The organism is Halomonas sp. AOP43-A1-21 (assembly GCF_052376775.1).
In the GTDB taxonomy this organism is placed as follows: domain Bacteria; phylum Pseudomonadota; class Gammaproteobacteria; order Pseudomonadales; family Halomonadaceae; genus Vreelandella; species Vreelandella colorata.
The window spans coordinates 1-57,671 of the sequence record NZ_JBQSWC010000030.1; the positions used below are offsets into that span (position 1 = coordinate 1).

Below are 57,671 nucleotides of genomic sequence, written 5' to 3' on the forward strand. Positions count from 1 at the left end.
CGTTTGTCAACCGCTGTTTTCAGCGAGTGAAGTGAGCGACGTAAATCTCGCTAACCTCCTGACAAACCGAAGGTTTTCACCTTCATCTACCGCTGGTAACGCTTGGCGTCTCCGGCAGCGGATGCGTACTTTACGGATTCGCCAGGACTTTGGCAAGCACTATTTCGAAAAGTTCACTCAGCCCATAAAAAAAGCGGCAAGACTCGTTTTATGGAGATGCTCCACACAATGAGCCTGCCGCAAACCACCGAACAGAGTACTTAGTTAACAGTACTTCACTAACAGCATGTAACTGCTAGTCATGCATTAGCTATCTATCAGATTTCAAACCCCAGCCCGAAATCTTCGCTGGAGATGGCCATCAAACTTGTAGCACCCGCCTGGATCATTTGCGCATGCGCTTTAGTGCGCGGCAATAACCGCTGATAGTAAAAACGTGCGGTATTGAGCTTGGCGGCATAAAACGCCTTGTCATCGCCTTCAAGAGACATGGATGCCTGCTTCGCGGCACGGGCAAACAGGTAGGCAAGCGCTACATAGCCGGAATACATCAGATAGTCGACACTTGCTGCACCTACCTCTTCACGATCTTGCATCGCCTTCATACCAATTCCCATGGTCAGCTCACCCCATTCGGCATTGAGCTTGGCCAACGGCGTAATAAATTCCTTAAGAGCAGGATTATCGGCTTCGGCTTTACAGAACTTGTGAATCTCTTTGGTGAATACCTTAAGCGACTCGCCCTGACTCATAAGCACCTTGCGCCCCAGCAGGTCTAACGCCTGGATGCCGGTAGTGCCTTCATAGAGACGAGTAATACGCGCATCGCGCACTAGCTGCTCCATCCCCCACTCTTTAATAAAACCGTGGCCGCCAAAAATCTGTACCCCTTCATTAGTGCTTTCAAAACCGACTTCGGTCAGAAACGCTTTAACGATAGGCGTTAGCAGCCCGAGCAAGGTCTCAGCACGCTCTTTATCTTCACCTGGTTTGCCATGCTCCACCGTATCCAACAGTTGGGCGGCATACAGCACCAGCATACGTCCGCCTTCGGCAAAGGCTTTTTGCGTTAGCAGCATACGGCGCACATCGGGGTGGACGATAATCGGATCAGCGGGCTTCTCTGGCGCCTGCTTACCCGAAAGGCTACGCATTTGCAGGCGGTCGCGAGCGTAACTGAGCGAGTTCTGGAAACTGGCTTCAATCAAGCCAAGCCCCTGGATACCCACGCCCAGGCGCGCGGCGTTCATCATGGTAAACATACACGCCAGCCCTTTATTGGGCGGACCTACCAGATAGCCGGTCGCGCCATCAAAGTTCATCACGCACGTTGCGTTACCATGAATCCCCATCTTGTGCTCAAGGGAGCCACAGGTGACGCCATTGCGCTCTCCGGGGTTGCCGTCGGCGTCGGGTAAGAACTTGGGCACCACAAATAACGAAATACCTTTCGAGCCTTCTGGTGCATCAGGCAGTTTCGCCAACACCAGATGCACGATATTTTCTGCCAGGTCATGCTCACCGGCCGAAATAAATATCTTGGTACCGGTAAGCGTATAAGCGTCCCCATCAGCAGGCACCGCACGGGTCTTGATCAGACCTAGATCAGTACCACAGTGAGACTCAGTCAAACACATGGTGCCAGTCCACACCCCTTCAACCAGCTTGGTTAAATAGGTGCTTTGCTGCTCATCCGTACCATGGTGACGCAGTGCGTCGGCCGCCCCATGCGAAAGCCCTGGGTACATACCCCAGGCCAGGTTGGTCGCGCAGATCATTTCCGAAAGCATCATGGCCAATGACGGTGGGAGCCCCTGCCCCCCATGCTCAGGGTCGGCCGCCAGACTGGGCCAGCCACCTTCAACATACTGCTGGTACGCCTCTTTAAAACCGTTAGGTGCTTTGACCTCACCCCCTTCTAGCCGGCAGCCTTCTTCATCACCACTTTGATTAATGGGCAGTAGTACATCACGCGCAAAACGCGCGCCTTCTTCCAAGATGGCGCTTACTACATCGGACGAAGCATCGTCACCGCTGGGCAATGCGGCGTAATGCGCAGGGTAATCGAGCATCTCGTCCATTACGAAACGCATATCACGTAGAGGGGCCTGATAACTGGGCATCGCACTTCTCCAAAGCTGGGGGGCTGAAAGCAGCACTAGGTTTAGAAGCGGCTTTCAAACACATGTTTGAAAACTAGCGCTCCCCACGTTTCGAGTCAAGCGAGCGTTTGAATTTAACCGCCGATTTGGCTCATTCTTTGGTCGAAGTACTGATGAGTAGCCACTTAAAAAGCAAAAACTCGCCAGCGTAATCGCTGGCGAGTTCTCGTTTAAACAACCCCTGCATAATTACCAGATACGGATACCGCTACTGCATACGGATACCGCCATCCAGGCGAATTACTTCTCCGTTTAGCATCGGGTTTACAATAATCTGCTCGGCCAACTGAGCAAACTCAGCCGCCTTACCCAGACGCTTGGGAAACGGCACGGCGGCAGCGAGTGCCTGGGCGGCCTCATCGGGAATTTCACTCATCATCGGCGTTTCGAACACACCTGGTGCAATTGCCATCACACGGATTGCATGCCGGGAAAGCTCTCGAGCAGCGGGCAAGCTCATCCCTACTACGCCCGCTTTAGAACCGCTGTAAGCACACTGCCCCACTTGTCCATCAAAAGCGGCAATAGAGGCCGTATTAATAATCACCCCACGCTCACCGCTTTGCGTTGGTGTATTTTTCGCCATTGCCGCAGCCGCTAAACGCATAACGTTAAAGGTGCCTACCAGATTAATGTGAATGGTTTTCGCATAGGCTTCAAGATCAGCAGGATTGCCCTCGCGATCCACCAGCTTGGCGACACTGACCACACCAGCACAGTGAATAACCCCGGAAAGCCCGCTCTGCCCGCCGAACGCAACGGCGGTATCGAACGCCTGCTGCATTTGTTCAGAAGACGTAATATCAGCCATACAGGCTTTGGCTCGCTCGCCGAGCTTGGCGGCATGACTGGTGACGCTGTCATTTAAGTCGCAGAGCACCACCTTGGCGCCAGCGGCCGCCAACCGCTCAGCGGTTGCAGCGCCTAGCCCCGAGGCGGCACCGGTTATCAAAAACGTGCCTTCCTTTACCTGCATAATGACTCTTCCTTAATTGATTATTTGTTATGGCTGGCTTGCTCAGCCGCTTGAGCACGCAGCTTGAAGCGCTGAATTTTACCGCTAGGCGTTTTAGGCAGCTCTTCCACAAACTCGATCACGCGGGGGAAGGCATGGGTCGATAGCCGTTCACGTACCTGCTGACGAATTTCCTCAGCCAGAGCATCACTGGCCTCATAGCCATCGCGCAGCACAATGTAGGATTTAATGACCTCACCACGAATATCATCCGGCTGACCAACGGCCGCCGACTCCGCCACGGCGGGGTGAGTCATTACGCTGTTCTCCACATCAGTAGGTCCTACCCGATAGCCAGCGGTAGTAATAATGTCGTCGTCACGGCCCGCAAATTGAAACGAGCCATCCTGATTACGAATCACCACATCGCCGGTTAAGTAATAGCCCTTCACGAAGGGGTCTTTTTCCTGCCAGGTGTAGCCTTGGAAAAAATGCGCAGGAGACTTGGCAATATCAACAGCCAGAACGCCCGGCTCCCCCGCAGGCAACTCGTTATACTCCGCATCAAGAATCGCCAAGCGATAGCCAGGCAGAGGCACCCCCATCCCGCCAACATGCTTAGGATGCTCAAGAGTATGGTGATTGTTGCAGGTCATTCCCGTTTCGGTTTGGCCATAGTGGTCCATTACCAAGCAGCCCAGCGATCTTTCTACCCAAGTGACTACCTCCGTATTAAGAGGCTCACCGGCTGAACTCGCCGCGCGCAGTTCCAAGGTTTGATGGGCATCATCGAAAAGGCCTGAAGCCTTCATTAAACGATAGGCGGTGGGCGCGGCGGCAAAGTTGGTAATCCGGTGGCGTTTCATAAAATCGAGCGCGCCTTCGGCACTAAAGCCCGCTTCACAAAAATGTGTGGTAACGCCAAGCAGCAGCGGCCCGGCAATCGCATAGTAGAGACCATAGGCCCAGCCGGGATCTGCCATATTCCAGAAACGGTCGTCGCTACGCAGATCGATGGCAAGTTCCATGTACAGCGCAAAGGCGGTCATTGCCGAAAGGGGCACGGCCACGCCTTTGGGCTTCCCCACGGTTCCGGAGGTGAACATCTGCAAAAAAGGCTGGCCTGGATCAAGCCTGGGGGGTTCACTCGTCATGGGCGCATGCGCCAGGGCAGCCTGCCAGTCCTGGTCATCTGTATGTTCAGGCGTCGCACCGCCTACCGCGAGCATTGGCGGGCATTGGCTTAAACCATCGAATTTAAAGCGGTTAGCGTGATCGGTAATCACCAGCTTGGTGTCGGCTCGGCCGAGCCGATAGTCCACCGCATCAGGGCCAAATGCCGTAAACAGCGGCTGATAAACGGCACCAATGCGCCACGTTGCCAACACGGCCACTAGCAATGCCGCTGAGCGGGGCAACATGCAGGCGACGCGATCACCCTCTTTCAGGCCTTGGGCGAGCAGCCAACCAGCCAGGTGGGAGCTTTGTTGATCCAGCTCAGCATACGTCAACGTATGCGTTACCCCTTGAGTATCTTCATGTACCAGCGCCAGCACATCGCCACGCCCTTCCCGAATATGTCGGCCGCAGCACGCTTCAAAGGCATTGAGCTTGCCGTCCTGACGGTCATCTAACCTGGCAATCATTTGATCAGTTGAGAAACGTTTAAGGTACTCCGAATACTCGGGAAGTGATGCCGATATCTCTGTCATGATGGCTCTCTTATGTTGTTGGTAATGAGCAGTCTTGATACAGAAGGAAGGCAGCGTTCTACGTTATACTTTTTATTTTCAGTTTACGTTAACGGAAGCCTTGAGATACTCACACGCTAAAAGCAATCCGCTGGAAGCGCAAGCTATCCACAGCGTTTTAACGCTTATACGTTGGTCGAGGAAAATAAAAACAGGTAAGACTCGCCAAGAGCGGCGCATCAATAATGAGTAACGCTTTAGCGAGCCATGATCATGGCGACCAGCTCATCGGCAAGGTCATCCGGAGTACGCGCTCCGTTAGGGTCGTACCAGCGTACGGTCCAGTTCAAAGCCCCTAGCACAAACCGCGAGACGAGAAAGCGATCACCGTGAATAAGCCCCGCCTCCAGCGCATCGTCAATCACCTGTACCCAAAGCGCTTCATAAGCATCTCGAAGATGGCTTAAATGCGCGCTGGCCGCCGGGTCGAGCCGGCGCCATTCAAAAAGCGCGACGACATGCGCATTGCGATCCGCAAACAGCGTTTCCAGATGAGCACGGGCCATGACGCGCAAGCGGGTTTCCGGGTCAGCCGAGCAGCGCTCTATCGATTGACGGGCGATCATCAGGGCATTCTGCGTGCCCTCTTCAATGACGGCGGCCAGAATTTCCTGCTTGTCTTTAAAGTGGTGAAACAGGCTGCCCGATTTAATTCCCATTTCCTGCGCCAGCATGCGCACGGTAGTGCGATCAAAACCTTCTTGTACAAATAGCTGAGCAGCCAGCCGCGTTAGCTCCTTGCGGCGAGGTGATGCATTCATTACATTCATATAATTCACACTAGCGCTTGCTTGGTTACCCAGAGAAAACCACAGCCCCGCCAGTGGGTCAACGCATCGCTTGCCACTCAGCCTGATAATCATAATAAATTGAAAGGAGTTAGATCATGAGTAACCCTACCGACATCGTGTTTCTTGCCGCCACACGGACTCCAATGGGAGGCATGATGGGCAGCTTATCCAGCATGAGCGCCCCTGAGCTAGGCGCGGCGGCGATCCGCGCCGCCATTGAACGTGCCGGCATTACGCCAGACGTTATCGATGAAGGCATCATGGGCTGCGTCCTGCCCGCTGGCGTTAAACAGGGGCCTGCCCGTCAAGCCATGCGCCAGGCCGGTATTCCGGATGCCTGCGGCGCCACTACGATCAACAAACTATGCGGCTCAGGCATGAAGGCCGCCATGCTCGCCCATGACCTGATTAAAGCGGGAAGCGGTGAAATTCTTCTGGCTGGGGGTATGGAGTCCATGTCCAACGCGCCCCATGTGCTTACCAAGGCACGCGGCGGCTATCGGCTAGGCCATGGCGAGCTCAAGGACCATATGTTTTTAGACGGCCTGGAAGACGCTGAAACGGGCAAGCTGATGGGCGTATTTGCCCAGGATATTGCGACCCAGCGCGACTATAGCCGCGAGCGCCTAGACGACTTCGCGATTGCCTCGCTTGAGCGCGCCATGGAAGCCACGAATGCCGGCCATCTGGCGGCTGAAATGGTGCCTGTCACGGTATCCACGCGCCAGGGCGAAACGCGAGTTGAGCACGACGAGCAGCCTTTTCAGGCCAAGCTGGATAAAATTCGCCAGCTGCGCCCGGCCTTCGCCAAAGACGGCACGATTACTGCCGCCAATGCCAGTTCGATCTCCGATGGCGCCTCAGCGCTCATACTGGCAAGCCAGGCAGCGGCAGACCGGCATGGCGCAAAGCCGCTGGCCAGAATGCTGGGCCACGCCACTCACTCACGTCATCCGAGCGAATTTACCATTGCCCCGGTTGGCGCCATCGAAAAGCTGTTGAAAAAGCTCGACTGGGATGTAAGTGATGTCGACTTATTTGAAATCAACGAAGCTTTTGCCATCGTCACGCTGATGGCAATGGATGATTTAGGCTTACCGCACGAAAAGGTAAACGTGTTTGGTGGCGCTTGTGCTCAAGGCCATCCGATTGGCTCAACCGGCTCACGAATTATTGCCACCCTTATTCATGCCTTGCGCACAAAAGGCGGTAAACGCGGCATTGCGAGCTTATGTATTGGCGGAGGCGAAGCGACGGCAGTCGCGGTTGAACTGATAGACTGATACGCCAAGTGCTAGCCAACGCCTTTCTATCCGAAAGGCGTTGGCCCTAGTCAGGCTACCCTACTCTTCGAAGTTCAAAGGTAAGAGTAAGGAGCCGAATGACGTCTTACCCAAAGCGTCCGGTAATATAGTCGTGGGTACGCTGATCTTGAGGGTTGGTGAATATCTGATCCGTGGTATCCACTTCCACCAGGTCGCCCATATGGAAGAAGGCGGTGCGGTCTGCAACACGGGCGGCCTGCTGCATATTATGGGTAACCATCACGATGGTATAGCTCTCGCTTAGCTCATCGATCAGCTGCTCTACTTTCGCGGTCGCAATGGGGTCGAGTGCAGAGCAAGGCTCATCCATCAGAATAATATCCGGGCTTACCGCCACGGTACGCGCAATACACAAACGCTGCTGCTGACCACCAGAAAGCCCCGTGCCGGGCTTATCCAGGCGATCTTTTACCTCTTCCCAAAGTCCTGCGCGGCGCAGGCTGCTCTCGACAATATCATCAAGCTCTGCCTTGCGGCGCGCCAAACCATGCAAGCGCGGTCCGTAGGCAATATTTTCATAGATGGATTTGGGGAACGGGTTAGGCTTCTGGAATACGATGCCTACCTGGGCGCGAAGCAGTACCACGTCGCGATCAGGTGCATAGATATCGTTTTGATCCAGGGTAATTTTGCCTTCAACCCGGCAGATATCAATCGTGTCATTCATACGGTTCAAGCAACGTAAAAATGTCGATTTACCGCAGCCCGAAGGGCCGATAAAGGCCAGCACTTCGTTTTCATAGATATCCAGATCGATACCGTTAATCGCCTGAGCGTCACCGTAGAAGACTTTGACATTCTCGGCGTTCATTTTGACTTTATCTTTGGCTTTGCTCACGCGGCTTTCACCGCCGCCAACGCTTACTGAAGATGTTGCCATAGGCTGTGCAGGAATATTCACTTACCACCTCGTTTCGAATTTTTTACGCAACCAAATCGCCAACGCATTCAAGCTCAGCATTAACCCTAGCAGCACAATAATGGCTGCCGACGTGCGCGCTTCAAAGAAATTACGTAGCTCATTGCCCTGCCATAGGTAAATCTGTACCGGCAAGGCGGTTGATTGATCTAACGGTGTGCCCGGTACGTTAGCCACAAACGCGTTCATACCGATCAGCAGTAGCGGTGCCGTTTCACCCAGCGCCTGAGCAACCCCTAGAATGGAGCCAGTTAAAATGCCCGGCAATGCCAGCGGCAGCACGTGATGAAATACCGTTTGCACCCGCGATGCCCCTATGCCCAACGCCGCTTGACGAATAGACGGCGGGATTGAGCGCAGTGAAGCGCGAGTAGCGATAATAATAGTCGGCAGCGTCATCAGCGTCAGTACCAAGCCACCTACCAATGGCGCCGAGAGGGGCAAACGTAAATAACCGATAAATATCGATGCGCCCAGCAAACCAAATACGATAGAAGGCACTGCCGCCAGGTTATTGATGTTGATTTCAATCAGGTCGGTCAGGCGATTTTTAGGCGCAAACTCTTCCAGATAAATCGCGCTTGAGACCCCCAGCGGCACTGACAACGCAATGACGACCATCATCATAAATAGCGAGCCCATAAAGGCGCCAGCCAAGCCTGCCGAAGCCAGCGAACTGCGGGAATCGGTATTTAAAAACAGCGAGGTGCTAAACGAATTACGAATAACGCCCTGTTCATCAAGCTGGTCGGCCCAGGCACGGGTTTGAGCACTTAGCTGCTGACGGGCATCGGGCAGGTCACGATCAATATTGCCTTTGATCCACACATCCACGTTTGCGCTTGCCAACATCTTAAGTTCAACGGTCTGGCCGAGCAGCGATGGGTCTTCCACAAACCGGTCACGCAGTGCATAACGCTCGCCGGAGGTGACCAGGGCCCGCAAATCTCTTAGCTGACGTGGCTCAACCTCTTCACCCAGCGCGTCTTCAACGGCGCGATCAATAATCGCTTGCCAGTTCACCAGGCCAGCTCTAGTCATCCACTGCGTGTAACGCTCATCAAACGCAAACTGGCTTTCACCGCTTTCACGTTCAGGTTTTGGCTCAAGCTCAATCACTTCAGGGTCAAAATATACGTCTACATAAAACGTTGCCTGCCAAAAGGCGGGCACACCGCGCATAAGAATACTGGCAAACAGGATAGCCACCAGCGTCATGCCGGTAATTACCGCCATCAGACCCAGGCGCCGGAATACGTTCTCCTTGCGGTGACGCTTCGCCAGCGATTTTTCAATCGTCATAAGCCGGTGCTGACGACGCTGCTCAATCGATATGGACATAGTCACTTACTCGTATTGCTGGCGGTATTTACGCACGACAACCAGTGCGATGACGTTTAACCCCAGCGTGATAACGAAGAGGGTAAGACCCAAGGCGAACGCGACAAGCGACTGCGGGCTTGCGAAGTCCATATCCCCGGTCAACTGATTGACGATCGTGACGGTAATGGTCGAAACGGCCTCAAAAGGATTGGCATGCAGCACGGGGTTATTACCCGCAGCCAATACCACGATCATGGTTTCACCAATCGCCCGGCTCGCCGCCAGCAAAAATGCGCCCACAATGCCTGGAAGTGCGGCAGGTAGCACCACCTGACGAATCGTTTCTGATTTGGTTGCCCCCAGGCCCAGCGCGCCATCGCGCAGTGATTTAGGCACCTGGGTAATAATGTCGTCAGAAAGCGAGGAAACGAACGGAATAATCATGATCCCCATTACCAGGCCCGCCGTCAGCGCGCTGGTCGTGCGAATATTGATACCGATCAGGTCACCGACGCTGGACAGGAACGGCCCCACTACGATCAATGCAAAGAAGCCGTAAACAATGGTCGGAATACCCGCCAGAATTTCGATCACTGGCTTGGCTACGTTACGCAGCCAAGGGGGTGCATATTCCGCCATGTAAATAGCGGTCATCAGGCCCACAGGAATGGCGACCAGGAGCGCGATGGTACTGACCATCATCGTTCCCCATAAAAGCGGCAGTAAACCAAAATCGCCCTGACTTGAAGTACCCGCCGTGCTGAACCGGGGGTTCCAGACCGTGCCAAAAAAGAACTCTGCGGGGCTGATGAAGCTAAAAAACCGCAGCGCCTCACCCAGCATGGAAAGCACAATGCCAATAGTGGTAAAGATGGCCACGGCAGAGCTTGCCGCCAAAGCAAACATGATAACGCGCTCTACCTGATTACGGGCGCGCCAGCTAGGCGAGATGCGCCGCCGGGCAACAATCAGGCCGACCACGACCAGTACGGCCATCAAGGCGACCAAACTAAAGTTCTCAATAGTTTGCAGCCTTGCCATATGTGCCGCGGCGGCTAGCTCTTCAGAGCTTCCCCCACCAGACACACCCTGTCCGTTGGCCAATGCGGTCACACGACGCAACAGGGTTTGTAACTCACGATCACTAAGCCCTGCCACCAAGTCGACTGGCAACTGCTGAGTGACTAGCATATCGATTAACTGTGGCGCCAAAAAAGACCACAACAAGAAGATGGCCAGTGCGGGTAGTCCACACCAAAGGGCTACCAGCACACCATAATAACCGGGCCGAGAATGCATCCGTACATCGTGCTCTGCCGCAACCGCGCGACTGCGAGTCAAGCCCAAGTGGTATGCCAAGGCCATCATTACCAGCAGCGTGGCTATCAAGGCAAGGTTGCTCATTATTTCTCCGCCTTTGACTTCCTACGTTTAAACGCCAGCATCAACGCTTCGATGCTGGCGTAAAACAGACCTAATTAACTTGAAAACCTGAACCGTTCAGCTTACTCGGCAGTGGCTACCGTGCGTGACTGAAACTGTTCTAGCGCTTCGGCGCGCTCTTCTTCATCCATAGGAATCAAGCCAGCGTCTTCCAGCGGGCTGCCGTAGCCAGAGATCATTTCATTCAGGAAGAACTCAGTGTATTCAGCCAGGCCAGGAATCACGTCCAGGTGCTCGCCCTTCACGTAAAAGAACAGCGGACGTGAAACTGGGTACTCGCCAGAACCGATGGTTTCCAGGCTCGGCGTTACGCCGTCAACGGTTGCAACCTGTAGACGGTCACGGTTTTGGTCATAGAAGCTCAGACCGAAAACACCTACCGCGTCTTCCTGAGCATCCAGGCGGGCCAGCGTTTCAGTGTAGTCGCCAGCGATTTCTACGATACGGCCATCGCCACGCAGGTTGTTACAGGCGTCGTCTTCCACTTCAGCCACAGTATCGCAGCCTGGGTGCACTACTTTCTCTTCGAATACTTCGCGGGTGCCATGGTTGGAGGCAGGAATTACCAGAACGATTTCCTGATCCGGGAGGCTTGAGTCAATTTCAGACCAGCGGGTGTAGGGGTTATCAACCAGTTCGCCATCTTGCGGCAACTGTGCAGCGGCTGCTTTGAATACGTGCTCAGGCGTCAAGGCAAACTCGGCGCGGTCAAGACGCGAGGCGAATACAATGCCGTCATAGCCAAATTTGATTTCAAGAATTTCGTTAACGCCGTTCTCGCCACAGCTTTCGATTTCGCCGCTGCGGATTGGACGTGAAGCATTAGCGATATCAATAGTGTTTTCGCCAACGCCTTGGCAGAACTGGCGCAGACCGCCGCTAGAACCACCAGAACCAACGACCGGCGTGTTGAACTCAGAGTAAGTATTACCGAACTCTTCCGCTACGATACTTGCAAACGGCAGCACGGTAGAAGAACCCGCAATCTGGATAGTGTCACGTGCCATGGCGGCGGTTGAGACACTGGCGGCTAGACCGGCTACTACTGCAACACTTAGCATCTGCTTTTTCACGTCGAGCTCCCCTTTGGTTTTAATATCCGGTCAGCCACTGCTTACCGAAAAATTGGCCTTCTGGCCTTTCACAAAGAGGAGTTTGCACACAAACGATTGCAGAAATATGACAGTCAAAAAAATCTTGGCAAAGAGGCCGAACGATCTACAGCAACAGCCCGGCTGCTGCTGTACATAGCGCAAAGGAAGCGTATTGAAGCAGGCGCCTATCAAGGCGATGGGTAATCTTGTCGGCGTCAGGTTGCCAAACAAAGCTAGACATAACGGGCAGGTTTAACCGTTAGCAGTCGCACGCCCACATTCCCAAGCAAGGAAGCACCCAGCATGGTCAGCACCATTGGCCACAGGTGCGCCACTTCAAATGCCCCGACCAGAAAGCCTGCCAGCGCCCCACAGCTAAACTGAATGCCTCCCAATAGGGCGGTGGCCGTTGCGCTGATATGCCCAAAGTGATCCAGCAGGGACGAAATCGCATTGGGGGTAATCAGACCGATCATTCCCGTAAAGAGCATAATCAACGGCACAACGGTATAAAGCGATGCCATATTCAGCGCCGTCACCAACACGAGTGCCAGCGCCGCCACAAGCTGTACCGTTAACCCCAGGCGTAGATTTTGTTGCGGCGTGCGCTTGCGCAATAAATGGATATTGACGCGATTGGAGAGCGCAATGACTACGACATTCACCCCAAATACTACCGGATAGATACCGGGCGATAGCTCGAAGTAATCAAGGTAGACAAACGGGGATGCGGTAACAAACGCGAAAAGCCCTGCAAACGAGGCAGCAACAGCGCAGATATATCCCATGCCTTCTCGGTGGCGCAATACGCTTGCGTAGTTTCTGATTACTTGGCGAGGCGATGCCGCCGGCAGCGTCATATCCCGGGTTTCGGGGAGCCGGGTGCCTAACAGCCAGAGTAAAAAACCTGCATAAGCAGCCAGAAAAACGAAAATCAGCCACCAGCCCGCAATATGCAGTAGCAGGCTGCCCACTGCAGGAGCCGCCAAAGGCGCCAACATCATAATCATGGCCATGGTCGACATTACCTTCGCCGCCTCACGCCCGCTAAAGCAGTCGCGCACTATCGCGGCCGAGTTCACCACACAGGCACCGCCGCCCAACGCTTGTACAAACCGCCAAAGTAAAAGCGTGGTTAAACTATCGGCAGTAGTAATCATCAAACTGGCCAACATGAATACCGTTAAGCCACCTAGCAATACCGGCTTGCGCCCTACCCGGTCGGAAAGCGGACCAAAACACAGCTGGCCAATCGCAAAACCAAACAAGAACACACTAATGGACAGTTCCGTATGGTGAATGCTGGCACCGATTGAGTCGGCCAATATGCCGATCGCAGGCAGATAGGCATCAATCGCAAACGGGGCTAACGCCGTATTGGCCGCCACCAATATAGCGACCCGGCGAGGATTCAGTTCCATGGGACTCCTTGAATTATTCGGGAATCATTAAGCAAAGTAGCCGAACGATAGGCCGCTAATAATACAGTGGCAGCGAAGATTAAGCACCGAAGGCGCCTAAAACTGAAACATAAAACCCCTAGCCTCTGATTCATAAGTCTTTAACGATAGCTATCGAGGACAGTATGAGTCTTAAAGCGTTAAGCAATATTTCCCTTCGCTGGTTAAGCCTGGCAGGCCTATTTCTCGTTGCGCTATGCGTGCTTATGTTTGCACTACTAACGTGGAAAGTGATGCAACAGAGCCAACATGATCTGGCAGTTCTTGAGCAAGTGAATGTTCAGCAGTCGTCATCGCTAAACCGACTGCATATAGCCGGTCTTGAAGGGCTACACCGCCTGGACCGAGCGCTGGAACGTCAGCTACGCCCCTCACTTGGGGACCCAGTAGAGGCGCTTCAGGCGGTTGAACATGAGCTTTCTGAAATGTCTCTGGCCTTGGCAACGTTTCTGGAAGCAAGCGCAGAAACGTCTAATCAAGCGCTGCGCAACGCTATTGAGCAGCAGGCCACGGCACTGATGAGCACTATGCAGGAGCAGCTAAGCGCTGTTCAAGCCGGTGATCGTGCCAATTACCGCCAACTGACACTCATTGCCTTATCCAATAGCCAGGCATTCACCCAGCAAGCCCGCGCCTTTTATCAACTTGCCGACCGCCAAGGCACCGATTTAATGACCACAGCCGGGCACCGCGCCCAGTTTATCGGGCAGTTGCTGCTGGGAGGCATGGGCCTTGCTCTGGGGCTGCTGGGCTTAATGGCATGGATTGGCCAACGCCACTTGTTATCACCCATCAATCACCTGATCACCCATTTTCGAACCATGGCGCAGGGCGATTTAAGCGTAGGGGTTCCTCAGCGAGGCAATAATGAGATTGGTCAGCTCTATCAGGCGCTCGATCATATGCAGGGCGCGTTGATCAATACCGTCTCCCAACTGCATGACAATAGCCATCACATCTTCGATAGTGCACAACGTTTAGCGTTAGGCAATGAGGACCTGGCCATTCGAACCCGCCAGCAAAACTCGTTTCACGAGACCACGGCGGCCAATCTTGACGAACTGACAGAGAACGTGGCCACCACCGCCGGTTACGCTGCTGATGCCACCCAGCTTACCGCAACGGCGGCGGCCCAAACCCAGGATGGCAGCAAGATAATGGCTGAATTTCTTACCACCATGCAGGAAATCCATGCCCGCTCCAAGAAAGTGGATGAGATCGTCAACGTGATCGACTCCATCGCCTTTCAAACCAATATCCTGGCCTTGAACGCGTCGGTAGAAGCTGCCCGTGCGGGTGAGCAAGGCAAGGGGTTTGCCGTTGTGGCCGACGAAGTCCGCCTGTTGGCCTCGAGAAGTGCGGAGGCCGCGCGCCAAATTCAAGCCTTGCTGGCAGCGTCGGGTAGCAGTATTGCCCAGGGCCAAACCTTGTCGACCCAAGCGAGCCAAGGCATGCAAGCGATTGTCGAGTCTACCGAACAGGCCAATAGCATAATGCTCCAGATCGCTGACGCCGCCAACGAACAGCACCGCCATATAGAGCACCTTAATTCGACCCTGCACGAACAGACCCAGGTAAATCGGGCCAATGCCCAGCAGGTTGAAACCACCGCGCAGAATGCCATGTCGCTTGAAACCGCAGCGCAAAGTATGCGCGAACAGGCAGCACGCTTTAAAGTCGCCGACGAAATACCCAAAGATGGGTTTATTTGGCAGCCAGCACCATCAACATCGGCTGAACCGCCATCGGATAATATTCAGCGAGCACAAGCCTTGCTACAGTAAGGGTCTTACTACGCAAGGAGCAACGCATGGCCACTAGCTTACTGACACAACTTAAAGAAATGACCTCGGTGGTTGCCGATACAGGCGATCTTGATGCTATTCGCCGTTTTGCGCCTCAGGATGCGACCACGAACCCTTCGCTGATACTTCAGGCCGCACAGCAGGAACAGCGTCGGGCACGCCTTGCGGTTATTGCCAAGGAAAGTACCGATATTGATGATGCGGTAGACCGCGTTGCCGTTGAAATCGGCAGTGAAATTAGCGAACTGGTGCCCGGCTATGTATCGACTGAAGTTAGCGCCAGGCTTTCGTTTGACCGCGATGCCACGATTGCGCGAGCGCATTCGCTTATTGAGCGCTATGCCCAAAAAGGCGTTGGTGCAGATCGCATACTGATTAAAATGGCATCAACCTGGGAAGGTATTCAGGCCGCCCAGCAGCTTGAACGGGAAGGCATTCGCACCAACCTTACCCTGCTATTTGGTTTCGCTCAGGCCCAGGCGTGTGCGGATGCAGGGGTTACCCTGATATCGCCGTTTGTAGGGCGCATTCTTGACTGGCATAAAGCCCATCAGCCCGATGCCGATTTCAGCGGCCAGAATGACCCTGGCGTGCAGTCGGTTAAGCAGATTTACAATTACTTTAAAGGCCACGGCTACGCCACCATTGTAATGGGCGCAAGCTTTCGCAATATAGATGAAATTGTTTCATTGGCCGGTTGTGATCGACTGACGATCTCCCCCGCGCTGCTTAACGAGCTAGACGAGCAGCAAGGCGAACTAACACGTCAATTAACCCCACTGGGAGCAAGCAGCTCGGCAGATGAGGCGCTCACCCAGAGTGAATTCCGCTGGGCAATGAACGAAGACGAAATGGCCTCGGATAAGTTAGCCGAAGGTATCCGCAAGTTTATGGCTGACCAGCGCAAACTGGAAACGCTATTAGGCGATCTGCGTAAAGCGTAACGTTCAGGTAATTAAAAGCCTCCGAGCGGAGGCTTTTTTTAGTGCTGAGCTTCGGTATTTTGTGCTTCCAGCATATCAACCAGCGGCTGAAACTGTTCCCGGTTATGCTCATTCATGTGCATCAAAATACGGTGTGCCTCAAGAATACGCTCGCGCAGCCCCTCTTCATCCGCGGGTTCTTCAGGCAGATCAATCAGCGCACTATTAAGCACGGACGCCTGCTGAAGCGGCGCTTCCATCAGCGTAAAAAAACGCGCAAACCCCATTACGTCGAGCATTTTTCGAACATCAGGATTATCGGCAATAATGGTAGGCGGGTGCGCCAGGCGCCCTTTCACCGCCATCGCCACTTTTGCTAAAAAGCCCAACGCCGTCGAATCAACATTCGTTGCTTCGCGTAAGTCTATCATTACGGTCTGTAAGCCTGGCGTTTCAGCAAGGCGCTGTGCTTGGCTATCAAGCGTGGCACAAAGCGTTAAACGCACATCGCCACAGAGTTTTAATACAAAAACACCGGAGTCGAACGCCGCCTTAATACGGCCTTCATCAATCAGCATGACCAAATCCGCTCACCATCATGATTGTTAGATCATCGGGTAAAGCATCGCGGTCTGGGTTTGCCTCATCAATTGCATCGCCTTCTGCAAGGAGTGCATTTGTTTGGGCTAGCCGGTCGCGCAACTGCTCAAGCGTGACACTTTCGCTTATTAATTGCTCAAGTTCCTTGAGCCGCGTGTCGAGCGTTTTACCCGGCAAGCATTCCAATACACCGTCTGAACACAGCCATAAACGAAATTCAGCCGGCAAAGTACAGCTCAGCGAAGGATACTCTATATCGGGGAAAAGACCTACCGGCATTCCCTCTCCTTCAAGCCGAACGAGCTGGCCATCAGCGACCAATAAAGGCATCGGCAGCTGAGCGCCGAGCGAATAGTGAAGGGTATGCGAGCAATGGTCAATAACCCCGACGAACAAGGTGGCATGTTTACCGATATCGGTGCCCTGCAACTCCCGATTCATGGCCGCCAGCCAGTCCGGTGGCAGGCGTTCTGGCTGCAGACCATCCCACTCATTGAGCCATCGATTGCACAAATACTTCAAAAGTACAGTTACAAACGCCGATGAGGCCCCATGGCCAGAGACATCGGCGAAGTAGAACGCGCTGTAGCGCTCGTTATAACGCTGGTAATCGAGAAAGTCGCCGGACAGATACAGCGAAGGCGCAAACCAGTAGTCGTAATAGATACTGTTGATCACCTTAGGCCGGGGCGGAAGCAGCCTTCGCTGTATATGACCGCCGCTCTGCTGATCCATACGTAAAAGAGCCAGGTGCGTTTCGAGACTCTCGTTAAGCTCCGCCAGGCGCTCACGATCGCGGTCGCGCTCGATGGCCAGGGCATGCAACTCAATCGCCTTACGAATCATTCGGCGCAGCAGCTCAGCATGGCGCAGCGGGTGCACAATGTAATCAACAAGACCTACATCAACGGCCTTGATAAGGTCGGCATCCTCGCGTGAATCGCTGACGACCAGGGTGGGCAGGCGGCGGGTTAGCTGCGACCACTGCTGGCGCGGAACAGAATGCGCATGGGCCACAATAAGCGCTGTCTCTGCCGGGAGATGATCGATATCAGCTGCTGCGTACACCCACATGCCGTCGCAGGTGATCGCTTCTGCCAGCGCGTTGCGGTCAGGACCCGGCTCGTCGATCACCGCAATCAGCTGTTTGGAATGATCCATGTTAAGCCTCAATCGGCGAAATCGTCGTCACTAATGTCGCTGTCGTCGAAATCACTGTCTTGGAAATCGCTGTCCTGGAAATCGCTGTCCTGGAAATCAAAGTCATCCATTGCAAAAGGATCATCGCCTAACTCGCCATCATTAATTTCAAACTGGCGGCGCTGTAGAAAAGCATCGCGTATAAACCGATAACGATCACCGCTAATCAGTTTTTCCTGGTCGAGCAATCCAGCGCGAATATCGACAATATTAAGCGCGCGAAGACCTAATCTAGTCGCATCATCTTCCACATAGGTGGTTGGATACGCCGCCATATCCGCCGGTAACCCTGTTGTATCACGTAAAGTGCTGGGGCCTAAAAGCGGTAACACTAAATAGCGCGAGTCTTCCCATCCCCAAACGGCCAGGGTCTGTCCAAAATCCTCGTCACTTGCGTTAATTTCCATCAATGTCGCGTAATCAAGCAGTCCACCGATACCCACGGTTGAGTTGATCAAAAAACGTGACGTTGCCAAACCAGCATTGGCCGGCTTGCCTTGAAGCAAGCTGTTAATGGCCGTGCGTATTTCTCCCAGGTTGGAGAAAAAATTACCCACCCCTGTTTGCACAGGGTCTGGCGTGACCGTGCGGTACCCCGTTGCTACCGGTTTTAACGCATAACGATCAAGCACATCGTTAAACACAAAAACGCGGCGGTTAAAGCCTTCCCAAGGGTCTTCCGGGTGCGCTTCGGCAGTCATTTGAGTACTGGTGCTGGCGCATCCGCCTACCGCAAACGTGGCAAACAGCACTATAGGCAGCGCCGCATTACGCAGGGATATGGCGGAATTCCGTTTGGCTAAAAACCGCAGCATGGTCTTTCCTCTTGTAAAACTTAAATGCTATTACTGACGCCGCACCACAACGCTACCCGCGCTATAGCCCGCTCCAAACGAGCAGATCACCCCAATATCGCCCTCTTCCAAACCATCACGATGCAGGTGAAAAGCAATAATGGAGCCTGCTGAGCTGGTATTGGCGTAACGGTCCAAAATGATAGGCGCCTGCGTTTCGCTGGGCTCAAAACCTAGTACCTTACGGGCGATAAGATCATTCATATGGCGATTGGCTTGATGCAGCCACATTTTTTTAAGATCGCTACCCGATAGCTCAAGCGACGCTAAATGCTCAGAAATGAGCTTAGCTACCAGCGGGCATACTTCCTTGAAAACCCGCCGCCCTTCCTGCACAAACAGTTTATCAATTGCCAGCGGATCACTATCCGTCACACGGTTCAAAAAACCCGCGTTATTACGAATCGCATTGGAAAACTGAGTAACCAGTCGCGTGCCCAATATCTCAAAGCGCTCACAAGCAATGGCCACCGCACTATTTTCTAATACCACAGCCGTACAAGCATCGCCGAAAATAAAGTGGCTGTCACGGTCTTGGAAATTTAAATGTGCTGAGCATATTTCCGGATTAATCACCAAGGCACGCTTTACGCTACCCGATGCAATGGCATTCGCGGCGGTTTCCAGAGCAAACGTCGCGGAACTGCAGGCAACGTTCATATCAAACCCATAGCCGCCTGCGCCCAGAGCTTGCTGTACTTCAACCGCCACGGCCGGATAGGCACGTTCCAGGTTTGAACACGCCACAATCACGAGTTCAATATCTTCTGGCGCTACCTGGGCATTTTCCAGCGCCTGCCGGGCGGCCGCGGTTGCCATATCACACTGAATGGACGGCTCATCATTTAGCCGCACGGGAAGCTGAGGCCGCATACGTTCAGGATCGAGAATGCCCGCGGCATTCAATACGTAACGACTCTTGATACCCGAGGCTTTTTCAATGAACTCACTGCTGGAGTGCGCTAACGGCACGCGCTCACCGCGCAGTATCTCTTCAGCAAAGCGCGCATTCTCATTGTCGACCCACGTATTAAATGCGCTCACCAGAGCCGCATTATCAATGGCGTGTTCCGGCGTATAAAGCCCCGTACCGGTAATCACCACATTTGTCATGCCTGTTCTCCTCTAAGCGGTTTGCCATCCATCATTGGCGTAGGCCTATGGCTCGCGCTTAACATTACTGTGTGCGTTATTGGCCGGTTTTACCAGTCATCCTCTAAACGCTAATTATCTCTTGCCAGCGTTTTTCAAGCCGTTTGCCCGATACCGGTATTAGCGTTCCCAACTGCTGAGCAAAAAGTGACACGCGAAGCTCCTGTATCCACCAGCCAAATGCCACTAACTCAGGGTCTTCAACCTGCCCACGCCGCTCGCTTTTACGCCGGGCATCAAAGCGTGTTTCCAGGGCTTGAATATCGTGCATCATCATATGATCACGACCACGCTCACGAGCCGCTTTTTCAAGGCGAATAAGCGCCGCTTCCGTATAGCGCGGATATTCGGTAAGCCACTGGTCCGCATCACGAATGAAGCCAGGATAGACCAAGCGCTGCATCTGTGCGCTGATATCGCTGTAGGTCAAAGCCAGTGCAAAATTGAGCTTACCTTTAAGCACTTTAGTCACCGCCAAATGGCCTTTCAATGCGGCTTCAACCTGTTTGAGTAACGTGGCGGCATGCTCAACAAGCTCTGCTTTAGTGGTGTCCAGGCGCGCGACCAACTCAGCAGATGAGCGCGGCAGAGGATGCTGAGCAACTACCTGGGTAAATACCGCCAGCAAGAGATCGTCCACTAATGCCTGCTTGCTGCCTACCTTGGCAAACAGCAGCGCGCATTTTTCAACATCAGGTAAGCGTTTGATGGCCTTAACCTGGTCAGGCTGACGGGCAATGGCCAGACGGGCAACGCCTTCCTGATGCGCGGCTTGCGCTTTTGCCGGATGATCAAACAGCGCAACTCTAAACTCACCGGCCTCAGCGACTAGCGCGGGATAAGCTTCAACACGAATACCCGCCTGTGTGGTAACGCGTGACTCGGGTAACGGCTCGTCAGGCAATCCCTCAAGTGCGGGTGCCTGGCTTGCCTGCTCGGCTAATGCCTGAGCACCGGCACTGGCAGCCGCCTCAAAGCGCTGCTCAAGCGCCCTTACGTTGCGCCCTTGCCCCAGCTGTTTTCCCGCATGATCGACCACACGAACATTCATCATCAGATGCGGCTCAAGCAGATCCAACCGCCAATCATCCGTATGCACCCGTGTGCCTGTGCGGCGGCGGATAAACTCACCCAGCGCTTCCGTTAGCGGACGTTGGTCAGGTACCAGCGTCTCCAAAGCAGCGTCTACCCAATCAGGAATAGGCACCACCTGGCGACGAATGCTTTTGGGCAGCGATTTCAAGAGCGCAATGCACTTCTCACGCAATAACCCCGGCACCAGCCACTCCAGGGCATGTACCGGCAGTTGCGGCAGCATGGCAGCCGGCACCGTCAGGGTAACGCCGTCATCCTCGGCATGGGGTTCAAAATGATAGCTAACCGGGTAGGCCACCCCGCCAAGCGTTAAATGGTCAGGATACTGCGCCTGAGTGACATCGGCTGCGTCACGGGCTTTTAACGCCTCAATATCAAAGTGCAGCAGCTTGGGTGTCTGACGTTCCGCCTCTTTACGCCAGTGCTCGAAGCCTTTGCCGTTGATAACGTCATCAGGAACACGCTCATCGTAAAACGCAAACAGCGTATCTTCATCGACGAGAATATCCCGCCGACGGGCACGATCTTCGAGCGCCTCGACTTCATCAATCAACCCACGGTTATGGGGGAAAAACGCACCTTTCGTATTGAATTCACCCTCTACCAGCGCGCGACGAATAAACAGCTTTCGTGACTCTTCAGGGTCAATTGGCCCGTAATGCACGCGACGGCGCGCCACAATCGGCAACCCAAACAGCGTCACTTGCTCAAACGCCACAACCTGAGCGCGCTTTTGCTCCCAGTGCGGTTCACTATAGCTGCGTTTGACCAGATGTTCGGCCTGCGGCTCGATCCATTGAGGATCAATTTTGGCCACGGTACGCGCATAGAGCTTGGTGGTTTCAATCAGCTCAAACGCCATAACCCATTTAGGCGACTTCTTGGCAAGTCCCGAGCCTGGGTGAATCATGAACTTACGGTTACGTGCGCCCAGGTATTCACGATTTTCGAGCAGCGTGCCCAGGTTCGACAATAAGCCGGATAGAAGAGCCTGGTGTAGCTTGCCCGATGTTTTGCGCCGCGCCTGACGGGCCTGCTCTTCGCTCTCATCTTCATCCAGCCGTAGCGGTGCGGGCACCTCGATCTGCATATCACGCAGCAGCTGCCGGAGCTGGCGGAACGTATCGTGCCATTCGCGCATACGCAGGTAGTTAATATAGTGTTCGCGGCACCAGCGGCGCAGCTGATTACCCGACAAGGCCTCACGAGCATTTTCAATGCCGTGCCAAAGGTTGAGCAGGGCCACGAAATCGGAATCCGGGTCATGCCACCGCTGATGCGCCTGGTCGGCGGCCTGGCGCTTATCGGCCGGGCGGTCACGCGGGTCCTGAATGGCCAGTGCGGATACCACGACCAGCACATCGCGCAAGCTGCCGCGCTCGGCACCCGCCAGCACCATACGTGCCAGCCGCGGGTCAATGGGGAGCTTGGCCAGCTTGCGACCCAACGGACTTAAACGCTGACCTTCATCGACCGCGCCCAATTCAAAGAGCAGCCGGAAGCCATCTTTGACGAACCGGCTATCGGGTGGATCCACAAACGGAAACGCTTCGATATCACCCAGCTTCAGCGCCAGCATGGAAAGGATTACCGAGGCCAGATTGGTGCGCTGAATTTCCGGGTCAGTAAACGCCGGGCGGGAAAGAAAGTCCTCTTCATCATAAAGACGAATACACACGCCTTCCGCTACCCGACCACAACGCCCCTTACGCTGATTGGCGCTGGCCTGGCTTACCGGTTCGATCGGCAGGCGCTGAATTTTTGCCCGGTAGCTATAGCGGCTAATGCGCACCAACCCAGGGTCAATCACATAGCGAATGCCCGGCACCGTGAGCGAGGTTTCCGCAACGTTGGTGGAGAGCACAATCCGCCGACCACGATGCGCCGAAAACACCCGATTCTGCTCTTCATTGGAAAGGCGTGCATAGAGCGGCAGAATTTCCGTGCCCTTTAAATCGGCACGCCGCAGAGTATCGGCCGTTTCGCGAATTTCCCGCTCGCCGGGCAGAAACACCAGCACATCCCGCGGGCCATGTAGCCAGCCCTTTTCACGCTCCATGGTTTCGATTTCGTTGACCGCATGCAAAATACCCTCCTGGAGCGTGCGGTCTTCTTCGTCCTCTTCATCACGTGCCAAAGGGCGGTAGTGCACATCGACCGGGTACGTACGCCCCGATACCTCAATCACCGGCGCGGGCGCATCAGGTGTACCGAAATGGGCCGAAAAGCGGTCTACATCAATAGTGGCCGAGGTGATGATAACTTTAAGATCGGGACGTTTGGGCAACAGCCTTTTCAGGTAACCAAGCAGAAAGTCGATATTCAGGCTGCGCTCATGCGCTTCATCAATAATGATGGTGTCGTAACGCATGAGTAAGGGGTCGTGCTGGGTTTCAGCCAGCAAGATACCGTCGGTCATCAGCTTAACCAACGTTGTAGGGCTACTTTGGTCGGTGAAGCGCACCTGGTAACCCACCTGCTCGCCCAGCGGCACTTCAATCTCTTCCGCCAACCGCCCAGCCACGCTTCGCGCCGCTAACCGGCGCGGCTGAGTATGGCCAATTAGTCCTCTCCGCCCACGGCCTAGTTCCAGGCACATTTTGGGTAGCTGGGTGGTTTTACCCGACCCGGTTTCTCCAGCGACCACCACCACCTGATGGTCGCGAATGGCGTTTAAAATATCGTCCCGACGCTCGACGACCGGCAGCTCAGCGGGGTAGTTAAAGGCTACGTTCAGCGCCTCACGCTGGTTGAGTAATTGCTGTGACCGCTCAATCTCGCGCTGCACCTCGTTCAAACCATGATCGATTGGCTTATTATCACGTACACGCCGCGCCAACCCTGCTACACGGCGCTCCAGGCGCTGTGCATCACGCAGCATAACGTTGCTTATGGCTTTTTTGAGCACAGCAAGGCGTTGGGTATCGGTTAAATCGGAGGGCATATCGGTGGTCACGTTAGGCTCAGTTTCCATTCGTTACTCAAAAGCGGGATTGCCAGCCGTGTAGCGACAGGGCAAATAAATATCCGGCCCGCTTTAGTGAGCGGGCCGGATATTGTAACGCTTCCATCAACGTGACGCCTAACCGGGGCTGGGGGCGTTAATGGCTGTCGCTAGACGCTGGCTTTTTTTCATCGCGTATTTTCATCGCGTAGTTCGCGGCGTAATACCTTGCCGACATTCGTTTTGGGCAGTTCGTCACGAAACTCAATGTACTTGGGCACTTTATAGCCCGTTAACTGCTCTTTACACCAGCTACGCAGCGTTGCAGCATCTAGCTGGCTATTTTTGGACACGACAAACAGCTTGATGACTTCTCCGGCATCTTCATCCGGCACGCCAACCACCGCTGCTTCAATAATATCTGGGTGAGAGGCGACGATATCTTCGACTTCATTGGGATAAACGTTAAACCCGGACACCAAGATCATGTCTTTCTTGCGATCCACAATGCGGATGTAGCCATCGTCCTGAAGTACCGCAATATCGCCGGTGAAAAACCAGCCATCGCTATCAATGGACTTACGAGTTTCATCTTCACGCTGCCAGTAGCCCTTCATTACCTGAGGGCCCTGTACGCAGAGCTCACCCGGCTCGCCTAGTGCTACGTCATTACCTTCAGCATCAATGACTTTCACAGCGGTGCCCGCGACGGGCTTGCCGATGGTGCCAAGCTGAATGGCATCGGTTGGATTAAAGCTCACAATGGGCGAGGTTTCTGTCAATCCATACCCTTCCGCAATCGGGCAGCCGGTGGTTTCCTCCCAGCGCTGAGCTGACGTCTTTGTTAAAGCCATCCCACCGGAAATCGTCAGTTTAAGCTGGGAAAAGTCGAGCTGTTTGAAATCATCCCGGTTGCATAGCGCGTTAAACAGCGTGTTCAAACCGATAAACGCGGTGAACTTAACTTTTTTGAGTTCTTTAATAAACCCATCGAGATCACGCGGGTTGGTAATCAGCAGCGAGTGATTGCCCGATTCCATCAAGAACAGGCAGTTAACCGTAAACGTATAGATGTGATAAACCGGTAGCGGCGCAACCACCAGCTCCTGACCTTCTTTTAAGTGCGTACCGATCGCCAGCCGTGCTTGCAGCATATTAGCAATCAGGTTGCAGTGCGTGAGCATCGCCCCTTTGGGCAAGCCGGTAGTGCCGCCGGTGTACTGCAGTGCAGCCAGATCATCCTGGCTTCGGCTTACCTCGGTATACTTTAAGGAGGCGCCCTTGTTCATGGCATCGCGGAAACTGATCGCTTTAGGCAACGAGTAAGCCGGTACCATTTTTTTCACGTGCTTGACCACAGCGTTAATTAACCACCGTTTGGGTAAGCCGTGAAGATCACCAAGCTCGGTCACCAGCACATGTTTGATGTCGGTCTTATCAACCACGTTTTCAAGCTTTTTAGCCATATTGGCTAAAATCAGCACGGCCTTGGCACCTGAGTCCTTAAACTGGTGGGTCATTTCCCGCTCGGTGTAAAGCGGGTTGGTATTTACCACTACCAAACCTGCGCGCATAGCTCCGAATACAGCAACCGGGAACTGTAAAACGTTAGGCAGCTGGATGGCTATTCGATCGCCAGGCTTAAGGTCAGTCTCGTGCTGAAGCCAGGCCGCAAAGTCGGCGGATAGACGATCAAGGTCGGCAAAGGTTAGCGTTTTGCCCATGCAACTAAACGCAGGCCGTTCCTTATGACGGCTGACAGCAGCATTAAAAACGTCCGTAATGGAGTCGTACTGATCCAACCCTTCAAGCTCAGGGCCGCGTAATATAGGAGCTGTGGCGTGTTCGCTCATGGGCAATCTCCGCTATCCATGTCGATGATATTACCGACCTTGTTATTGTCGTAAGGTGAGAGAGCCAACGATATACGACGCGCAGCATGCTGTAAAACGATCGCTTGAAACTTGTGTTTAAACTTTAGCCATAGTGATCGAGTCGTACGCCACCCTCTCAATGTCTACTTAGTAATGTAGCGACTATTGGCCTTAAGGACAGTATTGCGCCTTAATTTCTCCTTCATGCCAGACTAATAGCTCGCCGGGAACCATTCGCCCCCACGCTTCATTATGGGTTAACGGTTCGGTGGCAATCACTGACACCACGTCGTTGGGCGTTGTATGCTCGGCAAAGTTAACCGTTATTTCCGCATCAGAGAGTTCGGCATCACCAAACGGGGCTCGCCGGGTGATATGCGCAAGCTTCGTGGAGCAGTAGGTGTAGAGATATTGACCATCGGAGAGCAGTAAATTAAACACCCCCAATGCTCGTAGCTGCTCGCAAAGGCCATGCAGCGTTGTCCATAAGGCATTGAGGGATGCTGGCGGGGTCGGAAAAGCATCACGCAATTGGCCCATCAACCAGCAAAAGGCATGCTCGCTGTCGGTATTGCCAACCGGCGTATATACCCCCAGAGGCAAACCCTGCCAGTCGCTTAGCTGGCCGTTATGCGCATAGCACCAGGGGCGTCCCCACATTTCACGGGTGAAAGGATGTGTATTGGCCAGACGCACGCCACCGACGTTAGCCTGTCGGATATGGCTAATCACTACGTTGGACTTAATCGGATAGTCGCAGATCAAGCGGGCGATAGGGGAATCAACCGACGGGTGGGGATCGCGAAACTCCCGGTATCCGCCCTCTTCATAGAAGGCGATACCCCAGCCATCGCGGTGCGGACCGGTACCGCCACCACGATGCAAAAAGCCTGAAAAGCTAAAACAGATATCGGTCGGAACGTTGGCGCTCATCCCCAGCAGCTCACACATAGCAACGCTCCTTCTCGGTGACCATCAACATTAACCGATAACCGGTTCGCGCCGACGCGTGGGCTGAGGATCATCTTCCACATCCTGCTTGACGCGCTTGGCGGGCGGCGTGCTGGCCGGCCTGCGCCACCACCAGAGAGCAATGCCGATCACCGCACCAATTGCCACGCCGACGATCAGGCAGAGCAGGCCACCGGTGATTGCGCTGGCGTTATGCTCTAAAAAACCTACCGCGGCAACCATCGCCGCTGGCGCCCACCCGGTATAGAATTCACCTTCTTCTATGAGGGGCAAGCGGAAAAACGCTGGCGCCCACATGGCTCCCCCCACACCCCATGTGATCACTAAACGTGGCAAACGCGGTAGGAACGCCAGGGCAAAATAGACAGCCACTAACACCAGCAGCGAAATACCGTAATAACTTAGCCACAACAGTGACATTGAATTTACAAGCAGCATAATACCTCTCATATGGGTGTACGCACCCGACGTTGATTTCCCGCTATGGTACCTATCAATTTATGAAAGCACAGCCAGACACGCTCTCAGGTTCTCCCGTCGCGCGCTATTATCGCGCTAATGACCCCAAATGGCACTGGCTGGAAGCACGCGAGACGCCTGATGTCAGCGCTTTTTTGGAAAGCGCTAATCAGCAGCAGGAAAAATGGTTTGCCCCACTAGCGCCGTTGGCCGAGGCATTATACAAAGGCCACCTGGCGCGTCGCGAGCTTTCCGTCACAAGCCTTGAGACACCGCTTGACCACTATACGTTCTGGAGCGAAACCGGTTCTGAAGACGACTACCCTCGCTGGTGGCGTTACCTCAATGGGCACCCAGAGCAGCGTGAATGCTTTTTTGACGTTCAGGCTCGCGCCGTCGATGAAGAGTTTTATGAAATGGGCGATATGGCCCTTTCGCCGGATGAGCAGTGGCTCGCCTGGACAGAAGATACCCAGGGCGACGAACGCTATACGCTGTGGATCAAATCGCTGCCGAATGGCCAACCGCAGGCACTGATCAGCGATATAGGCGCCGGTCTGTGCTGGGGTGAGGATCAAACTGCTGCCTCGGCCACGCTGTTTTTTACTCGCTTTGACGCAACCCAGCGCCCCGACAGCATATGGCGGGTATCACTGCCTTTTGAGGCGCCTGAAAAGCACGCCGAGCCCGCGCTTGTCCTGCGTGAAGACGATACTGAATTTTGGCTCGGCATCGGTAAAACACGCTCACGTCAGTGGCTGTTAATTGAAAGCGGCTCCAAAGATACCAGCGAAGTCTACGCCCTGCCGGCCCAACAGCCTACGGCGGTGCCGCTCTGCGTTCAGCCCCGCCAGGCAGGCGTTGAGTACAGCATTGACCATCGCCCCGGCGCCTTTTACCGGGTACATAACCAGGCAAGCACACATTTTCAGCTTGATTATCTGCCTGAATCCGCGCTGGGCGACACCAAAGCGCAGTGGCAGCCGCTTATCGAACCGCGTGACGACGTGACCCTGGAAGGCATCGATGCCTTCTCCTGGGGGCTTATGATCGCTGAGCGCGATCATGCTCAGGCACAGGTCGTGCTGCGCCGCTGGGTGCTGGATGCGCACCAGCATCGCTTGCTTGATGAGTATTTGGACCTTCCCGAACAGCCCTGCTCCCAGCTACTCGAAGATGCGCCGCATTTTGATACCCAGATACTGCGCCTGCGTGAGGAGTCGTTTACGCAACCGCCCAGCTGGTTTGCACTGGACCTTACCAGCGGCGAACGGACGCTTCTAAAGCGCGCACCGGTTTATGGCGCCCTGACACCTGAACAGCTGGTAAGCCGTCGAATCTGGGCAACCAGCTCTGATGGCGAACAGGTGCCGGTATCCATTGTAATGCGCGCGGACCTGGCTGATCAGCCGCTGCCCACCCTGCTATATGGCTATGGCGCCTATGGGGAGGCACTTGACCCGTGGTTCTCGATTGCCCGCCTTGAATTACTGGAGCGTGGCGCGGCCTTTGCCGTGGCCCACGTGCGCGGGGGTGGCGAACGGGGTGAGCCCTGGTACCTGCAGGGTAAAATGGCCCATAAAGAGAACAGCTTTAATGACTTTTTAGCGGCCCGGGATGCGCTGGTGGAAACCGGTATTAGCGATCCTGACCGGATAGCAGCCTATGGCGCCAGTGCAGGCGGTTTGCTAGTGGGCACCTGCATTAACCGAGCACCTAAGGCCTTTTGTGCGGCTTTGCTGGATGTACCCTTTCTGGATGTTTTGCGCACCATGCAAAACCCTGACCTTCCGCTGACCACCGCAGAATACAGCGAGTGGGGCAATCCAGAAGAGCCCGAGGTGGCCGAGCGCATCCAACGCTACTCACCGATGGACAATATCACCGCCCAGCACTACCCGGCCCTATGGATCGAAGGCAGCTGGTTTGACACACGGGTGAGCTACTGGGAGCCGGCCAAATATTACGCGCAGGTAACGCAACACCAGCAAGGCAGTGCGCCCATTCTGCTGCATACCGATATGAGCAGCGGCCACGGCGGGGCGTCCGGCCGATTTAAAGCGTGGCGCGACACCGCCCGCCAAGACGCGTTTATTCTTTGGGCATTGGGCTTAGGCGCTCTCTAAGCACAAGCTTCAAGGCGTAAGCATTCAAACACGTTGCGGCTCAGGGAGTTGAGCCGCCTATCAAAAGAACAATCGCTTTAGGCAGCCCTTGCGCTGCTTTTTATTCTTTGAAAATACTTTCCATAAAAATAATCCTGCGCCATACTATACCTTAGTAGCATAAAACATTAGTCGTACAAAACATTAGTCGCATAAACTTATGTCTAGCACTGGAGTAGAGCATGAAGCATCAGGAAAACTTCCCCACCATTTGGGATACGCCGCTTAAGCAAGCCAAACCAGCTAAAAACACAGCCGCTCAGCCTCCCGCATCGTTTAAGGACGTATTTTTAACGATCTGGAATAGCGCTAAGCGTAAGTCAGCTGCCTAACTGTCAGGCCAGGGAGGGCGTTATTTAAGACATTGATCAAGTGCCTGCCTACATCGGCAGTACGGCGATAATGTGAGACTCCAGCGCCCGTTCGGGCACGTCATCCTGAGAAACGGCAAAGCCACGCACGCTAACCCCTTTACGGTGTACGCGCTCTGCATCGTTGCTCAACAGCGGGTGCCAACCGGCGAGCTTTCTGCCCTCTTCAACCCGCCGATAAGCGCACGAGGCAGGCAGCCAGGTAAACTCTTTAACCAGCGCGGGGGTTAATTGGGTGCAGTCCGGTACGCTTTTAAAGCGATTCTCGTAATCACTGCACTGGCAGCTTTGAATATCCAAAAGCCGACAGGCAACGTTTAATACCGCAAGCTCCTGGGTTTCATCATCGTGCAGCTTTAACAGGCAGCACTGGCCACAGCCATCGCACAGCGCCTCCCACTCTTGTGGGGTTAGCTCTTCCAGCGTGTAACGCTCCCAAAAGCGCTCGCGCATTGTGGTTTCCATCATGACTCCTCTCTTTGCGACTTATCGCACTGGGCATTACGCCCTGAACTACTTAACGTGGCACTTAGCGCTGGCCATAAGCTCTGAAAATCTGCTTCCAATAAAGCGTAGTCGCGGTGCAACCATGGGATGAGCTCTGCCAACCGGTTAGGGCCTGAAAGCCGCCGACCAAGCCCCGCTACCGCATTACAGGTAAACTCAAAATCAGCGTAGTTTCTTAACCAGTCGTGTTCGACCAAATAGGGCACCATGGCCTCAAGGCGATTGGGCGCAGACCTTGCCGACAGCAGGTCATAACAGCGAGTCACAAGCTTTTGCTGCTCGTCACGCCCAGCTTTATCGCGTGCCAAAAAATGATCCCAAACGATATCCAGGGCAATGCCCGCATAGCGGCGCTTGCCTTGGGGCGCCCGCTGTTTGGCACCCAGCACGCTGGGGTGCTGATCCACCCAGGCATCAACCTTGCGGTGATGACGAATACCGTATGCCACGTCAGACGTCCAGGCGCTTAGATCACTGCCTTTGACGCCGTCGGCAACAAGATTTCCGTACAGGAAATCATCGTTGCCGCTTGATGCCAACCACGCATGGGCAAGAAAATTCACGGCAAACCGCTACTGCGCCGAGCCGCGCGCGCTCTGCTGCGCCCGATGCACGTCGAGTAGATAGTCCTCTTTAGCGGGCGGCATCTGCAGATAGAACCCCTGGGTCTCAATCGCGCTGATCACGTCTTCGGTGTTAACGCGTGCAAGCTTTTTATCCGCCGTTAAAATCATCGTTAATACCGCAATTGGCTTACCGAACGTTGCCATTAACGCTTCAGGTACGGGCTTTACCCCCTGGCGCTTATCAACGTATAGGTACATCTCTTCTTTACGCGAGCTTTTGAAAATCTCGCAAAGCAGCTTGTCACTCATTTTGACAACTCCTCAAGCGCTTGGCCCAACGCATCCGCCAGACACTCTCCCCGCCACCCTTCGGGTAGCAGCAGTGGCTGCCCAGCCATATCCTGCATTACCAGCGCTTCGATATCACGCCGACGCATCAGCATTTCTGAAGCCATTCCCAGCTCGCCCGCCTTGGCGTTAATAACACTTTTGAGCGCTTTGAAGCGCTGCTTAAACGCCGGCTGCATCGGGTCAGGCCAACGTTCTGGCAAGTCACTCTCTTCGCCGTGCTGCGCCTGTTTAACCAGCCCTAACAGCGTATCGCCCTCTTTCTTGACCAGCATCGGCTTAAAGCCTTCCACGTTGGCCAGGTCATAACGGCTTTTAGGCATCGCTTCAGCAGTCGCGAACAGGAGCTTGTCACTGATCAGCCAATTGCGCGGTAAGTTACGGCGTCGTGTCTCTCCTTCACGCCAGATGGTCATTAGGCGGTAAGCTTCCACCTGACGTGCATTCAGCCGCCACAGCTGACGGTTACGCATATACCACTGACCATCAGCCTCGACGCTGCGCCCCGCCTGATCTATCAAGCCAGTACACTCTTCACTCAACCAGCGGTAGCGCCCTAACTCTTCCAATCGCTCAGCCTGAAGCGCCCAGACTTGAAGCAGGTAGATAACGTCCAGCGCCGCGTACTCGCACTGTGCAGGCGTTAAAGGCCGCTCCAACCAGTTTGAACGCGTCTCCTCCTTGGGCAAAGTTTCGCCCATCCAGAATTCAACCAGCTTCTGGTACCCCATTGAAGGCATTTCGCCGAGAAATCCTTGAGCTACCTGGGTGTCGATCAGCGGCGTGGGCAATACACCTGCCCAGTGCTGGAATACTTCCAGATCTTCACTACAGGCATGCAGCAGCTTGATCGCACTGTTTTGCAGGAGCTTACGAAAAGCAGGCGTGCAGGGCGTCGCCAGCGGATCAATCAAATACGCAAGCTCACCGGCCGCAAACTGGATCAATGCCGGTACCGGGAAAAACGTATTTTCACGGAAAAACTCGGTATCCAGGGCGATAACAGTGGCATTGGCCACTTGCTCGCAAGCCGCATCAAGCGCCTCGGGGCTGTCAATCCATTGGTATAAGGGGGAGGCTAGAGAAGACAAAGCATACTTCCAGGTTGCTACAACCGCGATTGCGCTTGCAATGTGGGGTGGGGTTAATCACTGGTAAAAGGCTGACGCCCATTAAACGCTCGGCTTAGCGTACCGCCGTCGACGTATTCAAGCTCTCCCCCCATGGGAACACCATAGGCCAAACGTGAAAACCGCACACCGTAGTCAGACAGCTGGGCGGCGATATAGTGCGCCGTAGCCTCGCCTTCAACAGTCGGGTTGGTCGCCAGAACGATTTCTTCGATATGGCCTTCCGCCACCCGCGCTTCCAACTGCTCAAGGCCAATGGCGTCGGGGCCGATACCATCCAGCGGCGATAGATGACCATGCAGCACAAAATAACGCCCCTGAAAACCACCCGCTTCTTCGATCGCCAACTGGTCTGCTGGCGACTCAACCACACAAAGCAGTGCATCATCGCGACGCGGCGTTTCGCATATGGCGCAAATATCCGCTTCCGTCAGCGTACGGCAGCGTTGGCAATAACCGACTTCATCGATAGCCTTTTGGATGATCGATGAAAGCCGCTGACCACCTGCCCGTTCACGCTCAAGCAGATGCATTGCCATGCGCTGGGCCGTTTTAGGCCCAACGCCAGGCAACACACGAAACGCATCCATCAGCTGTTCAATAAGAGGAGAGAATCTCATTCTTTAGAACGGCATCTTAAAACCAGGCGGTAGGTTCAGGCCTGCCGTGGCTTCTTCCATTTTCGCTTTAGAGTTTGCTTCGACTTTACGTACCGCATCGTTGACAGCGGCTGCCAGCAGATCTTCCAGCAGCTCTTTATCTTCTTCCATGACGCTTGGGTCAATCGTCACCTGGCTTACGTCATGACGACCGTTCATGATAATTTTGACCATGCCTGCGCCTGCCTCGCCGTGTACTTCTGACTGGGCAACCTCTTCCTGGACGCGCTGCATTTTGTCCTGCATTTCTTGGGCTTGCTTCATCAAGTTGCCCATTCCACCTTTAAACATGGCGCGCTCTCCTAGCGGGTTAAATACTGACCTGTTAAAACAGGTATTGGATTAAATGCTAACGCTTTGCAGTCGCTGGCTTGACGGTCGATTCAATGAGCGTTGCGCCAAACGCCTGCTGTAATTTCTGTATATTGGGGTCGTGGTTCAAGAGATCAACGGCCTGCACATGCCGCTCTTGATTAAGCCGACCCTCACGCTGACGAGGCGTTTCGCTTTGCGTGGAAAGCTCCGCGACCACAAACACTATCCGACGCGGCATTCCCTGTTCGCTCAATGCCCGCTCAATACGCGTCTGATGAACCTCTGCCTGCATGGCTTCCTGGCTTGGATCCAGGCGCAGCGTCAGGGTTTTACCATCGTCGCTCTCTAAAAGGCAGTTGGCGGCAAGGCTACGCGTTAATCCGCCCAACCCCAGAGAATCAAAGCATAGCAGCCATTTCGCATGATCAAGTAACTGATCCGCTACGTCTGCAATCGACAGGGTCTGCTCTTCTGTCGGCGCAGGGGCTTTTACTTCTGACGCAGACACGGCTGGTGCGTCGACAGACTCCGACGCGGCTTCTTCAGGCTGCGGCGCTACCATCGCTTGTGATACGGGCTCAGGCTTAGGCTTAGGCTTAGGCTCAGGAGCTGGAGCTGGAGCTGGAGCTGGAGCTGGAACAGCGTCAGGCTCAAACGCAGATTCCTGCTCCATGGCTGCCGCCTGGGCGACGTCATCAAGTGACCAGGGCGGCGGCATTTGATTGTCAGCGTTAGACGCCGCAAGATCGGGCGGCTCGATGCGGCTCTCAGGCTCAGCGCTTGTCTCTTTCAAGCTTTCTTTCAAGCTCTCTTTCAAGTCGGCGCCTTCATCAGAGCCCGGCTGTTGAGTATGTTTTTTTTCGATATCAGCCGAGGCTGGGCTGGCACTGGCAGCGTCGGTGTTGCCGAAGTTGCCTGCATCAGGTGCCGCCTTTACATCCGGCTTAACCGGCGTTTCAGTTTCAGCTTTATGCTCCGCTTGAACGTTATTACTAGCGGGCAACGGAGCAGACGATTGGGCAGGCGTACTCGCTGGTGCAGAACCAGAACTTGTCGGCTCAGCGCGCAGCGGTAGCGGCGTGCGCGGCGGCTTGGGAACGCCTTGGGGCCGAAACGCCAGCATGCGCAACAGAGTCATTTCCAGCGCGCTGCGCAAATCGGGGGCGTGCACCATATCGCTTCGCCCCTGAATGCCAATCTGGTAGTAAAGCTGAATATCCTCAGCGGTAAAGCGGCTGGCCAGCTGTAAAATTGCTTCCCGGTCGCCGTGGCTGTTATCAACAGCGTCCGGCACCATTTGGGCGACAGCAAGCCGGTGCAAAATGGCCGAAAGCTCGTCCAGCACGGCGGCAAAGTCAGGGCCCTGCTCAGCAAGCTGGGCGACTTCGGCCAAGAGCTGCTGTACGTCCACATCGGCCAGCGCCCCCACCAAGGCTAAAATATGCCGGTGGTCGAGCGTACCCAGCATGGCCGCCACATCGACATGGCGCACGGCGCCCTGACCAAACGCAATCGCCTGGTCGGTCAAGCTCATGGCATCACGCATGGAGCCTTCAGCCGCCTTGCCTAATAGCCATAGCGCGCTTTCATCAAACGCCACGCCCTCTTCACCCAGCACATAGGTTAAGTGCTCGACAACGCGCTCGGGGGGCATATGTTTAAGCGTGAACTGCAGGCAGCGTGAAAGCACCGTTGCCGGGAGCTTTTGGGGGTCGGTAGTTGCTAATAAAAATTTAACGTGAGGCGGTGGCTCTTCCAGCGTTTTCAACAGCGCATTGAAACTACTGGTGGAGAGCATGTGCACCTCATCAATCAGGTACACCTTATAACGCCCTTGGGTAGGCGCGTACTGGACGTTATCCAGCAGCTCACGCGTATCTTCAACCTTGGTGCGTGAAGCTGCATCGACTTCGATCAGGTCGACAAAGCGCCCTTCATCAATCGCTTGGCAGCTATCGCATTGACCGCAAGGCGTTGAAGTAATGCCTTCATCACCACGCCCTTTGGCCGTGCAGTTCAAACACTTTGCCAATATACGGGCCAAGGTGGTTTTACCCACCCCACGGGTGCCAGTAAATAAATAGGCGTGATGAAGACGGCCTTGGTCAAGCGCATTGACCAAGGCACGCTGAACATGGGCCTGACCCACGAGCTCGTGGAATGTACGTGGCCGCCACTTACGGGCCAGAACCTGATAGCTCATTGAGCAATGTTTCCTTCGGCGGGCTGTCCTGATGGTGCATTAGTTCAATACAGCAGGTGCCACAATGCGTGATAAAACGCCATTCTAGCGGCTACGCCTCAGCCCGCCAACCGCCCGAGCAGGTAACCCGGGCATCGTCATCAGGCGTTCTGCTCGCCGCCTTCGACGTTAGCACGCTGCGCGGCGGCTTTAACCAGCGTTTCCAGCTCACCGCTTTGGTGCATTTCCATCACGATATCGCATCCTCCCACTAGCTCGCCTTCTACCCATAGCTGCGGAAAAGTAGGCCAATTGGCAATTTTGGGCAGCTCTGCTCGAATATCGGGGTTATCTAAGATATTAACGAAGGCAAAGCGCTCACCGCAGTTCATTAGCGCCTGAACGGTCTGAGCTGAAAACCCACACTGCGGCAGTTGGGGCGAGCCTTTCATATAAATCAAAATGGGATTTTCGCTAATTTGGCGCTGAATATTTTCGGCTGTTGTGCTCATGTGGATACTCCTTAAGTAAAGAACTAGCGCGACGCAGGTAAGTATACGCAAGAAATAAAACGCAGTTCATTCAGGCGTCTGTCACCTACCTTAATACCCGAGTGCGACACTCGGCTTTAATCTTTGGACGCCATTCTACGCGTGCCGTTCGCGTTGCGCATCCCCCGCTGCCTCGCTAGGATGGTGTTTTTGCGCGGAGAGAAGCAACCATGGCGACACGCCATTTCCTTACCCTACTGGATTTGACGCCCGGTGAACTGGATTATCTGATTCAGCGTGCTATTAAAATTAAAACCGACCTTAAAGCTAACGGACCGGTTTACACTCCACTGCCTAACCGTACGCTGGCGATGATTTTTGAGAAGTCATCCACGCGCACACGCGTCTCGTTTGAAACCGGCATGGCGCAATTTGGCGGACACGCGCTGTTTCTGTCTCCGCGTGATACTCAGTTGGGTCGCGGCGAACCTATCGAAGATACCGCGCGGGTACTTTCTGAGATGGTCGATGCCGTCATGATTCGCACCTTCTCTCACGCTGGGCTCGAAACATACGCCAGCGCCAGCAACGTTCCCGTTATCAACGCATTAAGCGATGATTACCACCCCTGCCAGCTGCTCGCCGACGTAATGACCTGGACCGAACTGCGCGGCAGCGTAAAAGGCCGCACGGCTGTCTGGATTGGCGATGGCAACAATATGTGCCACTCATGGATTAACGCGGCCCGCCAGTTTGATTTTAAGCTGCGCGTTTGCTGTCCGAAAGGCTATGAACCACGCGCAGACATTATGCAAGCGGCCGGAGATCACGTCACGCTGACGCACGACCCACAGGCTGCCGTTCAGGACGTTGACCTGGTTACCACGGATGTGTGGGCTTCCATGGGTCAGGAAGAAGAGCAAGCCAAGCGCGAAGCAGACTTCACTGGCTTCCAAGTAACGGAAGCCATGCTGGATCAGGCGAAAAGCGATGCGCTTTTCTTACACTGCCTGCCTGCTCACCGCGGTGAAGAAATCAGTCAAACGCTGCTTGAAGACCCGCGCGCCGTAGTATGGCAAGAAGCTGGAAACCGCCTACATGCTCAAAAAGCGCTGATCGAGTTTCTACTGCTGGGCCGCATCGACAGCTAAGTCTTTTTATTGGCTAGCCGCTGCACACACTATGCTAGCGGCTAATCAAAACGACTTATGGCATGAACTTATAAATTCATGTCATTAATTGGGCATATACAAAAAGCCTCGCTATGAATAGCGAGGCTTTTTGATTGTATCTTGGTGGAGCCTAGCGGGATCGAACCGCTGACCTCAACACTGCCAGTGTTGCGCTCTCCCAGCTGAGCTAAGGCCCCTTCAACCATCCTGGCGGACAGCGAGCGAATACTATTATGAAATTAGATCGAGGTCAATCCTCCGTTCAATTAAGTCCTTACTAATTCTCCTTTATACTTAGCTGTGGCACTCTATGGGTCAGCGTCAAAGGCCATCGCCTGAGCCCACTATGTTTTCATGCAGGAGCTAGCCCCTTGATCAACGTTCTAATAGCCGATGATCACCACCTGGTGAGAACCAGTATTGCTCACCTGCTAAACGAAGAAAGTGATATTAAAATTATAGGCGAGGTCGACGATGGCGAAAGCGCAGTCACTCAGTGCCGCCATTTGAAACCGGACATAGTGCTAATGGATATACGCATGCCCGGAATAGGGGGACTTGAAGCCACGCGCCGCATTCATCGCACAATGGAAGATGTCAAGGTACTGATCTTAACCGCGCATATGGAAGATAGCGTGCTACGACGCATGCTTGAAGCCGGTGCTTCAGGCTTCTTGAGCAAGGGCGCTGATGCAGCGGAAATGACTGATGCGATCCGCCAGGTTTTCCATGGCCGTCGCTACGTCAGCCAGGAAATTGCTCAACGCCTGGCACTGGCGCACTTTACCAACGAAGACAATCCGTTTAGTCATCTGTCGCATCGTGAGCTGCAAATTGCCTTGATGATCGTCAACTGTCAGCGTGTGCAGGACATTTCTGATCGCCTGCATTTAAGCCCTAAGACGGTTAATACGTATCGCTACCGGTTGTTTGATAAACTACAGGTAGCCACTGATGTGGAGCTAACCCATTTAGCACTGCGCCACGGTTTAGTGGAAGGCTTTGACGGCAGCCAGGGATAAACCTAACATCCTTAGCCACTTCTCGGCGCTCGATACGGTGCAATGACATTTAACGCAAAGCAGTTTTTAAGCTCGGTAAGCACCTCGCCCGGCGTTTACCGAATGCTTGATGAAAGCGGCAACACTCTTTATGTAGGCAAAGCGAAACGCTTAAAAGCACGCCTTGCCAGCTATTTTCGTGGCCAGTTAAACACCAAGACACAGGCAATGGTCGCGCGGATTGCGGATGTACAGATCACCGTAACCCGCAGCGAAACCGAGGCCCTGCTGCTTGAGCAAACGCTTATCAAGGAGCTGCGCCCGCCCTACAATATTTTATTGCGGGACGACAAATCCTACCCATTTGTTTTCGTGACCGACCGCCACGCCTACCCCAAGCTTGAATATAAACGCGCACGCCAGCGTCGCGATGATGGTCGCTACCTGGGGCCATACCCCAGCAGTGGCGCGGTGCGCGAAAGCCTTTCGCTAATGCAAAAAATCTTCCGTATCCGCAACTGCGAAGATAGCGTGTTTGCGCACCGCTCACGGCCGTGTTTGCAGCACCAGATTCAGCGCTGTAGCGCTCCCTGTGTCGACTATATCGCCGAAGAGGATTACCGGCGCGATGTCGAGCATGCCATCATGTGCCTGGAAGGCAAAAGCGAGCATGTCACCCAAGCGCTCACCCAGGCGATGGAAGCGGCCAGCCAAGCGCTGGATTTTGAAGAGGCGGCCCGTTTTCGCGACCAGATACAGCAGTTGCGTCAGCTACAGCAGCGCCAGTTTGTCGATAATGAGAGCGGCGATGCGGACATTTTCGCCCTTGCCCAACGCCCTGGCGCCATGGGCGTTTCCGTATTAAGCGTTCGAGATGGCCGCATGCTGGGTGCTCGTCACCATGCACCTAAGAATGGTCTGGATCTTACCCCGGAAGCCCTACTGACCGACGTCGTCAGCCAGTACTATTTTGGCCAGCCGCATAATGTTCCCAGTGAAGTCATTACCAGCCACACCCTGGACGATAGCGAGCTGATTGCTGACGCTTTGACCGAACAGGCAGGCAAACGTATTCGCGTTACAAGCCAGGTGCGCGGACATCGCGCCCAATGGCAGCAGCTCGCCATGACCAATGCCGAACAGCAACTGGCATCTCAGTTGGCAAACCACACCCAACTGACCCAGCGCTTTGCTGCCCTTCAAAAAGCCTTGAAGCTTGAATCAATGCCCGAGCGACTTGAGTGCTTCGATATCAGCCATAGTCAGGGCGAAGCCACCGTGGCCTCCTGCGTGGTGTTCGATCATCAGGGCCCGCGCAAGAGCGACTATCGCCATTTTCGTATTGAAGGGGTGGCGGCTGGCGATGATTATGCCGCCATGCAACAGGCGCTTACCCGCCGCTTGAAACGTGTTCAGAGCGGCGAAGCCATAGCCCCGGATATTTTAATTGTCGATGGTGGTAAAGGTCAGCTCAACATGGCTCGCGAGGTACTTAATGAGCTCGCTATCAGCAATATTATTTTGTTAGGCGTGGCCAAAGGCACAACGCGTAAAGCGGGACTTGAAACACTGTTTCTGGAAACATCGGATAACCCTCTGCCGCTGGATCCCGCATCCCCAGCCCTGCACCTCATTCAGCATATTCGCGATGAATCACACCGTTTCGCCATTGCAGGACACCGCGCCCAGCGCGATAAAGCCAGGCGTACTTCTACCCTGCAGGACATTCCCGGCATCGGCCCTAAACGGCGCCGTGAACTGCTGCGCTTCTTCGGCGGGTTACAGGGCGTCCAGAAGGCCAGCCGTGCCGAGCTATCGCGTGTTCCAGGGATCAGCGCCGCGCTGGCAGAGAGTATTTATCTGGCCCTTAACGGATAAACCCGCTTTGGGCATAGATGCTGCTCGCCAAGGGGGATAGAATGTCCCTACCCTACATTTCGAATTTAATGACTCTCCGGTAAGGATCGCCGCCCGCGATGAATATTCCCAACATACTTACACTGGCAAGAGTTGCCTTTATTCCACTCTTAGTGGTGCTGTTCTACCTGCCGTACAACTGGAGTATGCCACTTGCTGCGGGCCTGTTTGCAGCGGCTTCAGTGACCGACTGGCTGGACGGCTACCTGGCCCGTCGCTGGAATCAGTCAACGCCCTTTGGGGCTTTTCTAGACCCAGTGGCCGATAAATTGATGGTGGTGGTGGCGCTTGCGCTCCTGATTGAACGCTACGATACACTCATCCTGACCTTACCTGCGCTCGTCATCATTGGCCGTGAAATCGTTATATCCGCCCTACGCGAGTGGATGGCAGAAATGGGTAAGCGCGGCCTAGTGGCGGTTTCCTGGGTCGGCAAGCTTAAAACCACGCTACAGATGGTGGCCCTGCTGATTCTTCTGGCGCTGCCACCCGCGCATGAAATCGCCCTGCTGGGTGTAGTAGTGCTGTACGTCGCTGCGGCCATGACGCTTTGGTCAATGATTCAATATCTCAAAGCTGCCTGGCCTCATCTTAGCCGCTCCATGTAAGCAGTTGATTACTCGGGCGTGATGTTTAAGACATTGTTGATTGACAAGCTCGCAACGATGCGTATAATTCGCCCTCGAGTCGAGCGGGAATAGCTCAGTGGTAGAGCATCGCCTTGCCAAGGCGAGGGTCGAGAGTTCGAATCTCTTTTCCCGCTCCAACTTGGATAGTGCGGTAAGCAGGTAGGGTCGAAAGCTGAGGCGTCAGTCCGATGGAGCGCCAGCCCGGTCAAATCTCTTTTCCCACTCCATCGACTTTTTAGGCTGGATGGCAGAGTGGTTATGCAGCGGACTGCAACTCCGTGTACGCCGGTTCGATTCCGACTCCAGCCTCCACTTTTGTGTTAAGTGCAAGATGCACCCACTGCACTGCCCGGATGGCGAAATTGGTAGACGCAAGAGACTTAAAATCTCTCGGAGGTAACTCCGTGCCGGTTCAAGTCCGGCTCCGGGCACCATTGCTTATATATCCCCAATGAATTTATTGTCTGCGAGATCACTTAGATCGGCGCGGATTTTTTTGCGTCTATACATCGTCAACGGCTAATGGCCACGCTATGATGCCTGCCTTTATGCTGCACAGCATTAGATAAAGAATAAGGAGCGGGCCGCATGAGCACGCCAACAACCAATGTATTAATTATTGGCGGCGGTGTCGCAGGATTAACCCTCGCCCTGGAAGTCGCCAATCACTTATCAGTCACCTTGGTAAACCCAGCCCACGGCGATAAAGGTGCAAGCCGCTGGGCTCAAGGTGGCATTGCCGCAGTACTCTCGCCCGATGATGACGTACAAGCGCATATACACGATACACTGGTAGCCGGTGATGGCCTATGCGATGAACAGGCCGTTCGCTTTACCGTTACCCATGGCCCTGCCGCTATCCAATGGCTGATTAATGGCGGCGTACCGTTTACGCCAGACCCTGACCCCAATGCTCGCTACCCGTATCACCTGACCCGTGAAGGCGGCCATAACGCACGGCGTATTATTCATGCCAATGACGCTACCGGACGCGCGGTGGTGGATACGCTACTACAAAAAACCATAGCACACCCCAATATTACCCAGCGCCGCGATGTGACTATTTTAGGGTTATTACAAAATAATCAGGGGCACTGCGTAGGTGCCTACGGGGTTGATGACCATCATCAGTATCAAACGCTAACGGCGCATTACACGGTGCTAGCCACCGGCGGTGCCAGTGGGCTTTACCGGCATACTACGACACCCACCCCCAGTAGCGGCGAAGGCATGGTAATGGCGGCCGAACTTGGCGCCGACCTGATGAATCTAGAGTTTCAGCAGTTTCATCCGACAAGCCTTTACGACCCAGATGGTCCGGCTTTTTTGATCAGCGAAGCGGTACGCGGTGAAGGCGGTTACTTAATCAATGAAGCTGGCGAACGATTTATGCCTGCTTTAGATGAGCGCGCAGAGCTGGCCCCTCGCGATGTGGTCGCGCGCGCGATCGACACCCAGATTCAGCAAGGCACTCAAGGTCATGTATGGTTGGATATTCGCCATCTGGGAGAAAAAGCCATCCTTCATCACTTTCCTACCATTCTTGCCCACTGCGCCTCACGAGGCATTGATATCACGCAGCAACCGATTCCGGTAGTACCCGCCGCACACTATAGCTGCGGAGGAGTGGTAACGAATTGCGATGGGGCAACCAGCGTATCGGGGCTTTACGCCGTGGGAGAAATTGCCTGCACCGGCCTGCATGGCGCAAACCGTATGGCGAGCAACTCACTGCTAGAATGCTTGGTATATGCACGCAGCTGTGCAGGCGCTCTGCGGCAACTAAGCTTTGATACATGGCAAGCACCGGCTTTTGCCCCTGCAGAACCGCCTACTCGCCCGCTAACCGCTGAGGAACAGCGCCTTTTAACTCAATGGCGTCACGAGCTACGTGCCACGATGAGCCAGTACGTCTCGATTGTACGCAGCAATGCCGGATTAAGCACTGCCCACGAGCAGCTCACCTTGCTATCGATGCGGCTGGAAAACCTTGAGAAGGGACAGCGGCCGAGACGAGCGGAATGTGTATCGCTGCGCCACGCCCTTACGCTGGCACAACTAACCGTGATCGCTGCTCTAAGACGGCATGAATCACGCGGTCTGCACTACTCAACCGACTGGCCGGCGCAGCACCCTACCCCTACGCCCTCACGTTTGACTCTGGCGGACTTAGCGACCCGCACGGTGGCATAAACGGCGAAGCATTCGATGACTGTGGCGCGGCAAACTATCCGGCCACAGCCAAACTCGCTCAGGGCCAACCCATAAGCCGATCAGCCAAGGCCCAAGGTAATCGCAGCGCACTACCAGCTCCTCACTTAACTCGCCATAAGGCCGCTGCCAGTGGCCGTATAAGTGATCATCACGCCTGGCCAGATAAAGCATACCGCTTGCCTGAGCATAAAATGCGCGCCAAAGTAAAAAGCCCGCCAGAAGGGTAACGCTACTGCTTATCCATACACCCAGCCACCATCCCCTCAACGCACAGTAACAGAGCACACAGAGCCCAAGCGCCAGGCCAAACTGGAGTAACGCGGCAATTTTAGAGGGTGCGATAGGCAGAGTTATCGGTGTTTTCTGCATGTTCAACGATCATTTTCACAAGGCGCCGTAAAGCTGGGTCTTCCGGCCATTCACGGTGCATTAGCCAAACAAACAGATCTTGATCTTCTTCTGCGATTAGCCGCTCATAGGTAAGCCGATCATCTTCGCTAAGTGTATCAAAGCATTTTTCTAAAAACGGGATCAATAAGAGATCCAGTTCCCACATGCCGCGGCGTGAATGCCAGTATAGCCGTTTGCGCGTTATGGCTGCTGGGGATGCATCGTCGTTCAAGGTCAGCCTCTTTGATTGGTATAAATGAAACGCCAGTATACCTAAGCTAAAGGGTCGCGCCAGCGCCAAGCTTCGCCTATGCTGTTATTCAATCTAGTACCTTGTTTTATCTGAATTGTTTAATATCGATTTGCACAGTATGCTGAATCTGAGGTTATCGAGGTTAGTAGCCATCTACAGCCTTCACCGTTTGCAGGGAGCCAACCGATGACAAAATCTGAACTAATCGAACAAATCGCGATGCGTCAACCGGAGCTATCCGCCAAAGAGGTAGAAACGGCGGTCAGAATCATCCTGGATGACATGACCGATGCGCTTTCAAGTGGCGGACGTGTAGAGATACGTGGCTTTGGGAGTTTCTCACTCCATTTCCGCGAGCCACGCACCGGCCGTAACCCTAAAACCGGTGATCCAGTTGATCTAGACGGCAAATATGTACCCCACTTCAAGCCAGGCAAAGAGCTACGTGAGCAGGTGGATGCCAGCCGGGCATTAGGTTACTAACGCGAAGCATGGACTGCCCATGAAAAGACAATCTGTGTCTGTGGGATGACGTCGCGCCAAGACTCATACACAATAGGGCTATTCTGCGAACGTCACTGACTAGGAAACTCTCATGCGTTGGATTAAAGGGCTGATTCTTGCCATTATTTTGCTGGTGGTGCTACTGGTAGGCATTTTGTTTGCCGTCAACAACCAGCAAACGACTGCCTTGAATCTAATCTGGGTTGAATTACCGCCCGTCTCGCTCTCTGTGTGGTTGCTTGCAACCTTAACGTTTGGTGTGATCATCGGCATGTTAGCCATGATGGGCGTGTACGTACGGCTAAAAGCCAAGCTTGCACGTAGTGAGCGTCACAACAAACAGCAGCGCAAAGAGCTTGATCGTTTACGCACTCAGGAGTTCAAGGAAATAGCGTAAATGCATGATTTCATGCTGCTGGGGTTGCTGTTGGCAGCGATTGCTATCGGTTTTGGGCTGGGCATTCGCCACACCACCCGCCGCCGCCATCAAACGCCAGCAGCCCCCTCCTCGAACCTATCACGCGAATATTTTGTCGGTTTAAACTACCTGCTTAACGAGCAGCCTGATGAAGCCATCAATACGTTTATCAACGCTCTCGACGTTAATAGCGATACCGTGGATACGCATATTGCGCTGGGCAAGCTTTTCCGTACCCGCGGAGAGGCCGACAAAGCGGTCAGTATTCACCAAAACCTATTGGCCCGTCCGGCACTATCTCGCAGCACTAATGAGCATATTCAACTTGAACTTGCCCGTGACTTTATTGCCTTGGGCGTGCATGACCGTGCCCAGCGCCTGCTGCGCTCATTGCTTGAGCAGTCATCAGATGACACTTATCGCTATGCGGCTAAACAGCTTCTGGTCGATTTGCTGGAGCGCGAAAAGGAGTGGCAAAACGCTTTTGATGTGATCCAGCCCATTCTAAAGCAGCACCCGGGCATGCGGCGTCCTGCATCACACTGGCTTTGCGAACTTGCACAGGAAGAAATTGAGCAGTCCAGCCGCGCGTTAGCCAAAAAACATCTCAAAAAAGCGTTACTGCTTGATGAGCGCTGCATTCGTGCCACGCTACTCCTAGCAGACCTTGAGATGGATAACGGCCATTATGGGCGTGCAATAGAGCGTCTGGACCATATTCCTCAGCAAGACGCTGCCCATATTCCGACCATGCTGCCTGCTCTTCAGCGGGCGTATGTCCGCAACGATGATATCGCCGGCCTTGAAAAACACTTATACCGTCTGCTGGGTCAAGCCCCCTACACCAGCGTCATAATCATGCTGGGTGAACTTATCCATCAACGCGACGGCGTGGACAGCGCCATCGAGCGGACCGGCGAATGGCTGCGTGATGCGCCAAGCTTAGGTGGGCTGGATTACTTGTTAGATCTTTACCTTGAAAGCCAGCGGCTAAGCGGAAGAACCTCACCTGACTCGCGTCTGCTGCTGCTTAAATATCACACGGACGCCCTGCTAAAAGATCGTCCGCGCCATCAATGCAGGCGCTGTGGCTTTGCCAGCGACGCGCTTTCCTGGCAGTGCCCCAGCTGCCGTCGCTGGGGCACTATCAAGCCGATTACCGGTGTTGAAGGCGAGTAAGGGCTACTGAAGCTCGGCTTCTATAGCCGCCAGGGCTGCCATTGGGTCAGATGCCTGGGTGACTGGGCGTCCAATAACTAAGTGCGTGCTGCCTGCCTGCATGGCTTCACTGGGCGTCATGATGCGCTGCTGATCGTTGGCTGCGGCAAAGCTTGGCCGAATGCCTGGCGTGACTTTCAAAAATGATTCCCCGCAAAGCTCCTTCAGGCGCGAAGCCTCCTGTGCTGAGCACACTACTCCCTGCAAACCACTTTGCTGTGTCAAACGCGCCAAGCGCTCAACCTGCGCTGCCGGTGAACCGCTTAAGCCGATCTCCTGTAAATCACTCTCTTGCTGGCTGGTCAACACGGTAACCGCAATAAGATGGGTTTTAAAACCATGCTGAGTAAGCCGTTCTGCCGCGGCCTCCATCATTTTCCGACCGCCGCTGGCATGCACGTTAACCATCCAGACACCCTGCTCTGCCGCGGCCTGAACCGCACCCGCCACGGTATTGGGAATATCGTGAAATTTAAGATCCAGAAACACGTCGAAGCCACGCCCATGCAGCGCCTCAAGTACCGCCGGGCCGCTGCGGGTGAATAGTTCTTTGCCGACTTTCAAGCGGCACCGCTTGGGGTCAAGCTGGTCGGCCATACAAAGGGCGGCATCCAGGGAGGGATAATCAAGCGCGATAATCAACGGGGACTCAGACACAACATTACTCCAGACACATTTTCTTACATTATACCAGCCACACAAACGCTGCTTGTAAGCTATTTACTACATTTAGGCTAGTCAAAATCTTACAAACAGTGTCGTACATTGCTTACATCAAGACACCCCCTAACGCGATAGGTTAGTGAAGGCGCATCGCTAAAACATCGCTAAAAACAATGTTCGGCTTTGCTATACATCTTATATAAATCAAGGGACATTTCACTTAATGAATATGACATTGAAAAGCCTGTTAACCGCCGCAGCACTTAGCCTGAGTTTAAGTTTCGCGGGTACAGCACTGGCTCAGTCAGTTGCGCCCATTAACGTTAATTCCGCTAATGCCGAACTGCTCGCAGAGCTTCCCGGCATTGGCCCAAGCAGGGCCGAAGCAATCATTAAAGAGCGTGAGGCGAACGGTGAGTTTGAAAGTATTGATGACCTCACCCGGGTTAGCGGCCTCGGTGAAGCCACAGTAGACCGAATGCGTGACCAAATCACTTTAGACGAATAATAAATCCGAGTGACCAGAACAGCCCGGTAGCGCTTAGCCGCACCGGGTGTTTTTTTATGATGGATCATCCGCCACGTGGCGCTTTAAATCATCCAAAGTGTCATAAACCGATCCACCGACGTCGCTTCAAGCGCCTCCTGATCGTCACACAGACGACTGATTTTTTCGCAGAGAGAGGCTGGGAATCGTGTGGCTAAATGCCGCTCAAATTTCTCGACCAAGAGTGGCATTCCTTCTTCACGACGGCGCTGATGCCCTATCGGATACTCCACTGCGACCTTGTCGGTGGCGCTGCCATTACTGAAAAATACCTGTACGGCATTCGCGATAGAGCGCTTTTGCGGGTCGTGGTAAGCCGCTGAATAGTCGCTATCCTCCCCGACCACCATTTTGTCGCGCAGTACATCAATTAGCGGATGAGCCGCATGAAAGCTGTCTTCATAATGTTCAGCGGTCAGCGTACCGAAAATAAGTGGTACGGCCGTCATGTACTGCAGGCAGTGATCGCGGTCAGCGGGGTTAGCCAACGGCCCGGTTTTGGAAATTATCCGAAGCGCTGAGTCATGCGTGGTAACCACGATGCGCTCAATTTCAGCCAAGCGGTCTTTTACCTGAGCGTGTAAAAGCACGGCCGCTTCGCAGGCAGTTTGGGCATGAAACTCGGCCGGGAAAGCGATTTTGAATAAAATATTTTCCATCACATAGCACCCAAACTCACGCTGAAAACGCAGGTGCCGCTCTGCTTCAGGTTTAAGGCTCAGGTCTTTATTGCTATGACTAAAGGACACATCGTAAAACCCCCATTGCGGGGCGCTGAGCGCGCTGGGGATGCCCATCTCACCGCGCAACGCCATATCCGCCAGGCGAACGGCCCGGGAAGTGGCATCGCCAGCCGCCCAGCTTTTGCGTGACCCGGCATTCGGCGCATGCCGGTAGGTGCGCAGGCTCTGTCCGTCTACCCACGCATGGGAAAGCGCGGCCAGCAGCTGCTCACGCGTGGCGCCCATTAGCTTGGCAACTACCGCCGTTGAAGCCACTTTCACCAACAGCACATGATCCAGCCCTACCCTGTTGAAGCTGTTTTCCAGGGCCAGCACCCCCTGAATTTCATGCGCCATGATCATGGCGTTCAACACCTCACGCATCGTCAGAGGGACGTCCCCTTGGGCAACCCGCTTTTGCGACAGATGATCGGCAACCGCCAAAATACCGCCCAGGTTGTCAGAAGGGTGCCCCCATTCGGCGGCAAGCCAGGTATCGTTATAATCCAGCCAGCGGACAGTTGCGCCGATATCCCAGGCGGCTTTTACCGGGTCAAGGCGTAGTGAAGTGCCCGGCACACGCGCCCCAAATGGCACCTGGGTGCCTTCCACCAGCGGGCCGAGATGTTTGGTGCATTCTGGAAAACGCAGGGCTAGAAGTCCGCAGCCCAGCGTATCCATCAGGCAGTAGCGGGCCGTGGACAGTGCCGCCTGCGAGGGCGTATCAAAGCTCAGCACATAGTCAGCGATTAGCTGTAGCTCATCATCGTATTCTGGCCGCTCGTTTATCTCTGCTGTGACGTTCATGGAGTCGCCTCCCGATCAATGCATTGGATTAGAAGCTGTCGCCCGGCACGCGCACCGTACCCTCCATCAGTACACGTGCGCTGCGGCTCATAATGGCCTGATCAATCTGCCAACGCCCGTCAATCAGATTGGCCTCAGCGCCCACACGCAAGCTGCCCGAAGGATGGCCAAACGTGACCGACTGACGCTTGCCGCCCCCGGCCGTCAAGTTAACCAGCGTGCCTTCAATGGCCGCGGCGGCGGCAATGGCTACGGCGGCGGTGCCCATCATGGCGTGATGCAATTTACCCATGGAAAGCGCCCGCACCACCAGATCGATATCGTCAGCGTTAACGGCCTGACCGCTCGATGCGACGTAATCAACCGGCGGCCCAACAAACGCTACCTTGGGCGTATGCTGGCGGCTGGCGGCTTCGCTGATATCACTGATCAGCCCCATACGCACAGCGCCATGGACACGAATCGTCTCAAACATGCTTAGTGCTTGGCTGTCGCCATTGATGGCTTCCTGTAGCTCGGTACCGCGATAACCAATATCGGCGGCATTAATAAATACCGTGGGGATACCAGCATTGATAAGCGTCGCTTTCAGAATACCCACGCCCGGCACATCGAGGTCATCCATCAGGTTGCCGGTGGGGAAAATCGCCCCCTCGCCGTCAGCCGGGTCCATAAAGGCCACAGGAATTTCGGCGGCGGGAAAGGTCACGCCATCCAGCTCGAAATCACCAGTCTCCTGAACCTCCCCATTCACGATAGGCACCTGCGATACGATGGTTTTCTGGATATTTACCTGCCAGATTCTCACCTCGACCACACCGTTTTCAGGCACGCGTGCCGGATCAACCAAGCCATTCGCTATGGCAAATGGGCCCACCGCCGCCGAAAGATTGCCGCAGTTGCCGCTCCAATCCACGTAGGGCTTATCGATAGACACTTGGCCAAACACATAGTCCACATCGTGATCAGGCGAGTGGCTTTTGGAAAGAATGACCGTTTTACTGGTGCTTGAGGTCGCGCCGCCCATACCGTCAATCTGTTTTTCGTAAGGGTCGGGGCTTCCAATCACACGCTGCAGCAGCTTGTCTCGCGCCTCGCCCGGCATCTGAGCGGCCTGGGGTAAATCGCTTAATTTAAAAAACACGCCTTTGCTGGTGCCGCCACGCATATAGGTAGCGGGAATTTTTATTTGCGGCACATGGCGTACGTTGACTACATCGGTCATCCTGTTTACTCCAAAAAATAACCCGGCACTTAGGCAGCCGTTGACTCGAGAAAGTCCTGAGCAAAGCGCTGCAGCACACCACCGGCGGCGTAAATTGATACTTCCTCAGCGGTATCCAGGCGGCACTTGACCGCTACGCGCTCACTGCCCCCGCTTTGGCGATGGATCACCAGCGTCAGCATCGCGCCCGGCGAGACAGCCCCCTCAACATCAAAGGTTTCGGTGCCATCCAAGCCTAGTGTCGTGCGCGTGGTTCCCGGCTCAAACTCCAGCGGCATTACGCCCATGCCAATCAAGTTAGTGCGATGAATGCGCTCAAAACCTTCCGCCGCAATGGCTTCCACACCAGCAAGCGCCACGCCTTTGGCAGCCCAGTCCCGCGAGGACCCCTGACCATAATCGGCGCCAGCAATAATGATTAGCGGCTGCTTACGCGCCATGTAGGTTTCGATAGCTTCCCACATGCGGGTCACTTCACCTTCAGGCTCGACCCGTGCCAGAGACCCCTGTTTTACATTGCCATCGGCATCGCGAACCATTTCGTTAAACAGCTTGGGATTGGCGAAGGTCGCGCGCTGAGCGGTGAGATGGTCCCCGCGGTGAGTCGCGTAGGAGTTGAAGTCCTCCTCCGGCAGGCCCATTTTCGCCAGGTACTCACCCGCCGCGCTATTAAGCTGAATGGCGTTGGAAGGCGATAGGTGATCGGTGGTGATATTGTCCGGCAAGATTGCCAGCGGCCGCATGCCTTTCAAGGTACGCTCTTTCGCCATATTGCCCTCCCAGTAAGGTGGGCGACGAATGTAGGTACTCTGGGGGCGCCAGTCGTATAGCGGATTAACCTGAGCACGCGCGCTTTTATCAATATCGAACATGGGGATATAGGTCTGGCGGAACTGCTCGGGCTTCACCGATGCTTTTACAATGGCGTCGATCTCTTCATCCGCTGGCCAGATATCTTTCAAGGTAACGGGATTTCCCGCCTGGTCGATGCCCAGCACGTCTTTTTCAATATCAAAGCGGATAGTGCCTGCAATGGCGTAAGCAACCACTAAAGGCGGCGAAGCCAAAAAGGCCTGCTGGGCATAGGGGTGAATCCGCCCGTCAAAGTTGCGGTTACCGGAAAGCACCGCCGTGGCGTAAAGGTCTCGGTCAATGATTTCCTGCTGAATAACAGGGTCCAGCGCGCCAGACATGCCGTTACAGGTGGTGCAGGCATAGGCCACTACGCCAAATCCCAGGTTCTCCAGCTCATTCATCAAGCCGGCTTCTTCCAGGTACATCTTGACCGTTTTCGAACCGGGCGCCAGGGATGACTTTACCCAGGGTTTACGCAACAGGCCGAGCCGGTTGGCGTTGCGCGCGATTAACCCAGCCGCCACCATATTACGCGGGTTAGAGGTATTGGTGCAGCTCGTGATGGCGGCGATAATAACCGCACCATCAGGCATTTTACCGGCTTTCTCTTCTTCGCGAGCAGCCTCAAGCCCTACCGCAATACCGCGCTGAGCCAGCTCGGAGGTCGGCAGGTGCGCATGTGGGTTGGAAGGCCCTGCCAACGTCCGCGCAACCGATGAAAGATCAAAGCTCAGCACCCGCTCATACTCAACCTGCGTCAGGCTGTCCGCCCAAAGGCCGGTGTGCTTGGCATAGGTTTCGACCAGCGCCACCTGCTCATCTTCACGACCGGTAAGCTTCAGGTAATCGATGGTTTGACTGTCGATATAGAACATCGCCGCCGTGGCACCGTACTCGGGCGTCATGTTTGAAATCGTGGCACGGTCGCCGACCGTCAGCGCATCGGCGCCTTCGCCATAAAATTCCAGATAGGCACCGACCACGCGCTCTTTACGCAGAAACTCGGTGATCGCCAGCACCATATCGGTACCCGTGATACCCGGCTGCAGCTTGCCGGTCAGCTCTACACCGACGATATCCGGCAAGCGCATCATGGAAGCGCGCCCAAGCATGACGCTCTCAGCCTCCAGGCCACCCACGCCGACTGAAATAACCCCGAGCGCGTCCACCATGGGGGTATGGCTATCGGTGCCCACGCAGGTATCAGGATAAGCAATGCCGTCCCGGTTCTGCACTACCGGCGACATTTTCTCCAGATTGATCTGGTGCATGATGCCATTGCCAGGCGGGATAACATCAACGTTTTCAAAAGCCGTTTTGGTCCAGTTAATAAAGTGGAAGCGGTCATCATTGCGCCGGTCTTCAATGGCGCGGTTTTTCTCAAAGGCCCCCTCTTCAAAGCCCGGATGCTCTACTGCCAACGAATGATCGACAATCAGCTGAGTGGGCACAACGGGGTTAACCTTGGCCGGGTCACCGCCCTTTTCGGCGATGGCATCGCGCAGCCCGGCCAAATCAACCAGTGCCGTCTGGCCTAGAATATCGTGGCATACCACGCGTGCCGGGTACCACGGAAAATCAAGATCGCGCCGGCGCTCGATAAGCTGCTTAAGCGCGTCCGTCAGCAGCGCAGGATCACAGCGGCGTACCAATTGCTCTGCCAGCACGCGTGACGTGTAAGGGAGTGTGGCGTAGGCCCCTGGCTGAATATCCTCAACGGCTTGGCGCGCATTAAAGTAATCAAGCTCGGTGCCTGGCAGTGGTTGACGATATTGGCTATTCATAGCAAGCAAACTCATGAAAAGGGAGCTAAAAAAACGCCCGGCACGCAAGCTGCCGGGCTGCACGCTGATTAATCACGCGCCTCAATGGGGACCCATTCGCTTTTTTCAGGACCGATGTAGTCGGCGCTGGGACGGATAATCCGATTATTGGCCCGCTGCTCAAACACATGGGCAGCCCACCCGGTGAGCCGAGACATTACGAAAATCGGCGTGAACAGCTTGGTGGGGATATCCATAAAGTAATAGGCGCTGGCATGGAAAAAGTCTGCGTTGCAGAACAGCTTTTTCTCGCGCCACATCACTTCTTCGACCTTTTCAGATACGGGATAAAGCACCGTATCGCCTACATCGTCGGCCAGCTTTTTAGACCAGTGCTTGATAATCTCATTACGCGGATCAGACTCGCGATAGATCGCGTGGCCAAAGCCCATGATTTTGTCTTTGCGCTCAAGCATACCCATGATCTTGCTCTCGGCTTCTTCAGGCGATTGCCAATCCTCGATCATCGCCATTGCCGCTTCGTTCGCGCCACCATGCAATGGCCCGCGCAAAGAGCCGATAGCCCCGGTAACGCACGAATGCATATCCGAAAGCGTGGAGGCACACACCCGGGCGGTAAAGGTAGAGGCGTTAAACTCATGCTCGGCATACAGAATAAGCGAAACGTTCATGACCCGTGCATGCAGTTCGGAGGCCGGCTCGCCGCGCAGCATGTTAAGGAAATGACCACCTACCGAGTTATCGTCGGTTTGAGTATCGATACGCACGCCGTCGTGAGAGAAACGGTACCAGTAGCAGATAATCGACGGCAAGACGGCCAAAAGACGATCGGCAACGTCCTGCTGCTCGTCAAAACTCTCTTCGGTTTCAAGATTGCCCAGCATGGACGTGCCAGTCCGCATGACATCCATCGGGTGGGCGTCTTTAGGGATCTGCTCCAGCACAGTTTTGAGTGCCTCAGGCAGCCCACGCAGGCTTTTTAGCTTGCGGATGTAATGATCCAGCTCTGACTGATTGGGCAGCTTTCCTTTTAAGAGCAGGTAGGCGACTTCTTCAAATTTAGCCTTTTCGGCAAGCTCTTTGATATCAAATCCACGGTAAGTCAAACCTGAACCGGTTTTACCTACTGTACATAGCGCGGTGGTACCGGCGCTTTGGCCACGCAGTCCTGCACCTGTCACGGGTTTATCAGCCATGGTGTGTCTCCTGTCGCTACTTTTATTTTAAGTATGTATTAACGTCTGTAATCAAATAGCAGTTTGGTTACTGGTCGCTGCCTCGCTCGGCAAACAAAGCGTCCAGCTTCTGCTCGAAATCGTGGTAGTTAAGAAAATCGTAAAGTTCATCGCGTGTTTGCATGGTACTGACTACGTCTTTTTGATGACCGTTATCCAGTATGCTCTGGTAAACGTTTAGCGCTGCTGCATTCATGGCCCTAAACGCGGAGAGCGGGTAAAGCACCATGCGGCAGCCGACATCGCCAAGCTCTGCCTGAGTGAACAGTGGCGTTGCGCCAAACTCGGTAATATTGGCCAAAATGGGCGCATCGACTCGATCACAAAACGCCTGATAATCTGCAAGGGTATGCACGGCCTCGGCAAAGATGGCATCAGCCCCCGCGTCGACACATGCATTGGCGCGCTCAATAGCGGCATCAAGCCCCTCTTTCTGAAACGCATCGGTGCGGGCAATCAGGTAAAAGTCAGGATCCAAGCGAGCATCTGCGGCGGCTTTGATACGATCAACCATCTCGCCTTGGGAAACGATCGCTTTATTGGGCCGGTGGCCGCAGCGCTTTTGCGCAACCTGGTCTTCTAGATGAACGGCTGCAACACCAGCACGCTGCATCTCTTTGACAGCACGCGAAATATTAAACGCCCCACCCCATCCAGTATCGATATCCACCAGCAGCGGCAAGTCGGTGGCACCACAAATCCGGTGCGCATCCTCCACCACATCGTTCATGGTGGTCATGCCTAGATCAGGTAGGCCGAAGGAGGCATTTGCGACCCCGCCGCCGGAAAGATAGATCGCCTGGTGGCCCACACGTTCTGCCATCATTGCTGTGTAAGCATTGATAGTACCCAGTATGGCAAGCGGACGATTAGCTTCCAGGGCGGCTTTAAAACGGGCGCCGGGGGTGCGGGTCGACATTAGCGTTTACTCCTGACAGGTAGTGGATGGCATGCCGGATGACTCAGCAGGCTCTGATGATAAATCTGATGATTCCGAAGATTGCTGTTTGAGAATCGCGGCATAGCGGTCAGCAACGTTGGCACGCGAAGCACTGACGTGGCGACGCATCAATAGCTCGGCAAGCTCGGCATCACCCGCTTCAATCGCATCCACGATCCGATGGTGCTCAACAAAGGCGCGCTGGGGGCGCGTACCGCTGGCACTAAACTGCGTGCGGTAAAGGCGGACTAGATAATAAAGGTCGTTACACAGCAGACTCATCAACATCTTGTTATGGCTGCCTTGCACAATGCGATAATGAAAATCGAGATCGCCTTCACGCTGATAGTAAGCCTCGCCGCGTTTTAAATCGGCCTGACCTTCATGCAGGGCCAGCACATCGCGCAGGCCCTGTATTTCTTCTGCAGACATATGTTCCGCGGCCAACCTTGCCGCCATGCTTTCCAACGCTTCACGGACGTCAAACAGCTCAATTAACTCTTTCATTGATAGCTTAACTACGCGCGCGCCAACGTGCGGTACACGCTCAATTAGCCGGTGGGACTCTAAACGTCGCATCGCTTCACGTAGCGGGCCGCGAGAAATACCGTAGGTTTTCGAAAGCCCCGGTTCGGTAATTTTGCTCCCCGGCGCCAAAACGCCACGCACAATATCGCTCTGCAACTGATGAAATACCCGTTCGGCTAGCGTTCGCACTTCAGGCGGTGCCATTTCAAGCGGCGAATCAACAGAATAAGGGGCACTAATGGGTGAGCTCATGGGCAATTGTCGACAATTAGAAAAAGTATCCAAACTTTAGCTGTGCGCCTGACTAGCGTCAACCATAGAATACTGGCGATTTAATGCATCTTTGGTTGTACGCAAAAAGTCTATTGCATCCATCAGTGTCAACAATCTAGCGGTAGCCGTAAGAAGTTTGCCAATCACACCTCTGGTGTCGGTGTTCAACGCCCTTTAATATAAGCAGCCTTTTACCGGCGAGGCGCTTGCTACATGACCACGGCATTGTCGATTTTTACGCTGCCCTACTCTTCTGACCCGCTAGCGCTGTTTGATGCGCTTCGCCAGCGTCCAGGTGCGGTACTTTTGGATAGTGGTCGCCCCGTTGCTCAGGGCCGCTACGATATTCTGAGTAGCGACCCCTTAGCGACACTAGAAATAGACGCTAGGGGAAAGTCGGTACTGGCGAGCGATCAGCTTGATATAACGAACCTGCCCTCCGGCGATTGCTTTACCCACCAGCAGTGGCTGTTAAACAAGTTACCCTCCCAGGCCACTCAGGCGAATCAAAGCGCTATACACAACGAGCTGCCCTTTATGGGCGGACTGATCGGCTACTGGGGCTATGACTTGGGGCGTTCACAGGCAACCCACTACCAACCCAGGATTACCGACCTTCCTCAGGCGCGTCTGGGCCTTTATGATTGGTGCATTACTCTTGATCACGTGGCTCAGCAGGCTTGGCTAATAGCCACCCCGCAGCGCCGAGATCAGGTAGTAGAGTGGTTAAGCCAGGAACCGCCCAAACGGGCTCCATTTACCTTAACTGCCCCCTTTCAAGCAGGGTTGAGCTACAGCGATTACGCTGAGCGCTTTAAAGCCGTTCAGCGCTACATTCTGGCGGGCGACTGCTATCAGATTAATCTTGCCCAGCGATTTTCTGCCACTTATCAGGGCGATGAATGGCAGGCCTATTTGCGTTTACGCAAAGCCACGCCCACACCGTTCTCGGGCTTCATGGCTTGGGGCCAACAGGCCGTCCTTTCCCTTTCACCTGAACGCTTTATTCAAAGTAAAAATGGAGCGGTCGAAGCTCGTCCTATAAAAGGAACCCGGCCGCGCGGCGCAACGGTCGATGAGGATCTTGCCCTGGCAAATGCGCTAACGAGCAGCCTTAAAGATCGCGCTGAAAATGTGATGATCGTTGATTTACTGCGCAATGATCTAGGCCGCGTATGCATGCCGGGCAGCATTAATGTTCCCCAGCTGTGCAAGTTAGAAAGCTACCCTAATGTACATCATCTGGTGAGCGTAGTGCGTGGGCAGCTAGCGCCCGGCGCCTCACCGCTTGCCTTACTGGCGGCGGCTTTTCCCGGCGGTTCGATTACCGGCGCGCCGAAAGTGCGCGCCATGCAAATTATCGCCGAGCTTGAGCCGTGTCAGCGCAGCGTGTACTGCGGAAGCATGGGATACGTTGATATACGTGGCAGCATGGACACCTCTATTACCATTCGCACCTTAGTGGCTGATGCCGGAACACTACACGTGTGGGGCGGCGGCGGCCTGGTGGCTGACTCAACACTGGATGAAGAGTATGTCGAGACACTAGATAAAATCCGCCACCTTATAAAGTCATTAACCTAAGCCATAGGTTTTTTTTAAATCAAAAAGGAATATAAAAGCCAAACCAAACGGTATTGGGGGAATATGCTTGCAGTTTGATAGCCTAACAGCATGGTTCATCAACATGACAAGGAGGCGACATGACTTCATCGCTTGAAGCGATCAACCGCGACTTCGGCAACAATCCACAAGCCCTTATTGAGTGGGCGCTGGCCCAAGGTGAACGCCCCATTTGCACGACCAACTTTCGTCCGTTTGAAGCGGTTATTCTGCATATGGTGACTCAAGTGCGCCCAGATATGCCGATTGTGTGGATGGACAGTGGCTATAACACCGAAGCTACGTATCAGTTTGCCGACGCAGTAATTAAGCGCCTGAACCTGAACATGGTGAATTTTCTGCCCAAACGCACTCGGGCCCACCGCGAAGCGTTGGAAGGCCCTATGCCTGGCATTGATGACCCGCGCCACGCGGCCTTTACTCAAGAGGTTAAAATCGAACCGTTTGAGCGTGCGTTGAGTGAAATGCGCCCCGATATATGGTTTACGGCACTACGTGCAGAAGACACGCCCGAGCGCGCCAAGATGCAACCGATTAGCCGCAATAGCGATGGTCTGGTGAAGGTGGCCCCGCTGCTTCACTGGTCGGCCAAAGAGATGTACCAATACCTGCAAGCCCACGATCTTCCCAATAACTTTGATTACTTTGACCCCACCAAAGTGGAAGAGAAGCGCGAGTGCGGGCTGCATTTACAGCACTAATCTTCATGCTGAGCTTTAATACTAAGTTGCAGTACTGATTTGCATTACGAATCTTCAGCACTAGGCTATAGCGGCTAATTTAAGCACTGAATAAGCCGCTCACTTAGCTATCGGCTGTCTGTGGCCATTGAGCAGACGCAAGCGCCGCTGGCTAAGTGAGCTTTTAACTCATCGGGCTTATTCAATAAATCAGTGCTCAGGGAGGTCGATCCCTTCA

Annotated in this window: 51 protein-coding genes and 4 tRNA genes (1 of these 55 running past the window's edge); 19 read left to right on the forward strand and 36 right to left on the reverse strand. The window is 54.3% G+C overall.

The window, feature by feature from the left end:
• Window positions 1-317: 317 nt before the first annotated feature.
• From ACT3R7_RS15565 to ACT3R7_RS15580, 4 genes are all read right to left on the reverse strand, one after another.
• Window positions 318-2,123, reverse strand: a complete 1,806-nt coding sequence (locus ACT3R7_RS15565) for an acyl-CoA dehydrogenase C-terminal domain-containing protein (protein ID WP_193092051.1) — start codon at window positions 2,121-2,123, stop codon at window positions 318-320.
• A gap of 247 nt (window positions 2,124-2,370) precedes the next feature.
• Entirely contained in the window at window positions 2,371-3,138 is a 768-nt protein-coding gene (locus ACT3R7_RS15570) for an SDR family NAD(P)-dependent oxidoreductase (protein ID WP_193092050.1), read from the reverse strand.
• A 20-nt stretch (window positions 3,139-3,158) separates the two neighbouring features.
• A complete protein-coding gene (locus ACT3R7_RS15575) occupies window positions 3,159-4,829 on the reverse strand; it encodes an AMP-binding protein (protein WP_193092049.1) in 1,671 nt (556 codons plus the stop codon).
• Window positions 4,830-5,065: 236 nt separating this feature from the next.
• Window positions 5,066-5,629: a TetR/AcrR family transcriptional regulator gene (locus ACT3R7_RS15580; RefSeq protein ID WP_192539250.1), complete on the reverse strand. Its 564-nt coding sequence runs from the start codon at window positions 5,627-5,629 to the stop codon at window positions 5,066-5,068.
• Window positions 5,630-5,754: 125 nt separating this feature from the next.
• Here ACT3R7_RS15580 and ACT3R7_RS15585 point away from each other — a divergent pair, with 125 nt between their 5' ends.
• On the forward strand, window positions 5,755-6,942 hold the full coding sequence (locus tag ACT3R7_RS15585; protein ID WP_192539249.1) for an acetyl-CoA C-acyltransferase: 1,188 nt from the start codon (window positions 5,755-5,757) through the stop codon (window positions 6,940-6,942).
• A 106-nt stretch (window positions 6,943-7,048) separates the two neighbouring features.
• On the opposite strand, the gene pstB is transcribed toward ACT3R7_RS15585, so the two are convergent.
• The 5 genes from pstB to ACT3R7_RS15610 form a co-directional block, all read right to left on the reverse strand.
• The gene (gene pstB / locus ACT3R7_RS15590; protein WP_192539255.1) at window positions 7,049-7,864 is read right to left on the reverse strand and encodes a phosphate ABC transporter ATP-binding protein PstB; all 816 of its coding nucleotides are present in this window, start codon (window positions 7,862-7,864) and stop codon (window positions 7,049-7,051) included.
• 21 nt (window positions 7,865-7,885) lie between these two features.
• Entirely contained in the window at window positions 7,886-9,244 is a 1,359-nt protein-coding gene (gene pstA, locus ACT3R7_RS15595; protein ID WP_192539248.1) for a phosphate ABC transporter permease PstA, read from the reverse strand.
• A 6-nt stretch (window positions 9,245-9,250) separates the two neighbouring features.
• Window positions 9,251-10,630, reverse strand: coding sequence for a phosphate ABC transporter permease subunit PstC (gene pstC, locus ACT3R7_RS15600; protein ID WP_193092048.1), 1,380 nt, complete (start codon window positions 10,628-10,630; stop codon window positions 9,251-9,253).
• A gap of 101 nt (window positions 10,631-10,731) precedes the next feature.
• Window positions 10,732-11,742 (reverse strand): substrate-binding domain-containing protein, encoded by a 1,011-nt coding sequence (locus ACT3R7_RS15605; protein ID WP_318782777.1) that lies wholly within the window; start codon window positions 11,740-11,742, stop codon window positions 10,732-10,734.
• A gap of 254 nt (window positions 11,743-11,996) precedes the next feature.
• Window positions 11,997-13,184, reverse strand: a complete 1,188-nt coding sequence (locus ACT3R7_RS15610; RefSeq protein ID WP_193092047.1) for a multidrug effflux MFS transporter — start codon at window positions 13,182-13,184, stop codon at window positions 11,997-11,999.
• A gap of 164 nt (window positions 13,185-13,348) precedes the next feature.
• Between ACT3R7_RS15610 and ACT3R7_RS15615 the strand changes: the two genes are divergently transcribed.
• Entirely contained in the window at window positions 13,349-15,007 is a 1,659-nt protein-coding gene (locus ACT3R7_RS15615; RefSeq protein WP_192539245.1) for a methyl-accepting chemotaxis protein, read from the forward strand.
• 26 nt (window positions 15,008-15,033) lie between these two features.
• Window positions 15,034-15,972, forward strand: coding sequence for a transaldolase (tal, locus tag ACT3R7_RS15620; RefSeq protein WP_193092046.1), 939 nt, complete (start codon window positions 15,034-15,036; stop codon window positions 15,970-15,972).
• Window positions 15,973-16,010: 38 nt separating this feature from the next.
• Here the strand turns inward: tal and ACT3R7_RS15625 are convergent, their stop codons facing one another.
• The 8 genes from ACT3R7_RS15625 to ACT3R7_RS15660 form a co-directional block, all read right to left on the reverse strand.
• On the reverse strand, window positions 16,011-16,529 hold the full coding sequence (locus tag ACT3R7_RS15625) for an STAS domain-containing protein (RefSeq protein ID WP_193092045.1): 519 nt from the start codon (window positions 16,527-16,529) through the stop codon (window positions 16,011-16,013).
• Window positions 16,519-17,712, reverse strand: a complete 1,194-nt coding sequence (locus ACT3R7_RS15630) for a PP2C family protein-serine/threonine phosphatase (protein ID WP_192539242.1) — start codon at window positions 17,710-17,712, stop codon at window positions 16,519-16,521. The genes ACT3R7_RS15625 and ACT3R7_RS15630 overlap by 11 nt, the downstream gene beginning before the upstream one ends.
• A gap of 8 nt (window positions 17,713-17,720) precedes the next feature.
• A complete protein-coding gene (locus ACT3R7_RS15635) occupies window positions 17,721-18,566 on the reverse strand; it encodes an MlaA family lipoprotein (protein WP_193092044.1) in 846 nt (281 codons plus the stop codon).
• 30 nt (window positions 18,567-18,596) lie between these two features.
• Window positions 18,597-19,718: a beta-ketoacyl-ACP synthase III gene (locus ACT3R7_RS15640; RefSeq protein WP_193092043.1), complete on the reverse strand. Its 1,122-nt coding sequence runs from the start codon at window positions 19,716-19,718 to the stop codon at window positions 18,597-18,599.
• 103 nt (window positions 19,719-19,821) lie between these two features.
• Window positions 19,822-23,826 (reverse strand): ATP-dependent RNA helicase HrpA, encoded by a 4,005-nt coding sequence (hrpA, locus tag ACT3R7_RS15645; RefSeq protein WP_193092042.1) that lies wholly within the window; start codon window positions 23,824-23,826, stop codon window positions 19,822-19,824.
• Between the two features lie 158 nt (window positions 23,827-23,984).
• Window positions 23,985-25,649: an AMP-binding protein gene (locus ACT3R7_RS15650; protein ID WP_193092041.1), complete on the reverse strand. Its 1,665-nt coding sequence runs from the start codon at window positions 25,647-25,649 to the stop codon at window positions 23,985-23,987.
• 192 nt (window positions 25,650-25,841) lie between these two features.
• Window positions 25,842-26,621, reverse strand: coding sequence for a class II glutamine amidotransferase (locus ACT3R7_RS15655; RefSeq protein WP_193092040.1), 780 nt, complete (start codon window positions 26,619-26,621; stop codon window positions 25,842-25,844).
• A 30-nt stretch (window positions 26,622-26,651) separates the two neighbouring features.
• Window positions 26,652-27,080: a hypothetical protein gene (locus ACT3R7_RS15660; RefSeq protein WP_193092039.1), complete on the reverse strand. Its 429-nt coding sequence runs from the start codon at window positions 27,078-27,080 to the stop codon at window positions 26,652-26,654.
• 62 nt (window positions 27,081-27,142) lie between these two features.
• Here ACT3R7_RS15660 and ACT3R7_RS15665 point away from each other — a divergent pair, with 62 nt between their 5' ends.
• Together ACT3R7_RS15665 and ACT3R7_RS15670 are read left to right on the forward strand one after the other, a co-directional pair.
• Window positions 27,143-29,227 (forward strand): S9 family peptidase, encoded by a 2,085-nt coding sequence (locus tag ACT3R7_RS15665; RefSeq protein ID WP_193092038.1) that lies wholly within the window; start codon window positions 27,143-27,145, stop codon window positions 29,225-29,227.
• Window positions 29,228-29,448: 221 nt separating this feature from the next.
• Window positions 29,449-29,598 (forward strand): hypothetical protein, encoded by a 150-nt coding sequence (locus tag ACT3R7_RS15670; RefSeq protein ID WP_193092037.1) that lies wholly within the window; start codon window positions 29,449-29,451, stop codon window positions 29,596-29,598.
• Between the two features lie 48 nt (window positions 29,599-29,646).
• On the opposite strand, the gene ACT3R7_RS15675 is transcribed toward ACT3R7_RS15670, so the two are convergent.
• From ACT3R7_RS15675 to grxD, 8 genes are all read right to left on the reverse strand, one after another.
• On the reverse strand, window positions 29,647-30,102 hold the full coding sequence (locus tag ACT3R7_RS15675) for a YcgN family cysteine cluster protein (RefSeq protein ID WP_018916803.1): 456 nt from the start codon (window positions 30,100-30,102) through the stop codon (window positions 29,647-29,649).
• Window positions 30,102-30,707: an acyl carrier protein phosphodiesterase gene (locus tag ACT3R7_RS15680; protein WP_193092036.1), complete on the reverse strand. Its 606-nt coding sequence runs from the start codon at window positions 30,705-30,707 to the stop codon at window positions 30,102-30,104. The genes ACT3R7_RS15675 and ACT3R7_RS15680 overlap by 1 nt, the downstream gene beginning before the upstream one ends.
• A 9-nt stretch (window positions 30,708-30,716) precedes the next feature.
• Complete coding sequence (locus tag ACT3R7_RS15685) at window positions 30,717-31,019, reverse strand: YcgL domain-containing protein (RefSeq protein ID WP_018916801.1); 303 nt, start codon at window positions 31,017-31,019, stop codon at window positions 30,717-30,719.
• Window positions 31,016-32,149, reverse strand: a complete 1,134-nt coding sequence (rnd, locus tag ACT3R7_RS15690) for a ribonuclease D (protein ID WP_193092035.1) — start codon at window positions 32,147-32,149, stop codon at window positions 31,016-31,018. Before rnd ends, ACT3R7_RS15685 begins: the two co-directional genes overlap by 4 nt.
• 53 nt (window positions 32,150-32,202) lie before the next feature.
• Entirely contained in the window at window positions 32,203-32,808 is a 606-nt protein-coding gene (gene recR / locus ACT3R7_RS15695; protein WP_192539732.1) for a recombination mediator RecR, read from the reverse strand.
• A gap of 3 nt (window positions 32,809-32,811) precedes the next feature.
• A complete protein-coding gene (locus tag ACT3R7_RS15700; RefSeq protein WP_192539733.1) occupies window positions 32,812-33,138 on the reverse strand; it encodes a YbaB/EbfC family nucleoid-associated protein in 327 nt (108 codons plus the stop codon).
• 58 nt (window positions 33,139-33,196) lie between these two features.
• Window positions 33,197-35,365, reverse strand: coding sequence for a DNA polymerase III subunit gamma/tau (gene dnaX, locus ACT3R7_RS15705; RefSeq protein WP_496199296.1), 2,169 nt, complete (start codon window positions 35,363-35,365; stop codon window positions 33,197-33,199).
• Window positions 35,366-35,505: 140 nt separating this feature from the next.
• Complete coding sequence (gene grxD / locus ACT3R7_RS15710) at window positions 35,506-35,856, reverse strand: Grx4 family monothiol glutaredoxin (RefSeq protein ID WP_192539735.1); 351 nt, start codon at window positions 35,854-35,856, stop codon at window positions 35,506-35,508.
• A gap of 209 nt (window positions 35,857-36,065) precedes the next feature.
• Here grxD and argF point away from each other — a divergent pair, with 209 nt between their 5' ends.
• Entirely contained in the window at window positions 36,066-36,986 is a 921-nt protein-coding gene (argF, locus tag ACT3R7_RS15715) for an ornithine carbamoyltransferase (RefSeq protein WP_193092033.1), read from the forward strand.
• A gap of 142 nt (window positions 36,987-37,128) precedes the next feature.
• Here argF and ACT3R7_RS15720 read toward each other — a convergent pair.
• Window positions 37,129-37,204: transfer RNA gene (locus ACT3R7_RS15720), tRNA-Ala, on the reverse strand.
• A 174-nt stretch (window positions 37,205-37,378) separates the two neighbouring features.
• On the opposite strand from ACT3R7_RS15720, the gene uvrY reads away from it, so the two are divergent.
• From uvrY to nadB, 7 genes are all read left to right on the forward strand, one after another.
• Complete coding sequence (uvrY, locus tag ACT3R7_RS15725; protein WP_192539737.1) at window positions 37,379-38,029, forward strand: UvrY/SirA/GacA family response regulator transcription factor; 651 nt, start codon at window positions 37,379-37,381, stop codon at window positions 38,027-38,029.
• Window positions 38,030-38,071: 42 nt separating this feature from the next.
• Window positions 38,072-39,886, forward strand: a complete 1,815-nt coding sequence (gene uvrC, locus ACT3R7_RS15730) for an excinuclease ABC subunit UvrC (RefSeq protein WP_192539738.1) — start codon at window positions 38,072-38,074, stop codon at window positions 39,884-39,886.
• A 98-nt stretch (window positions 39,887-39,984) separates the two neighbouring features.
• Complete coding sequence (pgsA, locus tag ACT3R7_RS15735) at window positions 39,985-40,533, forward strand: CDP-diacylglycerol--glycerol-3-phosphate 3-phosphatidyltransferase (protein ID WP_192539739.1); 549 nt, start codon at window positions 39,985-39,987, stop codon at window positions 40,531-40,533.
• A gap of 83 nt (window positions 40,534-40,616) precedes the next feature.
• Window positions 40,617-40,691, forward strand: a tRNA-Gly gene (locus ACT3R7_RS15740).
• A gap of 101 nt (window positions 40,692-40,792) precedes the next feature.
• Window positions 40,793-40,866: transfer RNA gene (locus ACT3R7_RS15745), tRNA-Cys, on the forward strand.
• Between the two features lie 35 nt (window positions 40,867-40,901).
• A tRNA-Leu gene (locus ACT3R7_RS15750) sits at window positions 40,902-40,988 on the forward strand.
• Window positions 40,989-41,142: 154 nt separating this feature from the next.
• Window positions 41,143-42,747: an L-aspartate oxidase gene (gene nadB / locus ACT3R7_RS15755; RefSeq protein ID WP_193092032.1), complete on the forward strand. Its 1,605-nt coding sequence runs from the start codon at window positions 41,143-41,145 to the stop codon at window positions 42,745-42,747.
• Here nadB and ACT3R7_RS15760 read toward each other — a convergent pair.
• Together ACT3R7_RS15760 and ACT3R7_RS15765 are read right to left on the reverse strand one after the other, a co-directional pair.
• Window positions 42,724-43,137 carry a protein YgfX gene (locus ACT3R7_RS15760; protein WP_225736293.1) on the reverse strand — a complete coding sequence of 138 codons (414 nt, stop codon included), beginning with the start codon at window positions 43,135-43,137 and terminating at the stop codon, window positions 42,724-42,726. The two genes, nadB and ACT3R7_RS15760, sit on opposite strands and share 24 nt — an antisense overlap.
• Complete coding sequence (locus tag ACT3R7_RS15765) at window positions 43,097-43,390, reverse strand: FAD assembly factor SdhE (RefSeq protein WP_192539402.1); 294 nt, start codon at window positions 43,388-43,390, stop codon at window positions 43,097-43,099. The genes ACT3R7_RS15760 and ACT3R7_RS15765 overlap by 41 nt, the downstream gene beginning before the upstream one ends.
• Window positions 43,391-43,597: 207 nt before the next feature.
• On the opposite strand from ACT3R7_RS15765, the gene ACT3R7_RS15770 reads away from it, so the two are divergent.
• The 3 genes from ACT3R7_RS15770 (at window position 43,598) to lapB (ending at window position 45,512) form a co-directional block, all read left to right on the forward strand.
• Entirely contained in the window at window positions 43,598-43,894 is a 297-nt protein-coding gene (locus ACT3R7_RS15770) for an integration host factor subunit beta (RefSeq protein ID WP_018916788.1), read from the forward strand.
• 112 nt (window positions 43,895-44,006) lie between these two features.
• Entirely contained in the window at window positions 44,007-44,312 is a 306-nt protein-coding gene (locus ACT3R7_RS15775; protein ID WP_192539403.1) for a lipopolysaccharide assembly protein LapA domain-containing protein, read from the forward strand.
• A complete protein-coding gene (lapB, locus tag ACT3R7_RS15780) occupies window positions 44,313-45,512 on the forward strand; it encodes a lipopolysaccharide assembly protein LapB (protein ID WP_192539404.1) in 1,200 nt (399 codons plus the stop codon).
• 3 nt (window positions 45,513-45,515) lie between these two features.
• Here the strand turns inward: lapB and pyrF are convergent, their stop codons facing one another.
• Entirely contained in the window at window positions 45,516-46,208 is a 693-nt protein-coding gene (gene pyrF / locus ACT3R7_RS15785) for an orotidine-5'-phosphate decarboxylase (RefSeq protein ID WP_193092031.1), read from the reverse strand.
• Between the two features lie 229 nt (window positions 46,209-46,437).
• Between pyrF and ACT3R7_RS15790 the strand changes: the two genes are divergently transcribed.
• Window positions 46,438-46,722, forward strand: a complete 285-nt coding sequence (locus tag ACT3R7_RS15790; RefSeq protein WP_192539406.1) for a ComEA family DNA-binding protein — start codon at window positions 46,438-46,440, stop codon at window positions 46,720-46,722.
• 83 nt (window positions 46,723-46,805) lie between these two features.
• On the opposite strand, the gene prpD is transcribed toward ACT3R7_RS15790, so the two are convergent.
• The 6 genes from prpD to ACT3R7_RS15820 form a co-directional block, all read right to left on the reverse strand.
• Window positions 46,806-48,290, reverse strand: a complete 1,485-nt coding sequence (prpD, locus tag ACT3R7_RS15795) for a 2-methylcitrate dehydratase (protein WP_441675719.1) — start codon at window positions 48,288-48,290, stop codon at window positions 46,806-46,808.
• A gap of 28 nt (window positions 48,291-48,318) precedes the next feature.
• Complete coding sequence (gene prpF, locus ACT3R7_RS15800; protein WP_193092029.1) at window positions 48,319-49,515, reverse strand: 2-methylaconitate cis-trans isomerase PrpF; 1,197 nt, start codon at window positions 49,513-49,515, stop codon at window positions 48,319-48,321.
• 29 nt (window positions 49,516-49,544) lie between these two features.
• On the reverse strand, window positions 49,545-52,154 hold the full coding sequence (gene acnD / locus ACT3R7_RS15805) for a Fe/S-dependent 2-methylisocitrate dehydratase AcnD (RefSeq protein ID WP_193092028.1): 2,610 nt from the start codon (window positions 52,152-52,154) through the stop codon (window positions 49,545-49,547).
• Between the two features lie 68 nt (window positions 52,155-52,222).
• Entirely contained in the window at window positions 52,223-53,350 is a 1,128-nt protein-coding gene (prpC, locus tag ACT3R7_RS15810; protein ID WP_192539410.1) for a bifunctional 2-methylcitrate synthase/citrate synthase, read from the reverse strand.
• A 67-nt stretch (window positions 53,351-53,417) separates the two neighbouring features.
• Window positions 53,418-54,308 carry a methylisocitrate lyase gene (prpB, locus tag ACT3R7_RS15815; RefSeq protein ID WP_193092027.1) on the reverse strand — a complete coding sequence of 297 codons (891 nt, stop codon included), beginning with the start codon at window positions 54,306-54,308 and terminating at the stop codon, window positions 53,418-53,420.
• Window positions 54,309-54,314: 6 nt separating this feature from the next.
• On the reverse strand, window positions 54,315-55,109 hold the full coding sequence (locus ACT3R7_RS15820; protein WP_192539412.1) for a GntR family transcriptional regulator: 795 nt from the start codon (window positions 55,107-55,109) through the stop codon (window positions 54,315-54,317).
• A 234-nt stretch (window positions 55,110-55,343) separates the two neighbouring features.
• Here ACT3R7_RS15820 and pabB point away from each other — a divergent pair, with 234 nt between their 5' ends.
• Together pabB and ACT3R7_RS15830 are read left to right on the forward strand one after the other, a co-directional pair.
• A complete protein-coding gene (pabB, locus tag ACT3R7_RS15825) occupies window positions 55,344-56,714 on the forward strand; it encodes an aminodeoxychorismate synthase component I (RefSeq protein WP_192539413.1) in 1,371 nt (456 codons plus the stop codon).
• 119 nt (window positions 56,715-56,833) lie between these two features.
• The gene (locus ACT3R7_RS15830) at window positions 56,834-57,454 is read left to right on the forward strand and encodes a phosphoadenosine phosphosulfate reductase domain-containing protein (protein ID WP_193092026.1); all 621 of its coding nucleotides are present in this window, start codon (window positions 56,834-56,836) and stop codon (window positions 57,452-57,454) included.
• Window positions 57,455-57,643: 189 nt separating this feature from the next.
• Here the strand turns inward: ACT3R7_RS15830 and cysB are convergent, their stop codons facing one another.
• On the reverse strand, window positions 57,644-57,671 hold the 3' end of the coding sequence (cysB, locus tag ACT3R7_RS15835) for an HTH-type transcriptional regulator CysB (protein WP_192539415.1). 947 nt of this gene lie beyond the right edge of the window; only the last 28 of its 975 coding nucleotides appear in the window; the start codon falls outside the window, past its right edge; the stop codon is at window positions 57,644-57,646.

What these genes read in the sequence shown, in the direction of transcription:
- ACT3R7_RS15615 (WP_192539245.1), top strand. Translation starts at nt 13,349, where the DNA reads ATGAGTCTTAAAGCGTTAAGCAATATTTCCCTTCGCTGGTTAAGCCTG.
- ACT3R7_RS15660 (WP_193092039.1), bottom strand. Translation starts at nt 27,080, where the DNA reads ATGCTGCTTGTAAATTCAATGTCACTGTTGTGGCTAAGTTATTACGGT.
- ACT3R7_RS15635 (WP_193092044.1), bottom strand. Translation starts at nt 18,566, where the DNA reads ATGCTGCGGTTTTTAGCCAAACGGAATTCCGCCATATCCCTGCGTAAT.
- ACT3R7_RS15790 (WP_192539406.1), top strand. Translation starts at nt 46,438, where the DNA reads ATGAATATGACATTGAAAAGCCTGTTAACCGCCGCAGCACTTAGCCTG.
- ACT3R7_RS15650 (WP_193092041.1), bottom strand. Translation starts at nt 25,649, where the DNA reads ATGAGCGAACACGCCACAGCTCCTATATTACGCGGCCCTGAGCTTGAA.
- dnaX (WP_496199296.1), bottom strand. Translation starts at nt 35,365, where the DNA reads ATGAGCTATCAGGTTCTGGCCCGTAAGTGGCGGCCACGTACATTCCAC.
- ACT3R7_RS15820 (WP_192539412.1), bottom strand. Translation starts at nt 55,109, where the DNA reads ATGAGCTCACCCATTAGTGCCCCTTATTCTGTTGATTCGCCGCTTGAA.
- uvrC (WP_192539738.1), top strand. Translation starts at nt 38,072, where the DNA reads ATGACATTTAACGCAAAGCAGTTTTTAAGCTCGGTAAGCACCTCGCCC.
- ACT3R7_RS15580 (WP_192539250.1), bottom strand. Translation starts at nt 5,629, where the DNA reads ATGAATGCATCACCTCGCCGCAAGGAGCTAACGCGGCTGGCTGCTCAG.
- pgsA (WP_192539739.1), top strand. Translation starts at nt 39,985, where the DNA reads ATGAATATTCCCAACATACTTACACTGGCAAGAGTTGCCTTTATTCCA.
- prpC (WP_192539410.1), bottom strand. Translation starts at nt 53,350, where the DNA reads ATGGCTGATAAACCCGTGACAGGTGCAGGACTGCGTGGCCAAAGCGCC.
- ACT3R7_RS15575 (WP_193092049.1), bottom strand. Translation starts at nt 4,829, where the DNA reads ATGACAGAGATATCGGCATCACTTCCCGAGTATTCGGAGTACCTTAAA.
- pstB (WP_192539255.1), bottom strand. Translation starts at nt 7,864, where the DNA reads ATGGCAACATCTTCAGTAAGCGTTGGCGGCGGTGAAAGCCGCGTGAGC.
- ACT3R7_RS15655 (WP_193092040.1), bottom strand. Translation starts at nt 26,621, where the DNA reads ATGTGTGAGCTGCTGGGGATGAGCGCCAACGTTCCGACCGATATCTGT.
- ACT3R7_RS15775 (WP_192539403.1), top strand. Translation starts at nt 44,007, where the DNA reads ATGCGTTGGATTAAAGGGCTGATTCTTGCCATTATTTTGCTGGTGGTG.
- prpF (WP_193092029.1), bottom strand. Translation starts at nt 49,515, where the DNA reads ATGACCGATGTAGTCAACGTACGCCATGTGCCGCAAATAAAAATTCCC.
- ACT3R7_RS15640 (WP_193092043.1), bottom strand. Translation starts at nt 19,718, where the DNA reads ATGACAAATGTGGTGATTACCGGTACGGGGCTTTATACGCCGGAACAC.
- ACT3R7_RS15670 (WP_193092037.1), top strand. Translation starts at nt 29,449, where the DNA reads ATGAAGCATCAGGAAAACTTCCCCACCATTTGGGATACGCCGCTTAAG.
- ACT3R7_RS15830 (WP_193092026.1), top strand. Translation starts at nt 56,834, where the DNA reads ATGACTTCATCGCTTGAAGCGATCAACCGCGACTTCGGCAACAATCCA.
- ACT3R7_RS15585 (WP_192539249.1), top strand. Translation starts at nt 5,755, where the DNA reads ATGAGTAACCCTACCGACATCGTGTTTCTTGCCGCCACACGGACTCCA.
- argF (WP_193092033.1), top strand. Translation starts at nt 36,066, where the DNA reads ATGGCGACACGCCATTTCCTTACCCTACTGGATTTGACGCCCGGTGAA.
- lapB (WP_192539404.1), top strand. Translation starts at nt 44,313, where the DNA reads ATGCATGATTTCATGCTGCTGGGGTTGCTGTTGGCAGCGATTGCTATC.
- grxD (WP_192539735.1), bottom strand. Translation starts at nt 35,856, where the DNA reads ATGAGCACAACAGCCGAAAATATTCAGCGCCAAATTAGCGAAAATCCC.
- ACT3R7_RS15610 (WP_193092047.1), bottom strand. Translation starts at nt 13,184, where the DNA reads ATGGAACTGAATCCTCGCCGGGTCGCTATATTGGTGGCGGCCAATACG.
- hrpA (WP_193092042.1), bottom strand. Translation starts at nt 23,826, where the DNA reads ATGGAAACTGAGCCTAACGTGACCACCGATATGCCCTCCGATTTAACC.
- ACT3R7_RS15570 (WP_193092050.1), bottom strand. Translation starts at nt 3,138, where the DNA reads ATGCAGGTAAAGGAAGGCACGTTTTTGATAACCGGTGCCGCCTCGGGG.
- pstC (WP_193092048.1), bottom strand. Translation starts at nt 10,630, where the DNA reads ATGAGCAACCTTGCCTTGATAGCCACGCTGCTGGTAATGATGGCCTTG.
- ACT3R7_RS15685 (WP_018916801.1), bottom strand. Translation starts at nt 31,019, where the DNA reads ATGAGTGACAAGCTGCTTTGCGAGATTTTCAAAAGCTCGCGTAAAGAA.
- ACT3R7_RS15630 (WP_192539242.1), bottom strand. Translation starts at nt 17,712, where the DNA reads ATGGATCATTCCAAACAGCTGATTGCGGTGATCGACGAGCCGGGTCCT.
- ACT3R7_RS15625 (WP_193092045.1), bottom strand. Translation starts at nt 16,529, where the DNA reads ATGCTGATTGATGAAGGCCGTATTAAGGCGGCGTTCGACTCCGGTGTT.
- ACT3R7_RS15760 (WP_225736293.1), bottom strand. Translation starts at nt 43,137, where the DNA reads ATGCAGAAAACACCGATAACTCTGCCTATCGCACCCTCTAAAATTGCC.
- ACT3R7_RS15675 (WP_018916803.1), bottom strand. Translation starts at nt 30,102, where the DNA reads ATGGAAACCACAATGCGCGAGCGCTTTTGGGAGCGTTACACGCTGGAA.
- ACT3R7_RS15700 (WP_192539733.1), bottom strand. Translation starts at nt 33,138, where the DNA reads ATGTTTAAAGGTGGAATGGGCAACTTGATGAAGCAAGCCCAAGAAATG.
- ACT3R7_RS15665 (WP_193092038.1), top strand. Translation starts at nt 27,143, where the DNA reads ATGAAAGCACAGCCAGACACGCTCTCAGGTTCTCCCGTCGCGCGCTAT.
- nadB (WP_193092032.1), top strand. Translation starts at nt 41,143, where the DNA reads ATGAGCACGCCAACAACCAATGTATTAATTATTGGCGGCGGTGTCGCA.
- prpD (WP_441675719.1), bottom strand. Translation starts at nt 48,290, where the DNA reads ATGAACGTCACAGCAGAGATAAACGAGCGGCCAGAATACGATGATGAG.
- ACT3R7_RS15565 (WP_193092051.1), bottom strand. Translation starts at nt 2,123, where the DNA reads ATGCCCAGTTATCAGGCCCCTCTACGTGATATGCGTTTCGTAATGGAC.
- pabB (WP_192539413.1), top strand. Translation starts at nt 55,344, where the DNA reads ATGACCACGGCATTGTCGATTTTTACGCTGCCCTACTCTTCTGACCCG.
- acnD (WP_193092028.1), bottom strand. Translation starts at nt 52,154, where the DNA reads ATGAATAGCCAATATCGTCAACCACTGCCAGGCACCGAGCTTGATTAC.
- recR (WP_192539732.1), bottom strand. Translation starts at nt 32,808, where the DNA reads ATGAGATTCTCTCCTCTTATTGAACAGCTGATGGATGCGTTTCGTGTG.
- ACT3R7_RS15770 (WP_018916788.1), top strand. Translation starts at nt 43,598, where the DNA reads ATGACAAAATCTGAACTAATCGAACAAATCGCGATGCGTCAACCGGAG.
- pstA (WP_192539248.1), bottom strand. Translation starts at nt 9,244, where the DNA reads ATGTCCATATCGATTGAGCAGCGTCGTCAGCACCGGCTTATGACGATT.
- tal (WP_193092046.1), top strand. Translation starts at nt 15,034, where the DNA reads ATGGCCACTAGCTTACTGACACAACTTAAAGAAATGACCTCGGTGGTT.
- prpB (WP_193092027.1), bottom strand. Translation starts at nt 54,308, where the DNA reads ATGTCGACCCGCACCCCCGGCGCCCGTTTTAAAGCCGCCCTGGAAGCT.